Here is a 54,758-nt window from a genome sequence, read left to right on the forward strand (position 1 = left end):
GCGATGTAGACGGACCAGTTCCCGCGGGGGTCGGAGGTGTCGCTGACCGCGACGTCGACCTCGTCACCGCCGGTCAGAAGGCCCTCGTACGCGGCGAAGAAGCGGCCGGACCCCGCGTCGTAGTGCACCCGCGGATCGCCGCCCGTGTTCGCCGCGAAGCCGAAGAAGGCACCCAGGTCGAATGGGGTGCCGACGGCGTTGCCGGCCTTGTCGTAGACCTGGCCCGAGCGGTTCACGAACTGGACGATGTGGGTGGGGCCGACCGCGAGCTGGGTGTCGGACGGAACGGTGTTGTCCACGTCCCCGAGTGTGGGGAAGGTCTTCAGCCGCTGGATGACGGCCGTGGACGGCACCGCCTTCGGGGACACTCCGGCCGTCGGGGCCTTCGGGGTGAGGGCCGCCGCGGTGACCGGCAGGCTCGACTGCCGCCGAGGTCCCACGGGCGCCGTCCGCTTCGGTGGGGCGAGGTACGGCTGTACCTGGGTCTCGGCCGTGCGCTTCGGCCGCGGCAGGGCCCGTACGTCCACGCGCCGCTTCATCTTGACCCGCGACGGCTTCCCCTCGCCGTCCGCGAGCGACGGGCTGCTCGCCGTGGGCGGGGCGCTGGGACGCGGCTCGGCGGCCGCCCCGCCCGCGGGTGCGGCCACGGTGAGCGTCACGGCGAGGGTGAGGAGCAGGGCGCGCGGCCAGCCGCGTAGGGCACGCATCACACTGCGGTTCACTCGGAGAAGGCGTCTCGACGACACGGGCTCCCCCCTTCAGCCCTTGTCGGAAGTACGGTCCCGCCGGCGGATCGGCAGCGGGCGGTCGTTGTCCTGCAGTAGCCGATGATCACGACCGGGTATCTATCGGATGGACGCGTCATCGGCTGCCGTCTGCGGCAAGCATTGCCGACGCTTCCCTCTTACGGCCTACTTCGCTTCGCGCAGCTCTCGTTTGAGGACCTTGCCGCTCGCGTTGCGCGGGAGTTCGGTGACGAACTCCACCGCGCCGGGGCGGCGGACCGCGTACGCCTTGCCGACCTCGCCCAGGCGCGGGTCGGGGATGCCGACCACGGCGATGTCGGCGATGTCGGGGTGCAGGCCGAGGAGTTGCTCGATCTCGGCGGGGTAGGCGTTGAAGCCGCCGACGATGAACATGTCCTTGATCCGGTCGGTGATGCGCAGGTTCCCGGCGGTTTCGGCCGGGTCCTCGAAGTGGCCGCGCATGACGTTGTGGCCGCGCACCCACGCCTCCCCGGCCCGGCCGGCGGCCAGGGCCGCGCCCTCCGGGTCCGCGATCCTGACCTCGGTCCCGGGGATGGCCCGGCCCGAGGTCGACGCGATGATCTCCGCCGGGTCGCCGCGGAGCCGCTCCACGAGCTGGAGGGGGACGACCGCGGCGCCGGTGACGACCAGGCGCAGGGCGGAGAGGTCGTGGTGGTCGCGCTGGGGGTGGTCCAGGAGGGACTGGTGCAGGGTGGGCGGGCCGGGGAACGCCTCGAGCAGAAGACCCAGACCCCGGTGTAACCAAGCTCCGGCAGATGCCCAACTAGGCCGTGAGCGCCGGCATGCCGCGCAGGGCGCGGCGGGCGATGTCGGCCAGGGAGGCCACCCGCTCGGGAGACGGCAGCCCGCCACGAGGAGCCGTACGGGCCTCCGCGCACGTGCCGCAGGAGGCGTCCGGGGCGGGCAGCGGATCGCGGCATACGCCGCATTCGGCGGGCGGTGCCGCGGGGGCTGCCGGGTCCCTGGCGACCCGCTTCGCGGGGAGCTTGCGGACGAGGCGGTCGGCCAGCAGGGCGCGGGCTGAGTAGACGAACCGCGGCAGCCCGTCGGTCAGCAGCGAACGGGCCTCCAGCTCGGACACGCCGTGCTCCAGCCACCGTTGGGCGAGCGGGGCGAGCGCGAGCGTCTCGGTGACGCCGAGTTTGAGCCGCGGTTCGTACGCGGTGATACGTGCGAGCAGCGCGGCACCACGGGCGCTGCCCGGCGTTCCGGGCGCTTCGGGGAGGGAGGGTTCTTCCCCCGAAGTCTTTGTCCCCTGGGGGGACGCTCCCGCCGTTCCGGTACTCCCCTCACCGGTTCCCGGGTCCGGGACCGGATCGCTCTCAGGGGTGAATGGCTGATCCTCCTCCGGGGTCGCTCCGGGCGGCTGCGGCCAGTCCTCCGTGTGCGGGGTGTCGGACACGAAGGTCTGCGTGTGGACGTACCCGGTCAGCGGGTCACGCACGGTGCGGCGCGCGTAGTACCCGTACCGCACCAGCTCGTCGACCGCCTTGGAGACTCCCCGTCGCCCCACCCCGGGGTGCTGGTCGGCGAGCGTACGGACGTCCTCGCGGGAGCCGTCGGGGAGGGAGAGCAGATAGCACAGGATGCCCCGCGCGGTGAAGCTGAGGCGCCGGTCCCGGAGGACTTCGTTGCCGAGGACGGTGAAAGCGCGCTTGCGGGGGCTAAGGTGGATCCGCATCGGAGACAGTCCGGTCTCTTGTGTCGGGCCCCGGGGTGTTGGCGCACCGCCGGGGTCACCTGACTTTGTGGTCAGTTCGTATTGATCCGGGACCGTAGCGCACCCTTTCCGACATATGCCAGCCGTGGCCACGGGTGCCAACTATGCGTGATGCAGGCTTGGTTCGAAGGGCGCGCGCTCCTTGGATGCCACGGTGTCCGCCCGTCATCCCGCCACGTTTCCGAACGCCAGGTCTTCAAAACCGGCCGATACGAACGTCCATCGCGTCAAAGCTCGGTGATGCCGGTTGAACTCCGGTGAGACGGGCAGCGGGGATGAGGATCGGGCGCGCGGGCTCCGGTGGCAGGAGGCGTGGCGGTGTTACGCATTCACTTCACGGCGGAGGACCTCGCCCGGACACGGGTGGCTCCGACGATTGGCGTCGCAGCGGAGGTCTACTACAGCTTGGAGCTCCTGCGGGAGAAGCGGGACCTTCCTCACTTCGGCACGTGGCGGTCAGCGGTCGCGGGCCGGATGGGGGCCGACACGAGGCCCCTGACGTCCCTGGTTCCGGTGCGCGGTCCCGGGCTTGACCTGCTGGCCCTGATGGGCGACGTGACTTCTTTGGACCACGCCGTGGACAACCTGCTGCACGCCCCGGTGTCCCGGCTGCGACGCGAGTTCGAGGGGCTCGACTTCCACCCCGGTCACCTGCCATGGGCCCGACGGGTGTCCGAGGGCGACCGCGGGGCGCGACGGGAGCTCGCCGAGGCCGTGCGCGCCTGCCATCGGCTGACCGTGGAGCCCTATTGGGATCGAGGGCGGTCCGAACTGGTCGCGCTGTCCACCCGTTGCGCGAACCTGGTGTTGGAGGGAGGTATCGATCTGCTGCTGCGTTCGATCTGCGCGCCACTGGTCCGCTGGCGCCCGCCGGTGCTCGAAGCTCCCTACCCGCGCCGGGTCGAGGTGCGTCTCCAGGGACGGGGACTGATCATCACGCCCACGGTGTTCTCGAAGCGCCCGGTGAGCTTTCTGTGGGACCCGCTCGATGCCGCCCAGCCACCCCGACTGACCGTGCCGGCCCTCCGCCGCCCGCTGACCGGTACCGGACCGGCAGAAGTGGACGGCTCCGCCATGCGGAGCCTGGAGTCCCTGCTCGGCCGCACGCGAGCTGCCGCCCTGCAGGTGACAGCGGAAGGCTGTACGACGAGCGAACTGGCCCGCCGCCTCCACGTCACGGCCGCGGCGGCCAGTCAGCACGCGACCGTGCTGCGGAACACGGGCCTCATCACCACGAGCCGGCGCGGCGGGTCCGTGCTGCACCTCATCACCCCGCTCGGGTCGGCCCTGCTGCGGACCGGCGCCCTGACCCAACCGTGAGGGCCCGCGCCCGCCGTCCGGGCCCCCCTTTAAGCCGTGACTTAAGAGCTGGGCCGCACGGGGCGGCCCCGCCCACGATGTGAAGCGCAACCGGCTCGTCCCAGCCCACCCTGGAGATCGCATGAAGACTCATCTCGCTGCCGTCGGGTCCGTCGTCGGGTCCGCCGTACTGACCGCGGGCGCCCTGCTGGGCGCTCCAGCCGCCAGCGCTCAGACCACCGCATACCCGACCACCCCGTTCGACGTGACCTACGGGGCCAGTTACGTCCGCGGCACCTTGACTTGGTACAACCGGTCGGTCGGGGTCGAGGGAACGCTCCGGGCCGTCGGCTGCCGCAGGGCGTGGTTCGGCGCGTACAGCGCTTCTCACAGCCAGCTCGACGTCAAGAGCACCAGTACCAAGTGCGACGTGACGTATCCGATCAAGACCCTGCTCAATGCGGATGTGCCCGGTGGGGCCGCGTACGTCATCGTCTGTCTGGACGACGCCAACGCGAACCCGCTCAAGTGCGAGCGGTACTACCGGCCCTGACCCGTCCGACCGGTCGGAAGAGTGACGTGGCCCGGCCGGCTTCCCTTCCGGCCGGGTGACCGACGAGGCGGGCTACGCGAAGCGTTCGCGGAGTTTGTACTTGAGGACCTTGCGCAGGGCGTCGTTGCGGGGGAGGGCGTCCACCAGTTCCAGTTGTTCCGGGAGCTTGTGCGTGGAGAGGCCCTCCGTGCGGAGGTACGAGGTCACCTCGGCCAGGGTCAGGGGAGCCGCGCCCGGGGGCTGTTCGACGACCGCGCAGACGCGTTCGCCGCGTTCCGGGTCCGGCAGGCCGATGACGGCGACGTCGGCCACGGCGGGGAGCCGGTGGAGCAGGTCCTCGATCTCCTTCGCCGAGATGTTCTCGCCCTTGCGGATGATGACGTCCTTGCTGCGGCCGGTCAGGACCAGGTAGCCGTCCTTCGTGAGGTGGCCGAGGTCGCCGGTGATCAGATAGCCGTCGGCGTCGAACACGCCGGTGTTCTGATCCCTGTTCAGGTACCCCTGGCACACCGCCTCCCCGCGCAGGCGGACCTCCCCGTCGGTGTCCGGGGGGAGGAGCGCGCCTTCCGGGGTGGTGATGCGGATGGACATGCCCTGCGGGGGCCGGCCCTCCGTGGTGGCGAGGTTCTCCGCGGTGTCGTCCGGGGCCCCCATCGTGATCATGGGGACCTCGGTCATGCCGTAGCCGTGGGTGAGCTGGCAGCCCAGTTCACGGACGACCGCGTGGTAGATCTCCGGGGGCTTCGGGGCGCCGCCGCCCGCGAGGAGGCGCAGGGTGGGGATGAGCTTGGCGGACGGGTCCTTGCGCTGCTCGGCGAGGAACATGGAGTAGAAGGCCGTGGAGCCGCCGGCGACCGTGACCCCGTGGCGGCGGTAGCCGTCCAGGGCGTCGGGCATCGCGAACTTCTCGAAGAGGACCGCCGGGAACCCGTAGAGCAGGAGCATCACCGTGTAGTCGGGGCCGGCGATGTGGGCGAAGGGGAAGGCCATCGAGCCGACGTCGTCCGGTGACAGGTGCAGCGCGTGGGCCAGGCAGGAGCCGCCCGCGATGAGGGAGCGGTCCGTGTGCAGGACCCCCTTGGGGTCCGAGGTGGTGCCCGAGGTCCAGTAGATCCACCGGACCGCGACGCCCTCCTCGGGGGGCGGGGGGAGCACCGCGGGGTCACCGGTCGGGAGGGAGGCGTAGGCCTCGAAGACGCCGTGCGCGCCGAGGCGGTGGGCCATCGCGGTGTGGTCGAAGCCGCGCCAGGTGCCGGGTACGGCGAAGAACTCCGCCTTCGACTCGCGCAGGGCGAAGCCGACCTCGCGGTCCCGGTAGAAGGGGATGACGGGGGTCTGGACGGCGCCGATGCGGGCGAGGGCGACCGAGAGCAGCACGGTCTCGATGCGGGTGGGGAGCTGCCAGGCGACCACCGTGCCGGGGCGCACGCCCATGCCGTACAGGCCGGCCGCGACCTGCTCCGAGCGGTCGCGCAGCTCCGCGAAGGTCAGCCGGCGGTCGTCGGCCGGGTCGTCGGCGGCCTCGATGAGGACGGGGGCGTCGGGGGTCATGGCGGCCCGGCGGGTGATCAGGTCCCAGAGCGTGCGGGACCGGCTGAGTTCGACTGCGGTGCTGTTGTCCGTCATCCCGGACCCGCCTCCCCTTGGCCGCCACATGACCTGACGGATAGTCAGATCCAGCGCAGAGCGTAGAGCGCGGACGCTTGTCGGTCCAGGGGTGGGGAGCTAGCTTGGTTCCAGATTTCTGACGCCCCATCAGATTCGGGATGTCGGATCAGGTCCAACGGGATTCAGCGAGGGGACACCATGGAACTGCCTCGGATCATCAGCGTCGACGACCACGTCATCGAACCGGCCCACCTCTTCGACGTGTGGCTGCCGGCCAAGTACCGCGACCGCGGCCCCAAGGCGCTCACCGCCGGCATCGGCGAGCTCGCCTACACCGGCGGCAAGTACGTGATCACCATGGACCCCGACGGGCCGCCGACCGACTGGTGGATCTACGAGGACCTGAAGTTCCCGTACAAGCGCAACATCGCCGCCGTCGGCTTCGACCGGGACGAGATGACCCTGGAGGGCATCACCCGCGAGGAGATGCGGCGCGGCTGCTGGGACCCCAAGGCGCGCCTCCTCGACATGGACCTCAACCACGTCGAGGCCTCCCTGTGCTTCCCGACCTTCCCGCGCTTCTGCGGACAGACCTTCGCCGAGGCGAAGGACAAGGAGGTCGCCCTGGCCTGCGTGCGCGCGTACAACGACTGGATGGTCGAGGAGTGGTGCGGGGACAGCGGCGGCCGGCTCATCCCGCTCTGCATCATCCCGCTCTGGGACATCGACCTCGCCGTCGCCGAGATCCGCCGCAACGCCGCGCGCGGGGTCCGTGCCGTGACCTTCTCCGAGATCCCCACCTACCTCGGCCTGCCGTCCATCCACTCCGGCTACTGGGACCCCTTCTTCGCCGTCTGCCAGGAGACCGGCACCGTCGTCAACATGCACATCGGGTCCAGCTCCCAGATGCCCGCCGCCTCCCCCGACGCCCCGCCCGCCGTGCAGGCCGCACTCAGCTTCAACAACGCCATGGCCTCGATGATGGACTTCCTGTTCAGCGGCGTGCTCGTCAAGTTCCCCACGCTGAAACTGGCGTACAGCGAAGGCCAGATGGGCTGGATCCCGTACGCCCTGGAGCGCGCCGACGACGTGTGGCAGGAGCACCGCGCCTGGGGCGGGGTCAAGGACTTGATCCCCGAGCCGCCATCCACCTACTACTACCGGCAGATGTTCTGCTGCTTCTTCCGCGACAAGCACGGCATCGCCTCGCTGGACGTCGTCGGCCGCGACAACGCCACCTTCGAAACCGACTACCCGCACGTGGACTCGACCTTCCCGCACACCAAGGAGGTCGCCCTCGACCACGTCAAGGGTCTCGATGAAGAAACCGTCTACAAGCTCATGCGCGGAAATGCCATCCGTATGCTCGGACTTGACTTCGACAAGGACCGGCGGACGGGGCGGTAGGCGCAGTGGATCTCACCTATACCGAGGAGGAGCGCGAGTTCCGGGCCCGGCTGCGGGCCTGGCTCGCGCACGTGCTCCCCGGGCTGCCGCCCAGGCCCTCGCCCGACGACTGGCCGGGCCGCCGCGCCTACGACGCGGGCTGGCAGCGCCGGCTGTACGACGCCGGGTACGCCGGACTGCACTGGCCGGTGGACGCCGGTGGCCGCGGGGCCACGCCCACGCAGCACCTGATCTACCTGGAGGAGACCGAGCGCGCGGGAGCCCCGTACGTCGGCGCGAACTTCGTCGGGCTGCTGCACGCCGGGCCGACCATCGCCGCCGAGGGCACCGCGGAGCAGCGGGCGCGCTGGCTGCCGCCCGTCCTGCGCGGCGACGAGATGTGGTGCCAGGGCTTCAGCGAGCCGGACGCGGGCTCCGACCTGGCCTCGCTGCGCACCCGCGCGGTCCGCGACGGCGACGAGTACGTGATCACCGGCTCGAAGATATGGACCTCGCACGCGGAGGTGTCCGACTGGTGCGAGCTGCTGGTGCGCACCGACGGAGATGCCCCCAAGCACCGGGGGATCTCCTGGCTGGCCATGCCGATGGACGCGCCCGGGGTGACGATCCGGCCGCTGCGCACCCTGGCCGGGTCCACGGAGTTCGCGGAGATGTTCCTCGACGAGGTGCGGGTCCCGGTCGCCAACCGGGTCGGCGCGGAGAACGACGGCTGGCGGGTCACGATGGTGACCCTGTCCTTCGAGCGCGGCACCGCCTTCGTCGGTGAGGTCGTCGCCTGCCGGCGCACCCTGGGCGAACTGGCGCGCACCGCGAAGGCGAACGGCCGCTGGGACGACCCGGTGCTGCGGCGCCGGCTGGGCCGGCTGTACGGGGAGTTCGGCGCCCTGTGGCGGCTCACCCAGTGGAACGTCAGCGAGTCCGAACGCTCGGGCGGCGTCCCGGGCATCGGCGGCAGCGTCTTCAAGCTGGCGTACTCGCACGCGCGCCAGGAGCTGTACGACACGGCCGCCGAGGTGCTGGGGGCCGAGGCCCTCTCGCTGGAGGAGGAGTGGACCCTGGACCGGCTCTCCTCGCTCTCGTACACGATCGCGGCGGGCACCTCGCAGATCCAGCAGAACATCGTGGCCGAGCGGATCCTCGGCCTTCCGAAGGGCAGGTGAGCGTTCCGTGGACTTCCAGCCGACGCAGGACCAGCGGGACCTGCGGGCAGGCGTACGGGACCTCCTGGCGGGCCGCTACGACCGCGAGGCGCTGCGCGCCTCGGTGGACGGGGCGGCCGCCACGGGCCGGTCCGTGGACCGGGCCCTGTGGCGGGAGCTCGGCGAGGCCGGGTTCTTCTCGCTGCGGCTCCCGGAGGACGAGGGCGGGGTCGGGCTCGGGCTCCCGGAAGCCGTCCTGGTCTTCGAGGAGGCCGGGCGGGCGCTGCTGCCCGGCCCGCTGGTCGCCACCCACCTGGCCGCCGGGCTGGTGGCGGGGGCCGCGGAGGGGGAGGCGGTGGTGACGGCCTTCGACATGGAAGGCCCGCTGGTGGCTCACCTCGGCGAGGCCGACGCGGTCCTCGGCACGGACGGGGAACCGGTGGATCCGGCCGGCTGGAACTACGCCGGGGAGCCGGTGCGCTCCGCGGACCCGCTGACCCCGCTGGTCCGGGTCTCCCTGCCGGGGCAGCCGGTTGCGGCCGGTGCCTATCGGGACGCGGGGGCGCTGCTGACGGCGGCCCTGCAGCTCGGCAGCGCGCTGCGCACGGTGGAGCTGGCGGTGCGGTACGCCAAGGAGCGCGAGCAGTTCGGGCAGCCGATCGGGGCGTTCCAGGCGGTCAAGCACCTGTGCGCGCAGATGCTGGTGCGGGCGGAGGTGGCCCGTACGGCGGTCTACGCGGCCGCCGTGACGGCCGATCCGGCGGAGGTGGCCGGAGCCAAGCTGCTGGCCGACGAGGCGGCCGTACGCAATGCCCGGGACTGTCTGCAGGTGCACGGCGGGATGGGCTTCACCTGGGAGGCGGACGTGCACCTGCACCTGAAGCGGGCGTGGGTGCGGGCGGAGCAGTGGCGGACGGCGGCGCAGGCGGAGGAGGCGCTGGCGGCGGATCTGCTGGCGGCGGCGGAGTAGGCGGAGGGGGCGGAGCGGGCGGAGCCCACGGAGGTGCCCGGCCGTGTGCTCGCTCGCTGTGACGGAGGGGCACGGGAGGGACGGCGCGGGACGCATGTCCGATTACAGAGAGTTGATATCGGTTTGTGTCCTTCGCCCGACTCATTGCGGCCCGGAGGCGGGGGGCCGCTCCGGTACGCTCCCGGGAATGCGAGCGGTTGAGCGGCGCGAGCGCCGCACAGTATGCACCACGCCTACTCCTTCGCGCTGGAATATGCCCGAAGCGCTTGTTGCGGTGACTGTATGTCAACCATGCTGCTCCGCAAGGGGGTCACACTCGGTGACCCCGTCCTGTCGCGAGGCGAAGTGTCCGCCGGTTCGGATGGTGTGAGCGGTGCAGGTGCTTCAGGTTCAGCTGGAGGTAGGACCCGACCCCGCCGAGGTCGGCCGGGCCCGCCGATGGGCCCGCTCCCGGCTCGCGGGCTGCGGCATAGGGGATGACGAGCCGCTCGCCGAGACCCTGATCCTGCTGATCTCCGAGCTGGTCACCAACGCCGTCGTGCACACCGGCTGTCCGGCCGTGCTGCGCATGCTCTTCGGGGAGCCGGGGGTTCGGGTGGAGGTCGCGGACGCGAGCGACCGGGCCCCGTCCCCGCGGCAGGCCGCCGGCGACGATACGGGCGGCCGCGGGCTGGAACTCGTGGACGGGCTGGCGGACCGCTGGGGCTGGCAGCGCGAGGGCGCCGGCAAGCGGATCTGGTGCGAGATCGACCGCGAGGAGAAGGCCGCGGAGGGGATCGGGGAGGAGCCCGCGGAGACGCCGGCGGGGAAGCTCGCGGACGGGGCCCCGGACGGGGTGAAAATCCGGGGCGCGATCCGGGAACCGCGCGTGTACCTCTAACGAGGTGTTGACGGTTCGTCAACTGGTGATCACTCTTGTGTTGAACGATTCGTCGCGAGGGGACGCCAAGGGTCAGTCCTGCCTTGACGAGTGCGGGTCGTGGGGTGGCGGCCGCCGTGCCGCGCTCGGGGCGTGCATGCGCGCCGCCGCCACCCGCAGAACCCCGGGCGTGGATCGTGGCGCCGGGTCCGGTCAGATGGCGAAGAGGCGAAGCCTGACGCCGAGGGAGTCGGCCAGATGGGTTAGATCGTCGGGGTCGCTTGTGACCACAGCGGCCTGGTGCTGGACGGCGGTGACAACGACGATCGCGTCCACGACGTCGGAGGTGCCTGAGGCGCCGCAGGCGATGCCCGCGGCGCGGCCGGTGCGCTGGTCGTCTGCAAGGACGTCGCAGCCTTTGAGCACCCGGGAGATCTGGTGCTGGGGGCCCCCGCGCCAGGCTTGGGCGAGGACCACGACAGGGACGAGGGGGCGGATGTGCGCGGAGGTCAGCTCGTCGTGCAGAGCGAGGAAGTCCGGATTGCGGCGCTCGGCGGCCAGCAGCGCGCCCGTGTCGTAGACGATCGTGCGCACTAACCGACCGCCGGCCACGACTCGTCGTCCAGGAGACCTGCTTCCACGAGGAACCGGCGGGCCCGCTGCCTCGACTCCTCAGGCAGCTTTCCGTGCTCGCTCTCGTACTCCGCAACCAGCTCGCGCGCGGCTGCTCGGCCCTGGGCGCGCAGGGCTGCGACCTGGGCCTTCTCGACAGCGGCTTCGGCCAGCCAGGCGGAGACCGGCTTGCCTTCCTCGGCCGCTGCCGCCTTGATGGTCTCTTCGACTTCCGGCGGTACTGAGATCGACAGCTTGCGTGCAGTCATGCATACACCGTAGCGCACGGTAGGAAGGCGTTCCTACCGATGCAGGGAAGCCTTCGGGGCGCCGCCGGGCGGACCCGTACACGGCGGGCACGATGGTGCTCGTCTCGGCGGTCGAGGCGCGCTTCGTCCGCCACGCCCCGGACCTCGCGGTCACCTTCCGCCCCCTGGCGGACGAACCGCCGCCCTGCCACTGAGCGTTGGCGTGCGGCCTGCCCCGGGCCGAGTGGTCGTGGTCCGCGTGGAACTATGAGGTGTCCATGACGTGTCTCTGTTTCCTGGGACGTCGTCCCACCCCGAAGGTCCACCCTCATCGCAGGAGGAGCACATGGCAAACCCGTACGAGGTGACGCCCCCGCCCGCCCCGAGGCGCCGCGGGGGCGGACTCCCCGGCCTCCTCGTCGTCGTCGTCCTCGTGCTGGTCGTCGCAGGCGTCTACGGAGCCTCCCGGTGGCTCGGCGCGGACGGCGACACGAGCGACGCCAAGGCCTCGGCCTCCGCGTCCGCATCCGCCGCCGCGTCGGCTTCCGCCAAGCCGTCCAAGGACCCCGGGAACCCGGAGTCCTCCTCCGACACGTCGAGCACGTGGGCGGTGGGCGACTGCGGCGGTCCCGACCCGGACAACAAGCCGGACGGCTACCGGCCGCAGAAGTGCTCGGCGTCCGGCGCCACCTTCAAGGCGATCGACATCAAGGACGCCAGCATCCTGCCGGGCGCGATCCAGTGCCCGCCCGGCACCGACCTGATGATCCAGGTGAGCATCTCCTACGGTTCGAGCAAGTCGGGCGGCATCCCCACCAACACCGTCTGCGGCCGCAACCTGACCGGTGAGCACCCCGGTGACGCGGGCGCCGGCGGCGGCCAGCTGGTGCAGGGCGACTGTGTGACCGACCAGGCCCGGGAAGTCCCGTGCGCCTCGGGCGGCCAGGGCGCGTACAAGGTGCTCGGCCTGGTCAAGACGAAGGCCGAGTGCCCGTCCGGCACCACCGAGCCGATGCAGCTGACCATGGCGGTGGGCCGTCCGTACGACGTGATCTGCGCCAAGGGCTGACCGCAGGCGTGCGAGGCGGTGGTTCCGGACCCGTGACGGGTCCGGAACCACCGCCTTTCGGTGGTCAGAGGATGGCGACCGGGGCCACCGGGGTGCCGACCGCGCCGACGAAGGGTTCCGGCATGGCCGAGAGGAGGAAGGAGTAGCGGGATTCTTCCGCACAGGCTGTGGACAACTTTTCGAGGTTCCAGTTCTGGCCCTGGTGCATGCCCATCTCGACCAGGTCCAGGGCGTGCACCGGCAGCCACAGGTTGTCTATCTCCGGCGGGAAGATCTCGAAGGTCAGGGTGTCGTTCGCGACGGCCGCCACGTCCCGGGCGTGGAACCACTCGGGCGTACGGACGGACAGGCCGGGGGACGGGTAGCCGTAGCCGTGCTTGTCGCCCGCCAGGTAGACCTGCACCTGGCCGGTGCGGACCAGGACGATGTCGCCCGCGCGGACGGTGACCCCGCCGAACTCCTCCGCCTCGGCCAGGTCCTCCGGGGTGACCGCGTGGCCTCCGGGGAGCCGGTCCAGGCCCTTGGCCCGGGCCACGTCCAGCAGGACCCCGCGCGAGACGATGTGCCCGGCCTTGTCGATGCCGCTGAACTCGGCCCGCCCGTGCGCCGTGATGGTGCCGGCCGGGCGGCCGTTGTAGATCTTCCCCGAGTGGGAGACGTGCGTGAGCGCGTCCCAGTGCGTGCCGGCCTGGAGCCCGAAGGTCACCGCGTCGTCGCTGCACGCCACCGTGCCCGGGCCGAAGAGTTCCTGGTTGATCTGCACCATCGTGTGCAGCGGGTTGATCCGGCCGGGGATCATGCCGGACTGCACCCCGTCCTCCTTGAGGGGGAGCGCCAGGGGGATGCGGCGCCCGGTGCGGATCTCGGCCGCCGCCGCGCGGACCACCTCGTCGGTGATGAGGTTGAGTGTGCCGATCTCGTCTTCGGCGCCCCACCGGCCCCAGTTGTTGACGCGCTTGGCGATGTCGTGGAACTCGGCGGGCATGGCCATGGATCTCATCAGCTCCTCGAAGCGAAATGAACTGCTGTGGCGAACTGGGGCTTGTGCTCGCGCATCCGACTGCCCATAGAATCTAACGGACCGTCAGAAAACGCGGGAAGGGGCCGGACGTGGGGAACTTCTTGGCAGGCAAAGTCGTCGCCGTCACAGGCGCCGGCCGGGGCATCGGACGGGCCGTGGCACTCGCCGCGGCCGCCGAGGGTGCCAGGGTCGTCGTCAACGACTACGGCGTGGGGATGGAGGGCAACGAGCCCACCAGCGAGATCGCCGAAGCGGTGGTGAAGGAGATCGTCGCCGCCGGCGGGGAGGCCGTCGCCGTCGCCGACGACATCTCGACGATGGCGGGCGGGCAGCGCATCGTCGACACCGCGCTCGCCCAGTACGGACGCATCGACGGGGTCGTCTGCGTCGCCGGCATCCTGCGCGAGCGGATGCTGTTCAACATGTCCGAGGAGGAGTGGGACCCGGTGGTCGCCACTCACCTCAAGGGCACGTTCACCGTCTTCCGCGCGGCCTCCGCCGTCATGCGCCGCCAGGGCACCGGCACGCTCATCGGCTTCACCAGCGGAAACCACCAGGGCTCCGTGGCCCAGGCCAACTACAGCGCGGCCAAGGGCGGGATCATCTCGCTCGTCCGCTCCGCCGCGCTGGGCCTGGCCAAGTACGGGGTCACCGCCAACGCCGTCGCACCCGTCGCGCGCACCCGCATGTCGGCCAACGTGCCGATGGAGCTCAAGGAGATCGGCGAGCCCGAGGACGTGGCGGCGCTCGTGACCTACCTGCTCTCCGACAAGGCCGTGGCCGTCGGCGGCGAGAAGATCACCGGGCAGGTCTACACGATCGCCGGTCCGAAGATCGCCGTCTGGGCCCAGCCCCGCGAACTGCGCGCCGGCTACGCCGAGGGCTCCTGGACCCCCGAGAAGATCGCCGACTTCCTGCCCGGGACCGTCGGCACCGACCCGATGCCGATGCTCGCCCAGCTCGAAGCCATGGCCAAGGCGGCGGCCGCCAAGGACCGCCCCAACGCGTAGGCGCTGGACGGGCGTTCAGGGTGGACGGGCGCGCGAGCGTGCCACGGCGCTACAGACCGGCCGCAGCGGCCGGACAGGACCCGAGGGGGCACTGACCATGGACTTCGCCTTCGACGAGGAGGACGAGGAGCTGCGCAGCCAGGCCCGGGAGTGGCTGGCGGAGCACCTCACGGGACCGTACGAGGAGGCCGTCGGCCTCGGTGGGCCCGGCAGTGAGCACGAGGGGGTCGAGGTCAGGCGTTCCTGGGAGCGGGAGCTGGGGCGGGCGGGCTGGATCGGCCAGGGCTGGGAGACGCAGGAGGGCGACGCCTACGGCAACCGGCGGCTCTCCCTCACCGGGCAGGTCGTGTGGGCCGAGGAGTACGCGGCTGCGCGCGCCCCGGCCCGGGTCGGCCACATCGGGGAGAACCTCCTCGCACCGACCCTGATCGCCTACGGCTCCCCGGAGCAGCGGGCCCGCTTCCTCCCCGGCATCGCCCGCGGCGAGGAGCTGTGGTGCCAGGGGTACTCCGAGCCGGGCGCAGGCTCCGACCTCGCGGGAATCCGTACGACGGCGGTGGCGGACGCGGCAGACGGGCTGTACCGCGTCACCGGGCAGAAGATCTGGACCTCGCTCGCCCAGGACGCCGACTGGTGCTTCGTCCTGGCACGCACCGAGGCCGGGTCCGCGCGGCACTGCGGGCTGTCCTTCCTCCTGGTCCGCATGGACCAGCCGGGCCGGGTCGACGTGCGGCCGATCCGGCAGATGTCGGGGACCTCGGAGTTCAACGAGGTGTTCTTCGACGGGGCCGTCGCCGCCGAGGTGGTCGGCGGGGAGGGCAACGGCTGGTCCGTGGCCATGGGACTGCTCGCGCTGGAGCGCGGGGTCTCCACGCTCGTCCAGCAGATCGGCTTCGCGGCCGAGTTGGAGCGGGTGGTCCGGGCCTACGTGGACATCGGCGCGGGCGACCCGGTCCTGCGCGAACGCCTCGTACGGCAGTGGGCCGAGCTGCGCACGATGCGGTGGAACGCCCTGCGGACGCTGGGCGCGGCGGGCGCCGACCCGGGTGCGCCCAGCGTGGCCAAACTGCTGTGGGGCGGCTGGCACCGGCGGCTCGGGGAGCTGGCGGTGGAGGTCCGGGGAGCGGTGGCCACGGCCGGGCCGGGGCACTGGTCGCAGGGGACCCCGTACGAACTCGGACTCGACGAGGAGCAGCGGCTGTTCCTGTTCACCCGCGCCGACACCATCTACGGCGGCTCGGACGAGATCCAGCGCAACATCATCGCCGAGCGCGTGCTCGGCCTGCCTAAGGAGTCCAGGTGAGAGGCGTCGTATTCGACGGCAAGCAGGCCCAGGTGGTCGACGATCTGGAGATCCGGGACCCGGGGCCGGGGGAGGTGCTGGTCGCGATAGCGGCGGCCGGACTGTGCCACAGCGATCTGTCGGTGATCGACGGGACGATCCCGTTCCCGCCGCCGGTGGTGCTAGGGCACGAGGGTGCGGGCGTGGTGGAGGCGGTCGGTTCCGGGGTCACGCACGTGGCGCCCGGCGACCACGTCTCGCTGTCCACGCTCGCCAACTGCGGGGCGTGCGCCGACTGCGACCGCGGCCGGCCCACCATGTGCCGCAAGGCGATCGGGATGCCGGGGCAGCCGTTCTCGCGGGGCGGCAAGCCGCTCTTCCAGTTCGCGTCCAACTCGGCCTTCGCGGAGCGGACGATCGTCAAGGCCGTGCAGGCGGTGAAGATCCCCCAGGACATCCCGCTTACCTCGGCCGCCCTGATCGGCTGCGGGGTCCTGACGGGCGTGGGCGCCGTGCTGAACCGGGCGAAGGTGGACCGGGGCGAGAGCGTGGTCGTCATCGGCACCGGCGGCATCGGGCTCAACGTGCTCCAGGGCGCGCGGATCGCGGGCGCCACCACCATCGTGGCGATCGACGCGAACCCGGCGAAGGAGGCGGTGGCCCGGCAGTTCGGCGCCACGCACTTCATCGACGCCTCGGCGGTGGCGGACTCCACGGCGGCCGTGAAGGAGATCCTGCCCACGGGCGCCGACCACGCCTTCGAGTGCGTGGGCAACGTCAAGCTGATCCGGCAGGCGATCGACCTGCTGGACCGGCACGGGCAGGCGGTGCTGCTCGGCGTGCCCGGCTTCAAGGAGGAGGCGGCCTTCCAGGTCTCGTCCATGTACCTGGACAAGACGATCATGGGCTGCCGGTACGGGTCCTCGCGCCCGCAGCGGGACATCGCGCTGTACGCGGAGCTCTACCGGCAGGGCAAGCTGCTGCTGGACGAGCTGGTCACGGAGGTCTACCCGGTCGAGGACTTCGCCAAGGCCGTGGACGACGCCCACCACGGGCGGGTGGCCCGGGGGGTCCTCACGTTCTGAGCCTGCTGAGCGTGGCGGCCGCTGCTGCGCGCGGGCGGGTACCGGGTCAGTTCTCCCGGACCACCCAGGCCAGCGCCAGCAGCGGGGTCAGGCCGGCGAGGAAGGCGGGCAGCCGGTCGTAGCCGGCGACCTCGAATTCGAGGGCGACGGGCAGCAGCAGGACGAGCCCGCACAGCAGGATGCCGAGGACGGGCAGGTGCAGGACGGGGCGGAACCGGCGCAGGCTCTCCACCTGGAAGTCGAACGTCTCCGACTTGATCCAGGCGCCCGCTCCGATGAGGAACGGCAGTACGAAGATTGCCGCCATGAAGTAGGCAAAGGCCCGGCCGAAATCCAGGTCCCAGTACTCCGAGGCGCCCTCCTCGGGGTGGCCGGGGGCGTAATAGGCGTCCACACGCATCCCCTGTGCGGGCCGCTGGCTGGTGGTGTACCCCTCCAGGACCAGCTCGCGGGGGCCGGTGATGAAGGGGACGCGCACGAGGAGGTCGGCGGTCCAGAAGCCCGCGGTGTCGTCCCCGGGCGGGCTGTACGCGGGATCGCCGACCGGCCGGACGATCTCCACTTCGCGCTGCTCGTAGCCGATCCGCTCCAGGCGCTCGCGCTCCATCCCCGCCTCGCTGGAACCGGTGACACCCACCATCCAGGCGGCGGCCACCGCGAACGGCATGCCGAAGGCGAACAGCCAGTTCAGGACCCGGTCCGTGGGGCGGCTGCCGGGCAGCGGCCGTGGCTTGTCCAGCGGACCGACCCGGACGCGGTACGAGGACGCGACCCAGCAGCAGGCGAAGACGGCGGAGGCTCCGGCGAGGCACAGCTCGGCCGTCAGTGGCGGGTAGGGCGAGACGGAGAGCAGCGCGCAGAGGATCGCGGCGAGCGCGCAGCCCACCGTCAGCCAGCCGGTGACGCCGGTCCATCGGCTGTGCCCCGGCTCGTACGTGTTTCCCATGGCCCCCCGCCTGTTCGAGAACCGCAGGATAGCGAGGGTGTGGGGGGTGTGCGCGGCGCGCCTGTCTGTACACGTGAGACCGGCTCACGGAAGGCTGGCGCCATGCGGAAACTGATCTACGGCATGAACCTGTCCCTGGACGGCTACATCGCCGCGCCCGGTGACGACATCGGCTGGAGCGTGCCGAGCGACGAGCTGTTCGGCTTCTGGTCCGATCAGTTGCTCGCGATCGACCTGGAGCTGTACGGGCGCAAGCTGTGGCAGACGATGAGCTCCTACTGGCCGACCGGCGACCAGCAGCCCGGGGCGACCCCGGCGGAGGTCGAGTACGCGCGCCGCTGGCGGGACCTGTCGAAGGTGGTGTTCTCCTCGACGATCGACGAGGTCGACTGGAACACCCGTCTGGTCACCGGCGACGCGGTCGCCGAGATCACCCGGCTCAAGGCGCAGGACGGCGGCCCGATGCACATCGGCGGCGCGACGCTCGCCGGGGCGGCCGTGCGGGCCGGGCTGGTCGACGAGTACCTGCTGGCCACCGCACCGGTCCTGGTGGGCGGCGGCACGCCGTTCTTCACCGCGTTGGACAACTGGGTGAACCTGAACCTGGTGGAGACGCGGACGCTCCCCTGCGGCGTGATCCTGACCAGGTACGAGACGAGGCGCTGAGCGTCCGTCCGGGAGGCTCGGCGCCGGCGGGACCCGGCGGCGGGTGTCAGTCGGCGAAGCGGCCGAAGCGGCCCTTGTGGAAGAGGAGGGGCTCGCCCTCGCCGGCCGCGCCCATGGCCTCGACCTTGCCCACGACGATGAGGTGGTCGCCGCCGGTGTGAACGGCGTGGATCCGGCAGTCGATCCAGGCGGGCACCGCGTCGAGCTGCGGCGAGCCCGTGGCCGGGGCCGGAGTGTGGGCGACGCCGGCGAACTTGTCGGCGCCGCTGACGGCGAAGGCCCGGCACAGGTCGCCCTGTTCGGCGCCGAGGATGTTCACGCAGAACACCCCTGAGCGTGCGATGCGGGGCCAGGTGGTCGACGTACGGGCCACCATGAAGGTGACCAGCGGCGGGTCGAGGGAGAGCGAGGCGAAGGACTGGCAGGCGAAGCCGGCCGGGCCGTCCTCGTCCTCGCCGGGCGGGGACGTGATGATCGTGACCCCGCTGGCGAAGTTCCCCAGTACGGCGCGGAATTCGGCGGGGCTGACGGGCGCGCGCTCGTCTTCGCCGACGGCCCGCAGATCGGGGCGGGGCAGTGCTTCGACGGGTTCGGTCCCGGGCTCCGCGGCGGCGGAGGGGAGGGAGCCGACTGATCTGAGGTATCGGACGACGGTGGCCGCCATCCCTGCGTGTCCCATCACATCACCGATTGAAGCTGACGGTTCGTCAGATGGGAAGGGGGGTGTAGGGTCCGCCGTGGATTGAACGTGTTCAATTGAGGGCTGGGGGGCTTGCCGTGGAGGTCGGCGTGGGTGACGGCGTGCGTGGCGGTGTGGTCGCGGGCCCGGTGACGTGGAAGCCGGGAGGGCCTGACGGAGGAGACCTCGCGCCGGGCGCGGAGACCGTTGCCGCGGGGCAGCTCGCGGCCGCCGGGGTGTTCTGGCAGCTCACCTCGGTCGTGGAGGGAGACCCTTACGGCCGGGGGTACGGCGGCGCCATCGCCGTGCTCTTCTGGCTGGTCGCCGGCTGCGCCCTCCTGCCGCTGCTCGCGTTCGTGGCGGGCTGGCTGCACAGCACGCTCGTCACCGTCCCGGTCATGGAGCTCTCGAACGCCGTCGGCGTGCGCACCCGGATCCCCGCACCCTGGTGGGCCCTGCCGGTCCTCGCCGCGCTCGGCGCCGCGTACGCCGCCCCGGTGGCCCTGCTGACCGGCGCGCCGTACGTCGTCACGTGCGGCTGGATCGCGGCCTCCGGGGTGCTCCCGGTGACGGTGGCCGTGTGCGCGCGCATGCGGCAGTGGAGGAAGTCCTCGGTACGGCGCTGGATGCTGGGGCCGGCCGTGCTCGCGGTGGTGGCCGCGTTCGTCGCCGGGTTCAGCCGGCCTTCGCAGTTCGTGCCGTACGAGCCTCCGGTCCTGGCGAGCGCCGACTACGTCGGCGTGTGGACCGGCGACGGCGTCCGCCTGGAACTGGACGGGCAGGGCGCCGTGATGGCGGAGAAGCTACCGGTGGACGACGGGTTCGAGGTGGTCGACCGCTGCTCCGGGCACGGCACGTGGGAGCCCCGGGAGGCGGACCGCTTCTACCGGGCGGGCGTGGTCCTGGCCGTCCCGGAGTGCGGGGAGGGCTCCTCCCTGGTGTGGGAGCTGGCGGGCACCGCGGCGGAACCGGAGCTGTTCGTGCTGATCGGCGACCCGGACGGAGGGGACGTGCGCGTGCTGCGGAAGCGGGCGCGGTAGGCGGTCGGGGCGAGGCCCAGGCCCTGCTGGAACACGCGCCGCATCGTCTCGGCGGAACCGAAGCCCGACTGCGCGGCCACCGCGTCCACCGGGTCGTCACCGGCCTCCAGGAGCGCCTGGGCGGCCTCGAGACGGACGGACTCCAGATACTGCCCCGGCGTCATCCCCGTCTCCGCGCGGAACAGCCGGGCGAGGTGGCGGGCGCTGACCCCGGCGTCCCGGGCGACCTCGTCGAGCGCGAGCCGGGGATCGGCCCCGATGGCGTCCATGACCCTGCGCAGGACCGGATGCCCGGCCTCGCGCGGGGTCAGGCGGGCGCTGTACTGGGACTGCCCGCCGGGCCTGGCCATGAAGACGACCAGCTCCCGCGCGACCTCCCGGGCCATCGCGGCGCCGTGGTCCTCCTCGACCAGGAACAGCGCGAGGTCGATGCCCGAGGTCACCCCGGCGGAGGTGACGACGTTCCCGTCCTGCACGAACACCGGATCCGCCTCCACCCGCACCCGCGGGTACGCGGCCGCGAGCTGCGCCGCCAGCCGCCAGTGCGTGACCGCCCGCCGCCCGTCCAGCACCCCGGTCTCCGCCAGCACGAAGGCCCCGGCGCACACCGAGGTGACCCGGCGCGAGCTGCGCACGAGCTCGGCGACCAGGCCCGTCAGGGCCGGATCGGAGACGGCCCGCCGCCAGTCGCTGCGGCCGGGGACGACGAGCGTTCCGGGCCGGTCCGGCAGGCCGTCCGGGCCGCCGTCCGCGCCGATGCGCACGCCCGAGGAGGTGCGGACGTCGGCCCCGTCCGGGGAGACGATCCGGATCTCGTAGCGGGCGCCGTGGACATTGGCGGTGCTGAACACCTCGGCGGGCCCCGTGACGTCGAGCAGCTGCACGCCGTCGAAGGCGACGATGACGATGCCGTGCGGGGCGGGCCGCGCGGCTACTCGTCCCACGGCGAGTCCAGGACCACGCGGACGAAGTCCCCGCGCTCGAAGCCGGGCACGTGGTGCGCGAGCACGTCGGCCTTGATGTTGCCGAAGGTCGTGCCGGGCTTGGGCGCCACGCCGTCGGCGAAGGCGCGCAGGATGCGCTCCTTGAACCGCGGGCGCGGGTGCAGGGCGACGACGGCCGCGCGGTCCGCCTCGGCGAGGTCGTGGTAGCCGATGCCGAGCACGTCGTACTCCACGCCCGCCGTCACCAGCGCCACCTCGGGTTCCATGTGCTCCGGGATGCCCGGGGTGGTGTGCAGGGCGATCGCCGTCCACACCCGGCGCACCGCGTCCTCGGGGACCCCGTGGGTCCGCAGGAACCGGCGGGCCTCGTCGGCGCCGTCCACCTCGAAGCGGCGGCCGCTGGCGCGGAAGGGCTCGGTGAGGCCGAGGTCGTGGAACATCGCAGCCACGTAGAGCAGTTCGGGATCCGCCTCGATGCCCAGGCGCCGGCCATGGAGGCTGCCGAAGAAGTACACGCGGCGGGAGTGGTCGTAGAGCAGCTCGCTCACGCCGTCCCGGACGAGCTCGGTGGCCTCCTTCGCCAGCCGTGAGTCCGGTACCGGTACCGGTACCGGTACCGGTACCGGTACCGGTACCGGTACCGGGATCGTGTGGGCAGTGAGTGCGTCGCTCGTCGGCATGTCTGCTCGTCCCTTCGTGGGCTCCCTGCGGGTCCCCACCAGTCTTCGGGGCCCGCACGTGCTCGCGCCATGGCCGTCGGGCCATACATCCCACAGATACGGACACGGGCGGGGCGGGCGGGGGCGGGCGGGGGCAGGGCCGTACGGGTGATTCCACCGACGTGCGGGGCTCCCTGGGGCGCGGGCCCCGTACGGGCTCGGCATCGTGGCGGGGGTCGGGGACCGGAGGCAGGCCCCCGACCCCGCAGCAGCGCGCACGCACAGGAGGACCCTCATGCTCGGCACCGAATTCCGCAAGGGATCGCCCAACTGGCTCGACCTCGGGAGCCCCGACACCGACGGGGCCGTCTCGTTCTACACCGGCGTCTTCGGGTGGGAGTACGTCTCCCTCGGCCCGGAGGCGGGCGGCTACGGCTTCTTCCAGGTCGACGGCAAGACCGTCGCCGCCCTCGGGCCGCTCACCGAGGAGGGCGCCACCCCGGCGTGGATGCTGCACTTCAACACCCCCGACATCCAGGAGACGGCGGCGGCCGTCAAGGCGGGCGGCGGAGTGGTGCGCATGGAGCCCGGGGACGTGATGGGGGAGGGCTGGCTGGCTCAGTTCACCGACCCGCAGGGCGCGGAGTTCGCGTGCTGGCAGCCGGGGAAGACCGCCGGGCTGGGGCGGGCCTCCGAGGTGAGCACCCTGATCTGGGCGGAACTGCACGTACCCGACCCGGTCGCGGCCGTCGAGTTCTACGCCGGCCTCTTCGGGTGGCGCTCCGCCGAGATGGAAGCCCCCGGGATGACGTACCGGGTACTGAGCATCGCCGACGGGGACCAGGAGGACGGCTCCTTCGGCGGCGTCGCACCCCAGGGCGACGGCGCGGGCGATGAAGTCCCGCGCTGGGTGCCGTACTTCAACGTCGCCGACGTGGATGCGACCGTGGCCGCGATCCGGGGCGGCGGCGGCTCGGTGCTGATGCCCGCCGCCGACGTCCCGGAGGTCGGGCGGATGGCGTGGACGGCGGACCCGACGGGAGCGGTGTTCGCGCTGCTCACGCCGGACCCGCGGATGTAGCGGGCGGAGCGGTTCGCGGAGCTACCGGCCGAGGTACTTCGGGGTGCGGCGCTCCACGAAGCTGGCGACCCCCTCGTTCGCGTCGGCCGTGGTCATGTTCAGCTCCTGGGCGGTGGCCTCGGCGGCGAGCGCCGTCGCCCGGTCACCGTCCAGGGAGGCGTTGACCAGCTGCTTCGTCAGGGCCAGGGCGCGGGTGGGGCCCTGCGCGAGGCGCTCCGCCCACTCCCGGGCGGTCTCCTCCAGCGCCTCGGCGGGAACCACCTTGTTCACCAGCCCGAGCCGCTCGGCCTCGGCCGCCGGGACGGCGTCCCCGAAGAACATCAGCTCCTTCGCCTTCTGCGGTCCGACGAGGCGGGGGAGGAGGTACGCGCCACCGCCGTCGGGGACCAGGCCGCGGCGGACGAACACCTCGATGAAACGGGCCGGTTCGGCGGCGATGATCAGGTCGCAGGCGAGCGCGAGGTGAGCGCCGATGCCGGCCGCGGTGCCGTTCACGGCGGCGATGACCGGCTTCTCGCAGTCGAGCACGGCCGTGATCAGCCGCTGGGCGCCGAGCCGGATCATGCGGGCCACGTCGCCGACGACCCGCTCCGCCGGGGCGGCCGGTGCGCCGCGCAGGTCGGCGCCCGCGCAGAAGCCCTTGCCGGTGGCGGTGATGACGACGGCCCGCACGTCGGGGTCGGCGGAGGCTTCGGCGAGCAGCCCGATGACGCGCTCGCGCTGGTCCCAGGTGACCGCGTTCATGGCCTCCGGCCGGTTGAGGGTGATCCACGAGACGCCGCTCTCGAAGCGGTGGAGGACTTCGTCCTCGGGGGTGCCGGTCATGGGTGAACTCCTGTTCGTGGCTGGGCGGGCTGCGGGCTGCGGGTGGTGGGTCGGTGCCGGGGGCGGGGTGGGGTGTCGGCCTGGACTGCATGATTTAGGCGCCCTGTCCTCTACTCCGACAGGGCGAAGGGTGTTCTCGCGCCACAAATCACGCTCTACGTCCAGGCCAACACCCCACCCCGTCCCCGTCCCCGCCCCGGCCAGCCGCAGCAATTCCAGCCGTCCGGCGTTTGAGGACCGGGGTCTGGGGCGGAGCCCCAGGGGTCCGGGCGCAGCCCGGTACCCCGCTTTCAGCCCGTCCGGCGTTTGAGGACCGGGGCAGGGCCGGCCCTGGGAACGGTGGAAGGGCGGGTCGGGGACTCGCCCCGCAGGGCCCCGGTCAGCGGCAGATGGCCAGGGCGTCCAGGGCGACCGCGCCCTGGCCCCGTGGGAGGACCATCAGCGGGTTGATGTCCAGCTCCGACAGTTCGTCGCCCAGTTCCATCGCCATCCGCTGGACCCGGAGGATGACCTCCACCAGCGCGTCGACGTCGGCGGGGGGCGCACCACGTACGCCCTCCAGCAACGCGTGCCCACGGAGTTCCCCGAGCATCGCCCGCGCCTGGTCCTCCCCGAAGGGCGGGACCCGTACGGCCACGTCGTGCAGCACCTCCACGAGGACCCCGCCCAGACCGACGGTCACGGTGGGGCCGAAGAGTTCGTCCTGGGTGACACCGACGACCATTTCGACGCCGCGCTCCACCATCTGGCAGACGAGGATCCCGTCCAGCGGGACGTTCTCGTAGCGTGCGATGTCCGTCAACTCCCGGTACGCATCGCGGATCTGGCTCGCCGAGGTCAGCCCGATCTTCACCAGCCCCAGCTCGGTCTTGTGCGCGAGCTGCGGCCCCGAGGCCTTCATGACCACCGGGTAGCCGACCAGCCCGGCCGCCCGTACGGCCGCTGCCGCGCTGGTCACCAGCTGCTCCCGGGGCACCCGTATCCCGTAGGCGCGCAGGAGCTGCTTCGCCGCGTGCTCGCTGAGCTGCTGGCCCGGACGCATGAGGGCCTGGGCCTTGCGGAACGAGGGCGAGGTGGTGCGCGGGGCGTCCTCGAAGGGGGAGCGGTAGGCGGCGGTGAAGCGGTGGTGGCCGAGGTAGGCGCGGACGGCGGTGATGCAGTTGCCGAAGGTGCGGAAGGTGGCGACCCGGGAGGAGCCGAGGAGGGTGGTGCGGTAGGCCTCCTCGGTGCCGACCGGGGAGCCCCAGATCACGCAGATCAGCTTGTCCGTCTGCTCGGCCGCGTCGACCAGGTCCTGGGCGAGTTTGTCGCTCATCGGGGGGAAGGGGCCCGTGATCGGACAGATCAGGACGCCCACGGAGGGGTCCGCGAGGATCGCGTCGATGATCTTGCGGCCGCGCCAGTCGCCGACCGGGTGGCCGCCGTTGTCCACGGGGTTGGAGACGCCCAGGTACTCCGGGATCCACTGGTGCAGCTCGTCCTGCTTGGCCTGGGAGAGGGTGGGCAGGATCAGCCCCGCCTCGGTGGCCAGGTCGGAGAAGTGGGCGCCGGTGCCGCCGGAGATGGAGTAGACGACGACCCCGTCGGCGAGCGGCTTGCGGGCTCGGGCGAGGAGGGCGGCGGTGTCCTGGAGTTCGTCGAGGCCGTCGACGCGGATGACGCCGAACTGCCGCATGGCGGCGTCCACGACGGTGTCCGCGCCGGTCAGCTTCCCGGTGTGGGAGGCGGCCATGCGGGCGCCGGTCTCGGTGCGGCCGACCTTGACGGCGACGACGGGGACGCCGTTGCGGGCGGCCCGGTCGGCGGCGAGGAGGAACTGCCTGCCGTCCTTGAGGCCCTCCACGTAGCAGGCGATGGCCCCGACCTCGGGCTGCTCGGCGAAGTAGGAGATGAAGTCGGAGGTTTCGAGGTCGGCTTCGTTGCCGGTGGGCGCCCAGTGGGAGAGGCGGATGCCCAGCTCCTGGAGGGTGTAGACCGGCCGGCCCTGGTGGCCGGACTGGGTGATGAGGGCGATGGCCGGGCCGTCGAGGTCCTCGCGGAACTTCTCGAAGGCGTTGAGGTTCGTGTTGGGCCCGAGGAGGCGCAGTCCCGAGCGCTGTACGGCGGCGCCCAGGCGGGCCTGCGCGGCGGCGCCCTCGTCGCCGGTCTCGGCGAAGCCGGAGGCGAAGGCGACGGCGAATTTCACCTTGGCTTCGGCCAGTTGCTCCACGACGGGGAGCGGGTCGGCCACGAGGAGGACGGCGAGGTCCACCTGTTCGGGGAGGTCGGCCACCGAGGCGTGGCAGGGCAGCCCGAAGACCGTGGCCCGGGTGGGGTGTACGGGGTGCAGCCGGGCACCGACGCGTTCCGCCCAGGCGATGAGCTGGCGGGTGATGCCGGTGTTCGGTCTGCCCTCGGCGTCCGAGGCGCCGATGACCGCCACGGACTCGGGCCGGAAGAACCGGTCCAGGTCGGGAGCGTCGGCGTGCAGGGGCCGACCGCTGACGTCCAGCGCGACCGCGTCCTCGGCGGACGGAGCCGCTGTGGAGTGGACGGCCGTCCTGGGGGTCTCCCCGCAGGCCTCGACACGTGCGCGGAAGTCGGTGGTGAGGGTGCCGTGAGTAGATCCAAGCATCGTTCCGCCCGCTCCTGCTCGATGAACCTCGACGAATCTCAATAACTGACGCGTAGTCAGATTACTGAACTGACGTGCCGTCAGGAACAGGGATGCACAGGAAAGCTGGTGGAGGTGATGTGTGGAACGCTCGCGGGACGGCGTGAGGGTGCGCCCGGACCGGCTCCCGGCGTGGTGTGCGGGTCGGTTCGCGGGGTCGTTCACGGAACGGTCTCAGATCGCGGGGGCCCGGTCCAGACCGGTATTCGGCCGAGGTCAGAGGGCCGGGACGGTCGCACGGGGGCGGCCGCCGGGCCGGGCCGGGGGTCGCGCCGCTCCCCGGGCGCTCACCACTCCCGGGGGGAGATGAGCTGCTCGACGTCCGCGTCCGGGAATCCGTACGCGGAGGCTACGAACGCGAAGTCTTCGGCTATCTCCTCGCGCGCCACGGTCTCGATCTCGCTCCCCGCGGCCTCGAACTCCGCCTCCAGCAGGTTGAACTCCTCGGTCGCCGCCCCCGTCAGCACGTACAGCCCGGCCAGGTCTGCGGGCCGCTCGGCCTCGATGCGCGCGCAGAGGCGGAGCAGGATGTCCCGGCCCTTGTCGAGGACGTGATCGGGGTAGTACGCGTCCCCGTAGAGCGGCTTCAGGAAGGCGCGGGCTGACACGCGCTGGTTCGTGATCGACATGGTGATCCCCCCTGTTCGGCGACGGCCCGGCGGGCCCGATGTGCCGATGGTGCACCGGGCCACTGACAACGGGCCCGGTGCTGTGGGAGACCGGCTACGCGCCGATCGTGCGGGCGATGCCCTTGGCGATCTTCTCTGCGTCCAGGGCCAGTTCGCGGAGGTTGCCGCTGATGGGGTTGGTGAAACCGGTGAAATAGAGGCCGGGGGCGTCGGGCGGGGTCTTGGCGCCGTGCGTACGGGGGCGGCCGCGGTCGTCCAGTACGTCGAGCCCGCCGACCAGGCCCTCCAGGGCGCGGCGGTAGCCGGTGGCCGCGATCACGGCGTCCGGGGTGATCCGCGAACCGTCCGCGAGCACCACCTCGGCTCCGTCGAAGGAGGCCACGGCTGCCACGGGCTCCACCCGGCCCGTGCGGACCGCGTCGATCAGGCCGACGTCCTGGATCGGGATCGCCCCCTGCTTGACCCTGCTGTACAGGCCGGTGGTGGGGCGCGGGAGTCCGTACGCGGACAGGTCCGGGACCGAGACCTTGCCGATGATCGCGCCGAGCCGGTCGACGAGCCGGACCGGGAGGCGCCGGACCAGGATCCCGGTCCGCTGGGCGGGCCAGCCGGCGGTGGAGCGGCGCAGGATGTGCGGGGCGGTGCGCACCGCGAGCCGGACCCGGGCGGCGCCGCCTTCGGCGAGGTCGACGGCTATCTCGGCGCCCGTGTTGCCGACGCCGACGACCAGGACGTCCCGGCCGGCGTAGGGAGCGGGATTGCGGTACTCGGCGGCGTGGGTGAGGGGGCCATGGAAGCTGTCCCGGCCGGGCCAGTCGGGGACGAAGGGGGTGTGGTTGAACCCCGTGGCGACCACGACCGCCCGGGCCGCCATGACGCGGCCGCCGGTGGCGTGCAGGGTCCAGCCGGGGGTGTCCGGGGCGTCGGGGCCGTCGGCGCCTTCGGGGTGGGAGTCCGTGGTGGGCTCGATGCGGGTCACCTCGATGCCGGTGGCGATCTCCAGCTCGTGGAACTCGGCGTACTTCTCCAGGTAGCGCACCACGTTCTCGCGCGCCACCCAGCGTCCGAAGCGGCGCGGCATGGCCAGGCCCGGGAGGGCGGAGAGGCGGCGCGTGGTGTGCAGGTGGAGGCGGTCGTAGTGCCGCCGCCAGGAACTGCCGACCGAGTCCGACTTCTCCACGACCACCGCGCGGATCCCGCGGCCGCGCAGCGCGGCGGCTACGGCGAGGCCGCCGGGGCCGGCGCCGATCACGTAGACCGGGCGGGGCTGGGTGGACAGGTCGGGTGCTGCGGGGACTGCGGGCATGAGGTGTGAGCGTATCGCCGTACGGGGGCGGTGGGTCTCGGACGAGGAGGGAATCGGTTGCGGATCGATTACGGGGAGTGGGGACTTGTGGGATGGGGGTGGGATCCGGTGAACTGACGATACGTCAGATGAAGTGCTGTCCGGAGGAGTGGTGTCGTGAGTACTGGAGCCGGTACGGCTGCGCGGTTCGACCTGCCGGAGATCGACGACTTCACGCGGCCCTACTGGGACGCGGCCGCGGAGGGGCGGCTGTTGCTGCGGCGCTGCGGGGAGTGCGGCAAGGCGCACCACTACCCGCGGGAGTTCTGCCCGGCCTGCTGGGCAGGGGAGGACCGGGTCACGTGGGAAACGGCGAGCGGGCGGGCCACGCTGTACACCTGGTCGGTGATCCACCGGAACGACCTGCCGCCCTTCGGGTCGAGGGTGCCTTACGTGGCGGCGGTGGTGGATCTCGCGGAGGGGCCGCGGATGATGACCGAGGTCGTGGGTGGGGAGGGGGCGGAGCCGGGGGTGGGGCTGCGGGTGGGCATGGAGCTGGAGGTGACCTTCCGGGAGGCGGCGGAGGGTGTCTGGGTGGCGGTGTTCGCTCCGCGCGGGGCCTGACCGGCTGCGGCGGCTCGGCCGCGGCCCTGTGGGGCGGAGTCCCCTACCCACCCTTCCACCGTTCCCAGGGCTCAGCCCTGACCCGGTCCTCAAGCGCCGGACGGGCTGAGGGGGGGCCGGGCTGCGCCCGGACCCCCCTGGGGCTCCGCCCCAGACCCCGGTCCTCAAACGCCGGACGGCTGAAATGCCCCGGGCCGCCTCAGGCGCCGGACGGCTGGATGGGGGTCAGGGCCACAGGAGGTGGTGGGTCCACGGGGTGGTGGGGGTGCGGGTGTAGTGCAGGCGGGTGTGGAGGCGGGCCGCGTCGCCCTGGAAGAACTCGATCTCCGTGGGGGACAGGACGTACCGGGTCCACGTGGGCGCCGGGGCGTCCGGCTCCGCGCCGGCCCGTTCCCAGGACACCGCCGCGGCGGCGGCCAGCTCCTCCCGGGAGGCAAGCACCTCGCTCTGGCGCCCCGTCAGCGCCGCCGCCAGCGCTCCGCGCGTGCGCGCCGCCAGGTCGGCGCGGCTCTCCACCGCATCGCATGCCGTGACCCGGCCCCGGATGCGGATCTGGCGGGCCACCGTCGGCCAGTAGAAGCCCAGCGCCGCCGCCGGCTGCCCCGCCAGCTGGCGGCCCTTCGTACTGGTGGAGTGCGAGGCGAAGTGCAGGCCGCGTTCGTCGGCGTCGTGCAGCATGACCGTGCGTACGTCCGGGCGCCCGTCCGCGTCCACCGTCGCCAGGCTCATCGTGTGCGGCTCGGGCTGCCCCGCCTTGGCTGCGTGCGTGAACCACTCCCGGAACAGCTCGAGCGGCTCGGCCGGTGCGGTGGCCGTGTCGAAGGAGGGCAGCGGGCCGTCCCAGACGCGCAGGGAGTGCAAGGTGGTATGGAAGTCGCTCGAGTCCTCGAAGTCGCTCGTCATGTCTCAATCGAACACCACGCGGCTTGGCCGTCACTACGATGTGCGGGTTTTACGTGCTTTACGTGAGTCGTGAGCGTGGGCAGACGGGAGTTTGACGACAGGCCCTAGCCCCGCTGGCAGTACTAGCAGCACGAGCGGCAACGCGGAACGGGGGCGCCCCGCCGACCTGTTCGGTCGGGCGGGACGCCCCCGTGGATGTCCGGATGCGTCAGGACGTCAGTACGTCACTGCATCAGTCGAGGACGTCCGGGATCGGCTCGGTGGCGCTGCGCTGGAGCGCCGGCGCGCCGGCGGGTGCGCCGAGGGCCCAGTTGGTGAGCTTGATGGCGTCCGGGTAGCGGTCCGTGGAGTTCAGCAGGACGCCGATGATGGTCTTGCCGTTGCGGGTCACGGAGAAGACGAGGCACTGGCCGGCGACCGAGCCGCTGCCCGTCTTGACGCCGATGGCGCCCTGGGTCTGGTAGGCGTGGCCCGGCGTGATCAGCAGGTTGGTGTTCGTCCAGGTGGCGCTGGTGGAGGTGCCGCCGGTGCTGTACGAGTAGGTCTTGACGATCGACTTGAAGGTCGAGCCCTTCATCGCGGCGCGGGTGAGCTTCGCCAGGTCGCGCGCGGTGATCTTGTTGTTGCCGTGCTGCGAGATGCCGTCGAAGGCGTCGTAGTACGTGTTGGTCATGCCGAGGGTCTTCGCCTTGGCGTTCATCTTCGCGATGAAGTCCAGGATGCGGGCCTGCCGGGACGAGCCCGAGCCGAAGGTGTCGGCGAGGGCGTAGGCGGCGTCGCAGCCCGAGGGCAGCATCATCCCGTAGAGGAGCTGGCGGACCGTGGGGGTGGCGCCGGCCTTCAGGCGGGCCGTGCTCGCGCCCTCGCGGGCGACGTAGTCCAGGTACTCCTGCTGGACGGTGACCTTCTTGTTGAGGTCGATGCCCGGCGAGGTGAGGACGACGAGGGCCGTCATGATCTTCGTGGTGCTGGCGCCCTCGAGCTTGGTGTCGCCGGCCTTGTTGGCGAGCGTGGCGCCGGTGGTGCCGTCCATGAGGAAGGCCGACTTGGCGAGGGTCGGCGGTCCGGCGACTGCCTGGGCGGGCGAGGCGACCGCGATGAGGGCGCCGGTGGCGACGGTGATGGCGAGAGCGGCGCGCGAGCGCCGCAGCAGGTTCGATATCAAGTGTCAGTTCCCGTGATGGCTGGAGATTCCCCGAAGGGGCCGTGGGCACCGAGGTGCCGGCCCCTCCGGGAGCTTACGCAGCCCGGCCGACAAGGAGTCAGTCCCGTCCGAGAATGATGGTGCCCGAGGAGCAGAACCAGCCTCCCGTACCCGAGGCGATGGCCACTTGTGGGAGGGTTCCACCTGGTTTGCGCACCTGGCCCGCCCCTGCCTCGCCGCGCAGTTGGCGTACCGCCTCGACCAACAGGAACAGGCCGCGCATGCCGGGATGGCAGGCGGAGAGTCCGCCGCCGTCCGTATTGACCGGGAATTCGCCGTCCCGCAGGAGGCGGCCCTTCTCCACGAAGGCTCCGCCCTCGCCCTTGGCGCAGAAGCCGAGGTCCTCGAGGGTGACCAGCGTCATATAGGTGAAGGCGTCGTAGATTTCGGCCAGGTCCACGTCCGCCGGGGTGAGTCCCGCGCGGGCGAAGGCCTGGCGGCCCGAGACCGCCGCGGGGGAGACGGTGAAGTCCTCCCACTCCGACATCGTGGTGTGCGAGACGGCGGTGCCGGAGCCGAGGATCCAGACGGGCTCCTTGGCCGTGTCCGGTACGTAGTCCTCCGCGGCCAGCAGGACCGCGCAGCCGCCGTCCGAGCGGATGCAGCAGTTCAGCTTCGTGAAGGGGTCCGCGATCATGCCGGAGGACAGGACGTCGTCGACCGTGATCGGGTCGCGGAACATCGCGTCCGGGTTGGTGGCGGCGTTCGCCCGCGCCTGCACCGCCACCTCGGCGAGCTGCTCCAGCGTCGTGCCGTACTCGTGCATGTGGCGGCGTGCGGCCATCGCGTACTTGGAGACCAGCGTGTGCCCGTACGGGACCTCGAACTGCAGGGGGCCCCGCGCGCCGAAGGAGAGGTTCGAGGTCCGGCGGCGGGCCTTGATGTCGGCGCGCGCGGTGGATCCGTAGACGAGGAGGACCGCGTTGGCGTGGCCGGCCGCGATGGCGTCGGCGGCGTGGGCGGCCATGACCTCCCAGGTGGAGCCGCCGACCGAGGTGGAGTCGACCCAGGTGGGGCGCAGGCCCAGGTACTCGGCGACTTCCACGGGCGCCAGGATGCCGAGGCCGGCCGAGGCGAAGCCGTCGATCACCGACCGGTCCAGGCCGGAGTCGGCCAGGGCCCGGCGGGCGGCCTGCGCGTGCAGGGCGTACGGGGTGGGTCCGTCCACCCGGCCGCAGTCCGAGAGGGCGACGCCGACGACGGCGACCCGGCGGGGCCGGGCCTGAGGGCCGGACGTGGCGGTGGCGGAGGCGGAGAGGGGTCCAGGTGTGACAGGCATGGAGCTGACGGTACAACTGACGTACCGTCAGATGCTAGAGGATGCCCCGGGGATGCCCCGGGGATGCCTCGGGGGTGCCCCGGTGGGCGCTCGGGGATGCCGGAGGTGCCCCTCTCCGCCCTCTTCGGAAGGTCCGCCCCCTGTGTTTCTGGCGCTGCCCGCCCTAACATGACGGCCCGTCAGATACGGGGAGGAGCCCGACGATGGATGCCGCCTTCACCGCGGAGCAGGACGAGATGCGCCGTACCCTGCGCGAGGTCCTGGGCAAACGCTGCGGCCCGGACGAGGTCAAGGCCGCCGTCCGCACCGCCGCCGGACACGACCGCGAGCTGTGGCAGCAGCTCGCCAGGCAGCTCGGACTGCCGGGCATCGCCGTGGCCGAGGAGTACGGGGGCGTCGGCTGCACCGCCGCCGACCTGGTCCTGGCCTGCGAAGAGACCGGGCGGGTGCTGCTGCCCTCGCCGTTGCTGGCCACCGCCGTGCTCGCCGTACCGCTGATCACCGCCCTGGGGACCGGCGAGCAGCGCTCCACCCTGCTCCCGCCGCTCGCGGCGGGCGGGCTCACGGCCGCGCTCGCCGTGCCCGGCCCCGCCCTGGCCACCGCCCTCGCGCTGACCGGGGGCAACGCCCCGGGCGAATGGGCCGGCGGCGGCCGGGCCGGCGGGGTGCAGGCCCGCGCCGTGGACGGCGGCTGGCGGCTGTACGGGGAGGTCGCCCAGGTGCTCGACGGGCACAGCGCCTCGCTGCTGCTGGTCGCCGCGCACGCGGGAGGGTTCGCCCGCAGTCGCACGCTGCTGTTCCTCGTACGGGAGGACGCGCCCGGCCTGGTACGGGCGCGGCAGACCACCCTGGACGAGACCCGCCCGCAGGGCCGTATCCAACTCCGCGATGTCGAAGCGGAGTTGCTGGGAGTCGAGGACGCGGACGTGGCCGGAGCCCTCGCCGCCACCGGACGCGGCGCAGCGGCAGTCCTGGCCGCCGAAGCGGTCGGCGCGGCCGGGCAGGCGCTCGCCCGCACCGTGGAGTACGTACAGCAGCGCGAGCAGTTCGGCCGGGCCATCGGCTCGTTCCAGGCGGTCAAACACCGCCTCGCCGACCTCTACGTCCAGGTCCAGGCGGCCCGCTCCGCCGCCTACTACGCCGCCTGGGACCCGGAGCAGGGCGGACTCGCCCTGGCCCAGGCCCTGGAGGCGCTGCGGATCACCGCCGGCGAGGCCATCCAGCTGCACGGCGGCATCGGCTTCACCTGGGAGCACGACGCGCACCTCTACTTCAAGCGGGCGGCCGCCGACGAACTGCTCTTCGGCCCCGTCCACCGGCTGCGCGCCCACGCCGCCGAAGCCGCCGGGCTGTTCGCCCCCGCGGTCTCCGGACCCGGATCCGCATCCGCATCCGCATCCGCATCCGCATCCGCATCCGTACCAGCCCCCGCCCCCGCCCCCGCCCCACGGAACGAGAAGGTGGCCGTCTGATGGCGCCCGGAGTCAAGCTGATGCAGAAGGTCTCCTCGACCATGCTGTTCGCCAAGATCGCACCGCACTTCATCCCCGCCATGGACAAGGCGGTGCACAAGCTGACCCGCGGCAAGGTCATTCTCAGCGCCCAGATGCTCCCCGGCGTGATCCTCACCGCCAAGGGAGCCAAGACCGGCGAACCGCGCACCACCCCGCTCGCGTGCATGCCGGAGCAGGACGGGGTGAGCTGGCTGCTGATCGGCTCGAACTTCGGCCGCCCCGGACACCCGGCGTGGACCGGGAACCTGCTCAAGAACCCTGACGCGGAAGTGAGTTGGAAGGGTCAGGACATCGCCGTGCGCGCCCGCCTGCTGGCGGGTGAGGAACGCGCGGCGGCGTGGCAGGCGGTGCTGAAGTTCTGGCCGCCGTACGCGACGTACCAGGCGCGCATCGAGCGCGAGATCCGGTTGTTCCGCCTGGAGCGTCGCTGATCGCGGCGGAATCCCGTAAGCCGCAAGTCCCGTAAGCCGCAGGTCCCGTAGCCGAAACCCCTGCGGCCGAAGGCGCGGCGGACCCGGTGCGGGTCCGCCGCCTACTTCGTCGGCTTCTTGCCCGTGATGCCCAGGTGGACCAGGAGCGCCAGGTTCGGCTTCAGTTCCGCCTGCTTCACGCCCCAGGTCTGGAACCCCTTCTGGTGCGAGGCGACCGCCGCGAGCATGGCGACCAGCGAACCGGCCATCGCCGCAGGGCTCACGTCCTTGTCGACCTTGCCCTTGGCCTGGAGCTCCTTCATCGACTCCGTGAGGGAGTTGGTGACGGAGTTGAGGATCTTCATGCGGATCTTGTAGAACCGCTTGTCACCCTCGGCCGCACCGAGGTCGACGACCCGCAGGATGGCGTCGTTGCGCCGCCAGAACTCCAGGAATCCGTCGACGAGTTCCTCGGCCGCAGCCCAGCCCGCCTTGCCGACCCATGCGCGCCCCTCGACCAGCGAGGTCAGCTGTGCGCCCTCGTTGGCCATGCGCTCCGCGATCTCCAGGACGGCGCCTTCGACGTCCGGGAAGTACTGGTAGAAGGTCGCGGGGGAGGTACCGGCCTTGCGGGCGACGTCGATCACTTTGACGTCGCGGTACGGCGAGGAGCTGAGCATCTCGCTGAGGCAGTCGAGCAGCTTCTGCCTCGTCGCCTGACCGCGCCGGCCGGCAACGCGGCCGTCGACGGTGCGTACTTGTCCTGTCATGCCGTCAGCTTACCGAGGGGTGATCCGCGCGCGATTCGGCCGCCTGCAAATGGGGTGACGGGACGCCTGGCCTGGGCGTACGCCCGTCCCGGCCCGTCATCGCGACCGATTCCGGCCGGGTGCGCCCCCCGGGCGCGCCGTCCGGCTTCGGAGCCTATCCCCCGAATAGTCTTATCAACAGGCTGTGGACAAGTTTTCGGGCACATCATGATCCGGAGGACACGGCTGGGCGAGCGAGGCGGAACGTGCGCGGAGGGTGCACACCCTTGCACACCCCCGCACAACGGAAGGAACCGGGCTCATGGCCGCATTCGCAGAAGGCTCACCCTGCTGGGTCGACGCCTCCCTGCCGGACGTGGAAGCGGGCAAGCGCTTCTACGGTGAGCTCTTCGGGTGGACCTTCTCCGAGGGCGCGGGACCGGAGTACGGCCACTACACCCAGGCCTACAGCCGCGGCCGCAACGTCGCCGCCCTCGCCCCCAAGCCCGACGGCCGGATGCCGACCGTCTGGGGGATCTACCTCTACACCACCGACGCGTACGCCTGCGCCCAGCGCATCCGCGCCGCCGGCGGCCAGATGGTGATGGACCCGATGCCGGTCGGCCCCTACGGGACCGCCGCGATGGCCGCCGACCCCGGCGGCGCCGTCTTCGGCCTGTGGCAGCCCGGCACCCACCACGGCTTCGACGCCCAGAACGAGCCCTACACGTACTGCTGGTCCGAGGTGTACACCCGGGCCCGCGACGCCGTGGACGTCTTCTACGCCAAGGTCTTCGGCTACGTCCCCGAGGACCAGAACGACGACGAGTCGGGCATCGAGTACCGCGTCTGGTCCCCGCCCGGCAAAGCGGCCGGCTCGGAGACCGCCGTCCTGGGGCGCAGCCTGATCACCGACGCCTTCCCGGAGATCATGCCCGCGCACTTCCTGGCGTACTTCGCCGTCCCGGACTGCGACCAGTCCGTGGCGATGGTGCAGCGCCTCGGCGGCCGGGTCACCGCCGACCCCTTCGACACCCCCTACGGGCGCATCGCGGTGGTGGCGGACAACCAGGGCGCCGTCTTCGGCCTGCTCTCGGAGCCGCGGACGAGGACGGGCACTCCCTAGGGCCTGTCGTCAAACTCCCGTCTGCCGGGTCAGCCGGTGACCTCGACGGAGTCCACGCGGCTCTCCGAGTTGATGTGGCGGTCTCCCGAGAACACCGCCTTCCAGTCACCACTGCGCTGGACGGTGAACTTCCGGGTGAAGGTGCCGTCGTCCACGGTGCCCGTGTAGCCCACACGGATCCACTGGGTGCTGCCCTTCGGGCGGAAGTAGATGTCGACCTGGCCCTGGGCCGGCGTCGAGGTGCCGAGTTCCCGCACCTTGCCGACCACGGTCAGCTGTCCACCGCGCTTGACCGGCTCGGGGTGGGCGTTGAACTCGTGGATCTCCGTCTTGGCCCGCGACACGTGGACGGGCACCGACGCGCTCTGCCCCAGGTCCTTGCCCACGTACCGGACGCGCCAGTAGCCGTTCTCCCCAGGAAGGGACTGCCTGAATTCCTTGCCGAACTCGGCCGTGAAGGTCTTGCGGGTGGTCCATGTGGAGCCCGTCCTGGAGAACTGGATCTCGAAGGGTCCGCCGGCCGGGGGCGTCCTGCCCGGATCCACGTTCGCGGCGCTCGGCGTCAAGTCGAAATAGACCATCGAGGTCTTGCCGTAGGCGAGCCACTCGCCGGATCTGCCGTAGTAGCTCACACCCGAGGTGATGTCCACCTCGACGGGGGCGAAGGCCTTCTGGTCGAGCCACATCTGACTGCCGGTGGAGACCTTGAAGGTGGTGTCCTCCGGAGCCTTGGCACTGACGGAGAAGCGGCCCTCGGGGCTGCTGTTGAACAGCACCGGCTTGCTTGCCGTACGGGTCAGCTTCATGGTCGAGGCCACAGGCTTGAGCGTGCCGTCCGCCGCGACCCGCTTCAGCGTGCCGTTGATGCGGACGGCGTTGCCGTACGGAGCGGACACCTTGCGGGAAGCGGAGTCCAGTTCGATCCGCACCGGCTGCCTGTCGATCGGGGCATCGGTGTCGACCCAGCCAGCGAGGCCGCTGGCGTTCTTGTGCTCCATGTGGATCCGCGCGCTGGGCTCGGTGCCGGTGAAGGCGACAGGTGCCTTCAGGCGGCCCACGCTGTCGGTGGAGACGGTGGTGGACTTGCCTCCCGCGCTGATCGAAACCTTCGCGCCGCCCAGCGGGGTCAGGGTCCCGTCGCGTGGGTCAAGGCCCCTGAGGACCGTTTCGACGGTGGTGCCCAGGTTGTCCAGGGAGACCGCCTTGGACGTGGTGACCTCGTCGAACACGGGCTCGGCCGTGTAGTTGAGGGTGGTCGCGTCCTTGCGCACGAGCGGCTCGCCCTCGGTGCCCTTGTACTCGACGTCGACGGAGTAGACCCCGAGCTTGTCGAGCTTCACCGGGCCGGAGGTGGAGGTGAAGGACCCCTCCCCCGACGAAGAATCGCTCGCCTCGTACGAGAAGTCCTTGATGGTCAGGACGCGGGTCTCGGAGCCCTTCGCCCGCAGGTGGACCACGGGGCTCATGTCCTCGGCGCGGACCACGCCGATCCATACGCCTTCCGTGTTGATCGTGATGTGGAAGTCCTGGTCGGCGGCGTGCGCCGTGCCCGGAGCGAGGAGCATGCCGCCGACGACGGCGGCGGTGACCGCGAGCGCGGTGGTGTAGCGCAGGTGCTTCACAGGGTCCCCCTAGGACTGGTTGCTCGCGACGATGGCCTGCGAGCGGACGGAACGGCTGCCGGTGCGAGTGCCGGCGAGCGGCCCGCTCACGGGGTCACGGCTTACGGGTTCACCGCGAGGTCGTCGCGGCGGCTCTCGGCGTTGAGGTGCTTGCCGTCGGAGTCGCTGTAGCGGACGATCCAGGCGCCCGTCTCGTCGGCGGTGAACGTCTGGACGAAGGTGCCGTCCGCCTCGGTCTTGGCTTCGCCCCGGAAGACGTAGTCCTGGCTGCCGACGGGCTGGAGGTAGTACTGCACCGTCTGGCCGCCGTACGGCTTCGCCGGGGTCTCGTGCTGGAGGACGCCCTTGATGGTGAAGGTATGGCCCTTGCGGACCGGCTCCGGCGCGGCGTTGAAGTAGGTGAAGGCCGTCGCCGTCCGGTCAAGCCGGACCGGCTCGGTGACGGAGCCCTGCATGCTCGGCGCGGCGGCGTACCGCAGTCGCCAGTGGCCGTCGCCCTCGCCCGGGAGCGTCTGGTCGAACCGGGCGGTGGCGAAGTCCACGGTGAACACCTTGCGCGTCTTCCAGTCCGTCTTGCCGTCCTCCGAGCGCTGCACCTCGATGAGGGTGGGGGTCTGGCTGAGCGGCTTGTGGGCGAGGCGCCCGGTGAACTTCACTCCGGCGGCGTCGACCGTGGCCTTGAAGTCCCTGAAGTAGCTGACCTCGACGACCTCCGCCTCCGTATTGGCGATCACGTAGTGCAGCCACGGGGACTTGCCGCCCGCCCACGTGGTCTTCACCGGGCCGCTGCGGGACATCAGCAGCTGCCGCTCGAACCGGCCGTCCGCCGTCGTCTTGGGCTCGCCGGTGAGGTCCGCGAGCATCGGCGTGCCGTGGGGGACGGGCTTGCGCGCGCCGTCCGCGGCGATCCTGAGGGCCTGGCCCGTGATCTTGGCCGTCGATCCGTAGCGGGCCTTGATCTTCCGGGACTCGGCGTCGAGGACGATCTCGGCCTTCTGACGGACCGCGCGGGCGGTCTCGCCGCGCCCCCCGGCGCGGACGTCGGGGGTGTCCAGGACCTCGACGCGCACCTCGGTGTCGTTCTCCGTACCCCGGAAGGTGAACGGGGAGGACAGGTGACCCTGCGCGTCCGTGGTCGCGTCCTGCGAGGTGCGGTCGGCGGTGAGGCGGACCTTGGCGTTCTTGAGCGGGGCGGTCGCCCCGGTCCGCGGGTCGAGGGTGGTGACGTCCGCCGACACGCTGGTCTTGAGGTTGTCGAGGGACACCCCGTCGGCCGCGTCGACCTTGCCGACCACCGAACGCAGCCGGTAGTCGAAGTCCCCGCACTCGACGGGGTCGGTCTCGGAGCCGACTTCGAGCGCGTAGATGCCGAGGGCGGCCAGCTTGAGCGGCTCCGAGACCAGCTGGAAGTCGGGGAGGATGCCGTCCGGGTCGGTCACCTTGCGGAAGGTGCCGACGGAGGCGACGCGCAGCCCCGAGTTCTTGTCCCGCAGGTGGACGACGAGCCCCTCGGGCACGCCCGTCCCGTCCTGCGCGCTGTGGACGGCGAGGGACCCGTTCTGCGTGGCGGACATGTCCGGCGGGCAAGAGGGGGCCGCGCCGGCGGCATTCGTTGCGAGGGATGCATCGGATGCGGCGTGCACCGACCCCGGCACGGCCAGCCCCGCGAGCAGCGCTGTGGCGACGACGACGGCTGAGGTCAAACGGTGACGCACGGAATCCCCCGGATTTTGACGAGCTGAACGGCTGTTAGACCCGTGAAACCCCCGATGGGTTGTACGCCTCTTCCCGCAGGTTGGGCCGGTCGGCCGAACCTGCGGGGCGTCCTTACGGGATGCGGGTCACGGGTTGACGGTGAGGTCGTCCTGGCGGCTTTCGGCGTTGTAGTGCTTGCCGTCGGCGTCGCGGTAGCGGGCGATCCAGGTGCCGGTGCGGTCGGCCTCGAAGGGGTGCACGAAGGTGCCGTCGGCGGCGGTCTTGGAGTGGCCCTGGTAGGTGTAGTCCTGGCTGCCGGTGGGGCGGAAGTAGAACAGGACGGTCTGGCCGGCGTAGGCCTTGGCCGGGGTGCCGTGCTGGAGGGTGCCCTTGATGGTGAAGGTCTGGCCCTTGCGGACCGGTTCCGGGGCCGCGTTGAAGTAGGAGAAGGTCGTCGCCGTGCGGGTCAGGCGGACGGGCTGCGTGGTGGCGGACTGGGTGTTCGTCGTGCCGGGATAGTGGAGGCGCCAGTAGCCGTCGGCCTCGCCCGGCAGTGTCAGCCTGAACGGGGAGGTGCTGTTCGCGTACACGTTGAACGTCTTGCGCGTCTTCCAGTCCGTCTTGCCGTCGGCCGAGTACTGCGCCTCGACGCCGAGGGTTCCGAAGCCGGTCTGCCGGATGAGGGACCCGGTGAACGTCACCCGCCGTGCTGCGTCGATCGTGGCCGTGAAATTCGTGAAGGACGTGGTGTCGTAGAGCTGAACTTCTGTGGAGTCCGACGCGATTGACAGCCACGGATATGCCTTGTTGTTCGCCCAGGTGGTCTTGATCGACTGGCCGTCCAGGGGGGCGACTCGTACCTGCCGCTCGAACCGGCCGTCCGCTCCCGTCCCGGGCTTGCCGTCCAGGTCGCCGTTGAGGGGCGTGCCCTCGGGTACGGGCCTCCGCGTGCCGTCCGCGGCGACCAGCGAGGCCCGGCCCGTGAGCTTCGCCGTCGATCCGTAGACGGCCTTGATCTTCTGCGACGCGGGGTCGAGGACGATCTCCGCATTCTGGCGGTCCGTGGCCACGGACAGGAAGCGGTCCTCCGGGTCCATCTCCGGGGTGGCCTCGACCTTGACGTGCAGCAGGGTCGACTTCTCCGTGCCGCGGAAGGTGACAGGGGCGGCCAGCCGGCCCTGTGCGTCCGTGGTGGCCGTCAGGGAGATGCCCTCGCCGGTGAGGCTGACCCGGGCGTTCTTGAAGGGTGCGGCCGTCTGGGTCCGCGGGTCGAAGGTGGTGAGGTTCGCGGACACGGTGGTCTTCAGGTTGTCCAGGGACACCTTGCCCGCGGTGGGCGCGGTCATCTCCGAGCGGAGCCGGTAGTCGAAGTCCCCGCAGACGACGGGGGAGGACGCGTCGCCGACCTCGAGCGTGTAGATCCCGAGGGCGGACAGCTTCAGGGGCTCGGATATCAGGTCCCACTCGGGCGCACCGTCCGGGTGGTGCTCCGTGCGGAACTTGCTGACCGACGCGATGCGCTGCCCCGTCTTCTTGTCCCGCACGTAAACGGCGGCGGGCTTGGGCATGTCCCACACGCCCTTGACGAGAATGGCCCCCTCACGGGTGGTCTCCATCCCCTGGAGACAGTTCGCACCGGCGGCGTGCGCCACCCCCGGCACGGACAGCCCGCCGAGTGCTGCCGCGGCGATGACGATGGCTGAGCTCAGGCGGTGGCGCATGGATCCCCCGGGTGTTGACGAAACGAACGGGGGCTAGACCCTCGGCATCGCCGAAGGGTTGTACGGCTTTGCCCGCACCCCGTGCGCGACCACCCGCCGTGCCGGGGCCGGACCGGGCGCGGGCCTGACAGAATCGGGGGTGCGCGACCCGGGCCGACCCCCGGAGTGAGACGCTGCACGGGGCAGGGACCCGCGGCGGCTCGCGCGCATCCGGTGACGTGACGGCGATGACGGCGACGCCACCGGCGATGGCTGGAAGAGCGGGGACCGCGAGGGACCCCGTACGGGGATGGGTGTGGAGGCGAGTGGTGGAGCAGCTGACGCAGCACGACCCGAGACGGATCGGCCCCTTCGAGGTGCTGGGACGGCTCGGCGCCGGCGGCATGGGGCTGGTCTATCTCGCCCGGTCGGCGTCCGGACGCCGGGTGGCGATCAAGACGGTGCGCACCGAGCTCGCCGAGGACCAGCTGTTCCGCGTCCGCTTCACCCGTGAGGTGGAGGCGGCCCGCGCCGTCTCCGGCTTCTACACCGCGGCCGTCGTCGACGCCGACCCGCGCGCGGCCGTGCCGTGGCTGGCGACCGCGTACGTACCGGCGCCCTCCCTGGAGGAGATCGTCCACGAGTGCGGGCCCATGCCCGCCCAGGCCGTACGGTGGCTCGCCGCGGGCATCGCCGAGGCGCTCCAGTCGATCCACGGGGCGGGCCTGGTCCACCGCGACCTGAAGCCCTCCAACGTGCTCGTCGTCGAGGACGGCCCGCGCGTGATCGACTTCGGCATCGCCAGCGGGGTCTCCAACACCCGCCTGACCATGACGAACGTCGCCGTCGGCACCCCCGCGTACATGTCGCCGGAGCAGGCGAAGGACTCGCGCAGCGTCAAGGGCGCCAGCGACGTGTTCTCGCTCGGCTCCACGCTGGTCTTCGCCGCCACCGGGCACCCGCCGTACCACGGGGCGAACCCGGTGGAGACGGTCTTCATGCTGCTCCGCGAGGGCCCGAACCTGGAGGGGCTCCCCGACGAGCTCCGCCCGCTGATCGACTCCTGCATGCAGATGGACGCCACGCAGCGGCCGACCCCGGCCGACCTGCAGGCGCAGCTCGCCCCGCACCTCTTCGAGGGCGGCGACGAGAGCGGTACCGCTTCGGCGTGGCTGCCCGAGCGGGCCGTCGCGATGATCGAGGCCCGGCGGGCCGGCCACCGCAACGCCGCCGCCGCGGCGGCTGCGGCCGCGGTGCCGAAGCCGGGGATTCCCCGGGCCGGAGTCTCCGCGCCCATCCAGAGCGTCGGTCCCGCGTCGGGTCATGCGTCCGGTCCCGCCTCCGGTCCCGCCACGCACCGCAGCCGGCGCGGCGGAGCCGACCCCTGGACCGACCCGCGGACCGGCCAGGCCGTCCCGCAGCGGCCCGAGCACCCCCCGATGGCACCCTCGGGCGAGCCGGTCCGGCTCGGCGGTTCCCCGGTGCCGATCGGCCCCGGCCCGCAGGCCTCCGCCTCGGCTCCGGCCGGCCACGCCGCCGCCGCGGACTCGGCGACCGGCTGGATCCGCCCGCCCGGTGGCGGCCCGGTGGCGGCCCCCGCGTCCGTGGCCGTCGTACCGAACCCCGGCCCGGCCCCCGACAGCGGCCGGTGGCGGCCCTGGCGGTTCCGGATGTCGAACGAGGTCTGGGGCACCCCGACCGTCGCCGGCGACCTGCTCTACGTCACCTCCTTCGAGGTGCACGCCCTGGACGTGGCCAGCGGCCGCCGCCAGTTCAAGACCCGGGACGTCGCCTGGTCCATGGCCGTCTCCGACGGGCGCATCCACGCCTCCGACGGCCCCTCCCTCTACGCCCTCGACGCCGGCGACGGCTCCGAGCGGTGGCGGCTGTCCGCCGATGCCTGGGTGTACGCCCTGCGCGCCGACCGGGGCACCGTCGTCACCGCCACGCGCGGAGGCGGCGTACAGGCCTGGGAGTCGTCCAGCGGGCACAAGCTGTGGGAGCTGTCCGGCGCGCAGAGCGAGTTCGAGACCACCGAGGCGGCCCCCGTCCTGCACGACGGCACGGTCTACGTGTGGCAGGACGCCCGGCTGCGCGCCCTGGACGCCCGCTCCGGCCGCGAGTCCTGGTCGTATCCGGTCGGCGACGCCGGCTCCTGCGGGAACGTGCCCGTACGGGTCACGCCCGCCCCCGACGGCAACGTCTACGTCGCCGCCGGCACCCGGGTGATCTCCATCGACCGGGCCTCGGGCCGGGTCCGCTGGCACTTCGAGGCCCCCGCCGTGTTCCTCGCGCCCCCGGCCTTCGCCCCGGGCGCGGCCGTGACGGGCGGCGGGGTCTACCTCGCGGACTACCTGGGCACCGTCTACGCCCTGGACGCGGCCACCGGCAAGGACCGCTGGCGCATCGCCACCGAGCCCCGGCAGTCCGCCGACCCGGTCATCGTCGCCGCCGGCAACGTCCACCTGGCCGCGGGCAGCGCCGTGTACACGCTCGACGCGGTCACCGGGACCCCGAAGTGGCGGTTCGCGGCGGGCGGTGAGATCACCGGTTCCCCGGCGGTCGCGGACGGCCGCGTCCACTTCGGATCGGCCGACCACTGCCTGTACACCCTCGATGCGGCGGGTGGCCAGCTCCGCTGGAAGCTGGCCACCGGCGGGGAGATCACCGGCGCCCCGGTGGCCGAGGCGGGCGTGGTCTACGCGTGCAGCAAGGACCGCTGCGTCTACGCCCTGGACGCCGCCAAGGGCACGGGGACCCGTACGGGCGGATGACCCGGCTCAGCCGCCGCCTGAGCTGGGGCTGAGCCGTCCGGGGGCCCGGTCGTGGCCCCCTAGGGGTCGCGCACCGCACCAGGAGTGACAGGATGGACCCCATGAGCAACGTATTCTTCGACATCAAGATCGACGGCGCGGACGCCGGTCGCATCGTCTTCAACCTCTTCGACGAGGTCGTCCCGAAGACCGCCCAGAACTTCCGCGAGCTGTGCACCGGCCAGAACGGCTTCGGCTACGCCGGCTCCGGCTTCCACCGCGTCATCCCGCAGTTCATGCTGCAGGGCGGTGACTTCACCAACCACAACGGCACGGGCGGCAAGAGCATCTACGGCGAGAAGTTCGCCGACGAGAACTTCAACCTGAAGCACGACCGCAAGTACCTGCTGTCGATGGCGAACGCCGGCAAGAACACCAACGGCTCGCAGTTCTTCATCACCACCGTCCTCACCCCGTGGCTCGACGGCAAGCACGTCGTCTTCGGCGAGGTCGTCTCGGGCCAGGAGCTCGTCGACCAGATCGAGAAGCTCGGCACTCCCTCGGGCGCCACGCGCGGCAAGATCGAGATCGCGGCGTCCGGCGTCGTCGAGGCCTGATCCCCACCCCGCCCGCAACGGCTGGCCGGCCCCGCCCCCTCAGGGGGACGGGGCCGCCGTCATGTCCGGGCGGAAGCGCCCATCACGTTGCGAACGTCCTCGCTGCTTTCGGTCATGTCGCGCAGGACCGATTCCATGGTGGCGGAGGACCGGGCGAAGAGTTCCCGGCCGGCCGGTGTGAGCTGGGCGTCGAAACCCCTCCGGTCGGTGGAGCACGGGCGTCGCTCGACGTATCCGGCATCGATCATCTGGGCCAGCAGGCGTGAGACCTGCGGCTGGCTTCTCGATACTCGGGAGCTGAGCTCACCGGCACGGATCCAGCCGTCCGCGCGCATCATCACGTCCATGATCTCGAAGGCGCTGGCGCACAGGCCGTGGTGCTCGGCCAGGACGCGTTCGGCGGCCTGATTGATCTGCGCGCAGGCGCGGGCCACCGACACCCATCGATCGGTCAGTGCTGTCTCTGTCACGCCCTCATCGTAGGTTCGCGAACCCGCCTTGTCGATGCAGGCGCATGAATGTACTGTGCGGGACCAAGATCGATGCATTCGCATGCATCGATCACCAGGGCCACACCCACCCAGACGAAGGAGACGTGGTGACCGAGCAGACGCTGGCACCCCAGAAAGCCGGGCCGGACGCGGAAGAAGCGCCCGCCCAGGCCCCCGGCAAAGCCCCCTGGACCACCCTCGTGGTGGTCGGCGTCGCCCAGCTGATGGTCATGCTGGACTCGACGGTCGTGAACGTGGCGCTGCCCTCGATCGGGGCCCAGCTGCCCGCCGATCCGGCCGCCCTGCAGTGGACCGTCAGCGCGTACGTCCTGATGCTCGGCAGCCTGCTGCTCTTCGGCGGTCGCGTCTCCGACGTCTTCGGCCGCCGCCGCACCTTCGTCACCGGCCTCTCGGTCTTCGCCGTGGCCTCCGTGCTCTGCGGCACCGCCGGCAACCAGGAGCTCCTCGTCGCGGGCCGCGCCCTCCAGGGCGCCGGAGCCGCACTGCTCTCCGCGGCCGCCCTCTCCATCGTCCTGGCGGTCTACCAGGACGAGGAGCAGCGCAAGATCGCACTGACCGCCTGGAGCGGCCTGGGCGTGATCGGCGCGACCATCGGTGTGGTCCTGGGCGGCCTGATCGTCACGGCCGTCAGCTGGCGCTGGGCCTTCCTGATCAACATCCCGGTCGGCATCGCGGCCCTCATCGGCGCCCTGCGCGCCATGCCCGCCCTCGACACGAGCAACGGCCGCACGCTGCGCCTGCCCTCCGCGATCGTGTCGACCGCCGGACTCGCGGCCCTGTCCTTCGGCCTGATCCGGCTGCACGAAGGGTTCGGCGACCCGACCGCCTGGTCCGGCATCGGCGCCGCCGTGGTCCTGCTCACCGCGGTGACCTTCATGGAGATCGGACAGGCCGACCCGCTGCTCCCGCTCCACCTGCTGCGCAAGCCCACCTACTGGCTGGCCAGTGTCGGCCTGCTCCTGGTCGCCGGCGTCATGATCAGCAGCTCGTTCCTGGCCGGCATGTACTTCCAGCGGGTCCACGAGATGAGCGCCTTCGTCACCGGGCTCTCGCTGCTCCCCATGGGCCTGGCGGCCCTCGTCGTCGCCATGGTCGCGCCGGCCATGTCCTACGCGCTGGGCCTGGGCGGCACGTACGTGGTCGGCGCCGCCCTGCAGCTCGTCGGTACGGGCGTCCTGGCGACCGGCAGCGACAGCGTCGCGCTGACCATCGTCGCGCTGGCGGTCATCGGCGCCGGCCTGCCGGCCTGCTTCGTCCCGCTGTTCGGCATCGGCACCTCGCACGTCAAGGCGGAGGAGTCGGGCGTCGGATCCGGGCTGCTGAACACCTTCAACGAGACCGGCGCCGCCCTCGGCATCGCCGTCATCGGCACCATCCTCATGACCTCGGTGGACAGCGGCCTCGACGGCGGGGACTCGGTCGCGGACGCGACCACCACGGGCGTCGGCAACGGCTTCCTCGCCCTGGCCGTGTGCTCCGCCGCCGCCATCGTGATCGCCCTCGCCCTGAGGTCCCTGACCCGCGGATCCGGGGCTGTTCGGCCGTCCCGCGCGTGAGGACCTGCCCGCCGGCCCCGAGGCGCTACGAGTGGTCCTGCGGCGGGGGAGGCCACGCCGACGGCGACGGGGGACGGGCGGGGTCCTCGACCGGTTCCGGGTACGGCTCCCGGTACGGCTCCTGATACGGAGCCGGATGAGGCTCCGGGACCGGCTCCCGGGCGACCCGGTCGCGGCGCCGGGGCCGTCCGCTCATCACGGCCGCCGCAAGGATGAGCAGCGCGCCGGCACCGAAGGCGTTGGCGACCCCGTTGCCGAGGCCCGTGCCGTCGCCGCCGACCGAGAGGCTCCCCGCGGCCTGGCCCTGGCGGACCATCCACAGCACGGCGAAGCCGAGGACGACGACCCCGGAGAAGGCCATGAGCAGCCGGGAGCGGAGCACGATCGCGAGGAGCGCGAGCAGCGCGGCGAAGAGGAACGGCAGCAGCAGCGAGCCCAGCAGGGCGGCCTTGTCGTCGGTGATCCCGGCGGAGGAGAAGAGCTCCTCGATGCGGTAGTCGCGTCCGTGACGGCCGTCGTACCAGGCACGGAAGGGGCTCCAGACGGCGGCCGTCGCTCCGATCAGACCCAGGAGCGAGCCGAGTACGTTGCGGATCATGCCCGGCCCTCCGGGGGAGTGGGTCTGGATCTCGATCCCGACGCTACGCCCGCCCCCGGAGTCCCGCATGCGGAGTTCTACGAGGGGAGCGCCGGGGGAACACCCGCAGCACCGGCGCCTCGGCCGGCAGGGCGGCCGTGCGGCCGTCGTGCCCTTCCCGCCCCTGGTAGCGTGCCGCCCGTTGTTCAACGGGGAGGGGTTCGGACCATGGTGGTCACGGGGCGGCGGGTCAGGCTCACGGCGGTGCTGATGGGCGTGGTGCTCGCGTTGACGGGGTTCTCGTCGACGGGCGGCAGCGGCGGGAAGAGCAAGAGCAAGAGCAGCGGAGGCGGGTGCTCCAGCTCCAAGAGCAAGTCGAAGAAGAAGGGCTACAGCGGTACGGGCGGCAGCGGCGGCGGCTCCACGGCCACGCCGACGGCCACGCCCACCGAGACCCGGCCGCTCGCGCACGCGGAGGTCGTCACCTGCGCCGGCCCGTCCGCGGCGAAGGCCACCGTCAAGGTCACCTCCGACGCGGCGGCCGGGCACACCTTCCGCGTCCCGCTGGTCTTCGAAGGCGCCTCGGGCCGGGTCGACTCCGGCTCCGTGGAGCTCGCGCTCAAGGCGGGCGAGAGCCGGACGGTCGACCTGCCGATGACGAACGCGGCCAAGGCGGGCGAGGTCCGGCGCTGCACCGTGGGCACGATCCAGACCGTCTCGACCGCCTCGCCCACCCCGACGGCGACCTCCGGCTCCGGGAGCACGAGGCCCTCCGTCACCGGCGGCAGCACGGGTGGCCAGACCCCGGGCAGCACGAGCAAGCCGAAGCCCGGGTCCACCAGGAAGACCCGCTGACCCGCCGGGCCGTACCGGCTACGGGGTGACGACGACCTCGTCCACGCGGCTGACGGCGTTGAGGTGCCGGTTGTCCGCGGTCCCGTAGCGGGCCTGCCAGGAGCCGGTCCGGTTCGCGGTGAAGCTCTTCCTGAAGGTGCCGTCGGCGGCCGTCGTGGACAAGCCCATCCAGGTCCAGGCCGTGCTTCCGGCAGGCCGGAAGTAGTAGTCGACGCGCTGGCCGGCGAGGGGCTTCCAGGTGGGGTCGGCGTGGTTGAGCTTGCCGGTGACCGTGATCGGCGTGCCCTTCTTGGCGGGTTCGGGCGCGGCGTTGAACTCCGGGATGGCCGTGTTGGTGCGCTCGAACCGGACGGCGGGCGTCACGGAGCCGGGGATGGAGGGGGTGCCGGCGTACCGGAGCCGTACGTAGCCGGGGCCCGTGTAGGGCAGCTTCTGCTCGATCTTGTAGCCGCCGGCGTTCCAACCGGGCTTGGTGGGGACGGCGACGCTCTTGCGGCTGGTCCAGCCCGTCTTGCCGTCCGCCGAGAACTCCACGTCGACGTTGAGCGAGGTGGTTCCCTCCGGGAACTCGCCGCGCCAGAACGTGCTCGACACGTAGACGTACCTGTCCGCCCCGGCCCCGGCCGTGAAGCCCTGGAAGAACGTCCCGGGCGTGACGTCCACCTTCAGGGTCGCCTTGGAGTCGAACCAGACCGAGTGGGGCTTGACGTTCAGGACGCCGTCCTCGGTGAGCCGCCTGGTGAGGGTGAACCGGCCCGTCGCGTCCGTGCTGCCGGAGTTCCAGTTTCCCGCGATGACCGGCATCGTGGTCGGCAGGGGCTTCCGCGTGCCGTCGGCGGACTTCCAGGTGGCGGTCCCGCTGATCTTCGCGCCCGTGCCGTAGGCGCCGGTCACGGTGGGGGAGGCCAGTGCCATGTCGGCTTCCACGGGTGCCACCGGGACTGTCACACCCTCGATGTCCCCGCGGCCGTTCAGCTCGGTCGCGAGGCTGAACTTCACCTGGCCGTCGGCCGGGGCCTTGAGGAAATCGGTGTGGGTGATCCGGAACTTCGCCTCGAAGTGACCCTGCGCGTCGGCGGTCCGCGCGGTGGTCTCCAAGCCCCTCTTGGCCGTGAAGGCGCCGCCCGCGTACGGCTTGGACGAGCCGTCGAGGGGGTTGTAGACCGAGAGGTCGCCGGAGAGAACCGTGTCGAGGTTCTCCACGGAGACCGCACTCGACTTCAGGTTCGAGATGACCGGGCGCTCCGTGTAGGACAGGACCCCGTTGTCCTCGTGGACCACGGTCTCGCCCGTGGTGCCGGTGTACTCGAGGTCGATGGTGTACGTCCCGATCTCGGGCAGCTTCACCGGGTCGCTCTGGAACGTCGAGTGCTGCAAGGGCTCGCTCCCGCAGTAGTCCCCCCACGTGCAGGGGGCGTCCGGCCGGCGCGTGAAGCTGGTGAGCGTGGCGAGCCGGGTGGGCGACCCCTTCTTTCGTACGTGCGCCTTGAGGCCTCGGGGCACCTTCGTTTCCACGTCCGAGGTGTTCACGATGACCCGCTCCTCCCACGAGCCCGTCATGACATCCGGGTAGGGGTCGGCGGCCCGGGCGACCGTGGGCACCGCCCAGACGGTGCCCACGGCCATCGCCGCGGTGAGAACCGCACTGACTCGCTTCTTCATGTGTCCCCCATCAATCCTTCGTTCTGACCGCATGGGAGACTGCGCACCCTGCCCGATGGTTGTACGGGGAACCGGCCGGGCTCCCCCGCACGCCGTCGCCGTCACCGCACCCGCGGCTCCGGTCCCGCCCCGCTCCGCCGCCCGGCGAACAGCTCCGCCTGCCGCTCGGGCGGCAGGTTCCCCAGCGCGATCAGCCCCGGAGCCTGCGCCAGCGCCTGCTGGAGCGCGGCCTGTTTCGCCGCCCACAGGGACCGTACGGTGCCCTGCACGCCCTCCGTCGGGAAGCCGGCCAGCGTCTCCGCCGCCCGCAGGGCCGCCGGGAGCAGCGCCTCGGGCTCCGCCAGCTCGGAGACCAGGCCGATCTCGTACGCCCGCCGCGCGGAGAGCCGTTCCGTCGTGCCCATCAGGGACATCCGGGCGGCCTCGCCGAAGGGCATGCGCTGCGCCATGTAGATCGCCTCGTAGGCGCTGACCATCCCGTAGCTGGTGTGCGGGTCGAAGTACGTCGCGGACGCGGAGGAGATGATGAACTCCGACTCGCCCAGCAGGTAGAACGCCCCGCCGCAGGCCATGCCGTTGACGGCGGCGATCACCGGTTTCCACAGGTCGTTCGCCTTCGGCCCGATGGCGACGAGCGGGTCGTCCACCGAGTACGGCGAGGACGGCTGCGGCACCTCCACGCCCCGGTCGATGCCCGTGCAGAAGGCCGCCCGCCCGGCGCCCGTCAGGACGATCGCGCGTACCTCGTCCTCGTAGCGGAACTCCCGCCACACGCGCGCCAGTTCGGCCGCCGTCCCGAGGTCGATCGCGTTGTGCTTGCGCTCCCGGTCCAGGGTGACGACCGCGACCCCGGTGGTCTTGTCGCGCTCGACGCGCAGGCCCGGACCGGCGGCGGCCCGGTCGGCCGTCATGACTTCTCCAGCACCCAGCGCGGCACCGCCATCCCGCCCGTCTCGGTGAACACCACCTGGACGCGCGCACCGATGCGCAGCCGCGCCGGGTCCATCGAGTCCAGCGGGGCGTCGGCGGAGGTGACGAGGTTGCCGACGAGGCGGATCTGCGGGGCGTCGGCCAGCTCCACGAGGATCACGTTGTACGGGGCCTGCGCGGCGTACGCGGGCAGCAGCGGCGGGTGCGGCTGTACGTACGACCAGATCCGGCCGCGCCCGCTCATCAGGCGCCACTCGGAGTCGAAGGACCGGCAGTGCGGGCAGCAGGGGCGGGGAGGGAAGCGCAGCTTCCCGCAGGTGGGCGCCGCGCAGGCCTGGATGCGGAGTTCGCCCTGGGCCGCGTACTCCCAGAAGGGGGCGCCGTCCCCGTCGGGGACGGGGAGGAGGAGCTCGTCGGCGGTCGTGGTGGTGGTCGTCATGGTCGGCGGCTCCTCAGGCTCGCAGCAGGATGGCGGACGTCGGGACACCCTCGCCCGCGGTCACCAGGCAGGTCGCGGCGTCGGGCACCTGGGCGGTGGAGATGCCGCGGAGCTGCTTGACGCCCTCGTTGATCAGGTTGAAGCCGTGCACGTAGGCCTCGCTGAGGCCGCCGCCGCCGGTGTTGATGGGGAGCCGGCCGCCGATCTCCAGGGCGCCGCCCTCGGTGAAGGAGGCACCCTCGCCGCGTCCGCAGAAGCCGTAGCCCTCCAGGGAGAGCGGGATGAGGGGGGTGAAGGCGTCGTAGATCTGGGCGACGTCCACGTCCTGGGGGCCGAAGTCGGCCTGCTTCCACAGGTGTCGGGCGGCGGTCCATGCGGGGCCGGACAGTGGGTCGTCGTTCCAGTAGTTGACCATGCCGTGGTGCTGGGAGGGCAGGCCCTGGGCGACCGAGTGGACGTAGACGGGCTTCTGGCGGCAGTCGCGGGCGCGCTCGGCGCTCACGATGACGCAGGCCAGGGCGCCGTCGGTCTCCAGGCAGTTGTCGAAGAGGCAGAGCGGGTCGCTGATCATGCGGGCGGTCATGTACATCTCGCGGGTCAGCGGGCGCTCGTACATCATCGCGGCGGGGTTCTCGTTGGCCCGGTTGCGGCAGGCCATCGCGACGTTGAAGAGGTGATCGCGGGTGGCGCCGTACTCGTGCATGTAGCGGCGGGCCAGCATGCCGATCTCGTCGGCGGGGCGCAGCAGGCCGAAGGGGCGCGTCCACTGGCCGGGTGTGGGGAGCTGGACGGCCGTGTTCTTCCACGGCCGCGGCCCCGAGCCGCGCTTGCGCGAACGCCAGGCCACGCCGACGCTCGCCTGGCCGGTGGCGACGGCGGCGGCCAGGTGGCCGACGGTGGCGCAGGAGCCGCCGCCGCCGTAGCCGATCTTGGAGAAGAAGGTGACGTCGCCGGCGCCGATGGCTTTGGCGACCTCGACCTCGTCGGTCTCCTCCATGGTGTAGGAGGAGAAGGCGTCGACCTCGGACGGGTCTATGCCCGCGTCGTCGAGTGCCGCGAGAATGGCCCGGCAGGCCAATTCCTTTTCGGACTGCGACAGTTGTTTGGCAAAGGCGGTCTGCCCGATGCCGACTATCGCCGTAGCGTCCTTGAGCGTTGCCGCCATCGCCACCTCCGGGGTGCACCAGTACTGACAGCCGCGAAGGCTACAGCTAATCTGACGGATAGTCAGCTACTGGTGTTGCAGGGAAGGGCGGACGATGACCGAGGACGAGCGCGCGCGCGAGGCCGGGGCCGTGGACACGACGGAGGACGGACGGGCCGATCTCGCCTGGACCAGCATCGGCGGACTCGTCCGGCACGCCGCCGCGCGCTACGCCGGCCGCGAGGCCGTCGTCGACGGGCGGGTCCGGATCGACTACGCGCAGCTCGGCGAACGCGTCGAGCGCGCCGCCGCCGCGTGCATGGCCGCCGGCGTGGAACCGGGGGACCGGGTCGCCGTCTGGGCGCCCAACACCCTCGAATGGATCGTCTCCGCCCTCGGAGCCGTCTCCGCCGGAGCCGTCCTCGTCCCCCTCAACACCCGTTTCAAGGGCTCCGAGGCCGCCTACGTCCTCCAGCGCAGCCGCGCCCGGCTCCTCTTCGTCACCGGCACCTTCCTCGGCACCTCCTACGTCGCCTCCCTGCGCCGCGCCGCCGCCGAGGGCGAGGGTTCCGGGCCGCTGCCCGGCCTGCCCCACCTGGAGCAGGTGGTCGTCCTGTCCGAGGACGCCCCGGACTCCTTCCGCACCTGGAAGGAGTTCCTGACGGGCGGCGACTCCGTGACCGCCGAGGCCGTCCGGGCCCGTACGGACGCGATCCCCGGCTCCGCCCCCTCGGACATCATCTTCACCTCCGGCACCACGGGCAGCCCCAAGGGCGCCGTCATCTCCCACGCCCAGTCCCTGCGCTGCTACGAGGTCTGGAGCGAGCTCGCCGGACTGCGCGAGGGCGACCGCTACCTGATCGTGAACCCCTTCTTCCACACCTTCGGCTACAAGGCCGGGGTCATCGCCTGCCTGATGCGCGGGGCCACGATGGTCCCCCAGCCCGTGTTCAACGTGGACACCGTCCTCGCCAACATCGCCGCCGAGCGGATCTCCGTACTCCCAGGCCCGCCCACCCTGCACCAGTCCCTCCTGGACCACCCCCAGCGCGACCACCACGACCTCTCCGCCCTGCGCCTGGTCGTCACCGGCGCCGCGGTCGTCCCCCTCCAGCTCGTGGAGCGGCTCCGCGGCGAGCTGCACATCGGCACCGTCCTCACCGCGTACGGGCTCTCCGAGGCGAGCGGCATCGTCACCATGTGCCGCCGCGGCGACCCGGCGGAGATCATCGCGTCGACCTCGGGCCGGGCCATCCCCGGGACCGAGGTCAGGATCGCGGACCCGGAGGGCGCGGCCCTGGCCGCCGGCCGGGCCGGGGAGGTGTGGGTGCGCGGCCACAACGTCATGCGCGGCTACTTCGAGGACCCGGTCGAAACCGCCGAGGCCATCACCCCCGAGGGCTGGCTCCGCACCGGGGACGTCGGCGTCCTCGACGCCGCCGGGAACCTGCGCATCACCGACCGGATCAAGGACATGTTCATCGTCGGCGGCTTCAACGCCTACCCCGCCGAGATCGAGCAACTCCTCGGCCTGCACCCCGACATCGCCGACGTGGCCGTGGTCGGCATCCCCGACCCGCGCCTGGGCGAGGTCGGCAAGGCGTACGCGGTCCGCCGCCCCGGCGCGGTCCTCACCGCCGACGACCTGATCGCCTGGTCCCGCCGGGAGATGGCCAACTACAAGGTCCCGCGCGAGGTGGAGTTCGTCACCGAACTCCCGCGCAACGCGAGCGGCAAGGTCCTCAAACGAGAACTCCGCACCCGCTGAGGACGGGTCGGCGGCCACGGCGTCACCGTCGAGACGGGAGTGGAGCCGGGCCGGGCGCTGCCCTCGCTCCAGGCGGGCTGCTGGCCCAGGACCCGGAGCTGATGGTGATGTCCGTACCGCGCCCGGACGGTCAGCGGTAGTACGGCTCCACCGCGGCCCGTACCTCGGCGTACAGCGCGGGGCCGTCCTGCGGTACGGCCGGCCGGCCGCTCCCCGGCCTGATGTCCAGGAGCTGTTCGCCGGACAGGGCGAACACCACCCGCCCCAGCCCCGCCTGCCGGATGACCGGCTCGCACATCCCGCACGGCTCGCAGCTCGTGTACAGCGTGCTCCGGGCCGCGGTGGCCGCGTCCAGCTCCCGGGCGGCCCACCGTGCGAGCTTCAGCTCCGGGTGCGCGGTGAGGTCCCGGTCGGTGAGGGTCGTGTTGCGCTCCTCCGCCAGCACCGTTCCGTCCGGCCCGGCCAGCAGCGATCCGAACGGCGGGTTGCCGGTCTCGCCGGCCTCGGCCGCGAGGGCGATGGCCCGCCGCAGGAGGGCATGGTCCCCGGTCGTGACACTCATGACGACTCCGTTCCGCTGTCTTCTCCGGTCTCGGCGAGTCCGAGGCGTGCGGCCACCGTGGCGAGTGCCTGCCGGCCCGCCTGAGGATGGCGCGTCTCGTCGGGGTCGCCGCCGTAGTGGTCGAGTACGACGGACTCGGCTCCCAGCAACCGCAGTTGCTCGAGATCGTCCATGATCTGGTCGATGGTCCCCTCCCCGGCGATCCGCTGCGGCCCCTCGACCGGCGCCGCGGTGACCTTGAGGGCGATCCGGGGTGCCAGCGCGGGCACGGGCAGGCCCTGCTCGTCCGCGTAGGCCGCCATCCTGCCCGCGGCCCCGCGCAGCCACGGCAGCGTGGGGCGCAGAGGATGCCACGCGTCGCCGAGCCGCACGGCCCGGCGCAGCCCCGCGTCGCTGTTGCCGCCGACCCACACGGGGATCCGTAGGTTCCCGTAGTCGGCGGTGTCCTTCCAGGCGGCCCGTACCGCCCGCAGGTGGTCGTCCGTCAGCCGTCCCCGCTGC

General features: G+C 71.9%; 50 protein-coding genes and 1 pseudogene (2 of these 51 running past the window's edge). 21 read left to right on the plus strand and 30 right to left on the minus strand.

Annotated elements, in window-relative coordinates:
* The 3 genes and pseudogenes from ACE1OC_RS23285 to ACE1OC_RS23295 all read right to left on the minus strand — a co-directional run.
* Positions 1 to 707, minus strand: partial view of an IPT/TIG domain-containing protein gene (locus tag ACE1OC_RS23285; RefSeq protein WP_407838626.1) — the beginning only. It extends 2,014 nt beyond the left edge of the window; only the first 707 of its 2,721 coding nucleotides appear in the window; the start codon lies at positions 705 to 707; its stop codon lies off the left edge, out of view.
* 204 nt (positions 708 to 911) lie between these two features.
* A pseudogene (locus ACE1OC_RS23290) lies at positions 912 to 1,484 on the minus strand (AMP-binding protein); the annotation flags it as partial.
* A 46-nt stretch (positions 1,485 to 1,530) separates the two neighbouring features.
* Positions 1,531 to 2,448: a helix-turn-helix domain-containing protein gene (locus ACE1OC_RS23295; RefSeq protein WP_407838627.1), complete on the minus strand. Its 918-nt coding sequence runs from the start codon at positions 2,446 to 2,448 to the stop codon at positions 1,531 to 1,533.
* 357 nt (positions 2,449 to 2,805) lie between these two features.
* Between ACE1OC_RS23295 and ACE1OC_RS23300 the strand changes: the two genes are divergently transcribed.
* Positions 2,806 to 3,807, plus strand: coding sequence for an ArsR/SmtB family transcription factor (locus ACE1OC_RS23300; protein WP_407838628.1), 1,002 nt, complete (start codon positions 2,806 to 2,808; stop codon positions 3,805 to 3,807).
* A 121-nt stretch (positions 3,808 to 3,928) separates the two neighbouring features.
* Complete coding sequence (locus ACE1OC_RS23305) at positions 3,929 to 4,339, plus strand: hypothetical protein (RefSeq protein WP_407838629.1); 411 nt, start codon at positions 3,929 to 3,931, stop codon at positions 4,337 to 4,339.
* Between the two features lie 72 nt (positions 4,340 to 4,411).
* Here the strand turns inward: ACE1OC_RS23305 and ACE1OC_RS23310 are convergent, their stop codons facing one another.
* Positions 4,412 to 5,965, minus strand: coding sequence for an AMP-binding protein (locus ACE1OC_RS23310; protein ID WP_407838630.1), 1,554 nt, complete (start codon positions 5,963 to 5,965; stop codon positions 4,412 to 4,414).
* A gap of 180 nt (positions 5,966 to 6,145) precedes the next feature.
* On the opposite strand from ACE1OC_RS23310, the gene ACE1OC_RS23315 reads away from it, so the two are divergent.
* From ACE1OC_RS23315 to ACE1OC_RS23330, 4 genes are all read left to right on the plus strand, one after another.
* Positions 6,146 to 7,354, plus strand: a complete 1,209-nt coding sequence (locus ACE1OC_RS23315; protein ID WP_250742735.1) for an amidohydrolase family protein — start codon at positions 6,146 to 6,148, stop codon at positions 7,352 to 7,354.
* A gap of 5 nt (positions 7,355 to 7,359) precedes the next feature.
* On the plus strand, positions 7,360 to 8,514 hold the full coding sequence (locus ACE1OC_RS23320; protein WP_407838631.1) for an acyl-CoA dehydrogenase: 1,155 nt from the start codon (positions 7,360 to 7,362) through the stop codon (positions 8,512 to 8,514).
* 7 nt (positions 8,515 to 8,521) lie between these two features.
* Positions 8,522 to 9,463 carry an acyl-CoA dehydrogenase family protein gene (locus ACE1OC_RS23325; protein WP_407838632.1) on the plus strand — a complete coding sequence of 314 codons (942 nt, stop codon included), beginning with the start codon at positions 8,522 to 8,524 and terminating at the stop codon, positions 9,461 to 9,463.
* Between the two features lie 373 nt (positions 9,464 to 9,836).
* Positions 9,837 to 10,343 carry an ATP-binding protein gene (locus tag ACE1OC_RS23330; RefSeq protein ID WP_407838633.1) on the plus strand — a complete coding sequence of 169 codons (507 nt, stop codon included), beginning with the start codon at positions 9,837 to 9,839 and terminating at the stop codon, positions 10,341 to 10,343.
* Positions 10,344 to 10,535: 192 nt separating this feature from the next.
* Here ACE1OC_RS23330 and ACE1OC_RS23335 read toward each other — a convergent pair whose 3' ends face one another.
* Together ACE1OC_RS23335 and ACE1OC_RS23340 are read right to left on the minus strand one after the other, a co-directional pair.
* The gene (locus tag ACE1OC_RS23335) at positions 10,536 to 10,916 is read right to left on the minus strand and encodes a hypothetical protein (RefSeq protein WP_407838634.1); all 381 of its coding nucleotides are present in this window, start codon (positions 10,914 to 10,916) and stop codon (positions 10,536 to 10,538) included.
* Entirely contained in the window at positions 10,916 to 11,203 is a 288-nt protein-coding gene (locus ACE1OC_RS23340; RefSeq protein ID WP_407838635.1) for a DUF1778 domain-containing protein, read from the minus strand. Before ACE1OC_RS23340 ends, ACE1OC_RS23335 begins: the two co-directional genes overlap by 1 nt.
* A 325-nt stretch (positions 11,204 to 11,528) precedes the next feature.
* Here ACE1OC_RS23340 and ACE1OC_RS23345 point away from each other — a divergent pair, with 325 nt between their 5' ends.
* The gene (locus ACE1OC_RS23345; protein ID WP_407838636.1) at positions 11,529 to 12,251 is read left to right on the plus strand and encodes a hypothetical protein; all 723 of its coding nucleotides are present in this window, start codon (positions 11,529 to 11,531) and stop codon (positions 12,249 to 12,251) included.
* A gap of 64 nt (positions 12,252 to 12,315) precedes the next feature.
* Here ACE1OC_RS23345 and ACE1OC_RS23350 read toward each other — a convergent pair whose 3' ends face one another.
* The gene (locus ACE1OC_RS23350) at positions 12,316 to 13,242 is read right to left on the minus strand and encodes a cyclase family protein (RefSeq protein WP_407841655.1); all 927 of its coding nucleotides are present in this window, start codon (positions 13,240 to 13,242) and stop codon (positions 12,316 to 12,318) included.
* 119 nt (positions 13,243 to 13,361) lie between these two features.
* On the opposite strand from ACE1OC_RS23350, the gene ACE1OC_RS23355 reads away from it, so the two are divergent.
* The 3 genes from ACE1OC_RS23355 to ACE1OC_RS23365 all read left to right on the plus strand — a co-directional run bounded on the left by ACE1OC_RS23355 (position 13,362) and on the right by ACE1OC_RS23365 (position 16,649).
* Positions 13,362 to 14,282, plus strand: a complete 921-nt coding sequence (locus ACE1OC_RS23355; protein ID WP_250742728.1) for an SDR family NAD(P)-dependent oxidoreductase — start codon at positions 13,362 to 13,364, stop codon at positions 14,280 to 14,282.
* 97 nt (positions 14,283 to 14,379) lie between these two features.
* Positions 14,380 to 15,585 carry an acyl-CoA dehydrogenase family protein gene (locus tag ACE1OC_RS23360; RefSeq protein ID WP_407838637.1) on the plus strand — a complete coding sequence of 402 codons (1,206 nt, stop codon included), beginning with the start codon at positions 14,380 to 14,382 and terminating at the stop codon, positions 15,583 to 15,585.
* On the plus strand, positions 15,582 to 16,649 hold the full coding sequence (locus tag ACE1OC_RS23365) for a Zn-dependent alcohol dehydrogenase (protein WP_407838638.1): 1,068 nt from the start codon (positions 15,582 to 15,584) through the stop codon (positions 16,647 to 16,649). Before ACE1OC_RS23360 ends, ACE1OC_RS23365 begins: the two co-directional genes overlap by 4 nt.
* A 46-nt stretch (positions 16,650 to 16,695) precedes the next feature.
* Here ACE1OC_RS23365 and ACE1OC_RS23370 read toward each other — a convergent pair whose 3' ends face one another.
* Positions 16,696 to 17,595 (minus strand): hypothetical protein, encoded by a 900-nt coding sequence (locus ACE1OC_RS23370; protein ID WP_407838639.1) that lies wholly within the window; start codon positions 17,593 to 17,595, stop codon positions 16,696 to 16,698.
* 102 nt (positions 17,596 to 17,697) lie between these two features.
* Here ACE1OC_RS23370 and ACE1OC_RS23375 point away from each other — a divergent pair, with 102 nt between their 5' ends.
* Positions 17,698 to 18,261: a dihydrofolate reductase family protein gene (locus ACE1OC_RS23375; protein ID WP_407838640.1), complete on the plus strand. Its 564-nt coding sequence runs from the start codon at positions 17,698 to 17,700 to the stop codon at positions 18,259 to 18,261.
* Positions 18,262 to 18,307: 46 nt separating this feature from the next.
* Here ACE1OC_RS23375 and ACE1OC_RS23380 read toward each other — a convergent pair whose 3' ends face one another.
* The 3 genes from ACE1OC_RS23380 to ACE1OC_RS23390 form a co-directional block, all read right to left on the minus strand.
* Positions 18,308 to 18,925, minus strand: coding sequence for a flavin reductase family protein (locus ACE1OC_RS23380; RefSeq protein WP_407841656.1), 618 nt, complete (start codon positions 18,923 to 18,925; stop codon positions 18,308 to 18,310).
* Positions 18,926 to 19,823: 898 nt separating this feature from the next.
* Positions 19,824 to 20,924: a GlxA family transcriptional regulator gene (locus ACE1OC_RS23385; protein WP_407838641.1), complete on the minus strand. Its 1,101-nt coding sequence runs from the start codon at positions 20,922 to 20,924 to the stop codon at positions 19,824 to 19,826.
* The gene (locus tag ACE1OC_RS23390) at positions 20,912 to 21,604 is read right to left on the minus strand and encodes an HD domain-containing protein (protein WP_407838642.1); all 693 of its coding nucleotides are present in this window, start codon (positions 21,602 to 21,604) and stop codon (positions 20,912 to 20,914) included. The genes ACE1OC_RS23385 and ACE1OC_RS23390 overlap by 13 nt, the downstream gene beginning before the upstream one ends.
* 274 nt (positions 21,605 to 21,878) lie before the next feature.
* Here ACE1OC_RS23390 and ACE1OC_RS23395 point away from each other — a divergent pair, with 274 nt between their 5' ends.
* Positions 21,879 to 22,664 (plus strand): VOC family protein, encoded by a 786-nt coding sequence (locus ACE1OC_RS23395; RefSeq protein ID WP_407838643.1) that lies wholly within the window; start codon positions 21,879 to 21,881, stop codon positions 22,662 to 22,664.
* 21 nt (positions 22,665 to 22,685) lie between these two features.
* Here the strand turns inward: ACE1OC_RS23395 and ACE1OC_RS23400 are convergent, their stop codons facing one another.
* From ACE1OC_RS23400 to ACE1OC_RS23415, 4 genes are all read right to left on the minus strand, one after another.
* Complete coding sequence (locus ACE1OC_RS23400; RefSeq protein ID WP_407838644.1) at positions 22,686 to 23,489, minus strand: enoyl-CoA hydratase/isomerase family protein; 804 nt, start codon at positions 23,487 to 23,489, stop codon at positions 22,686 to 22,688.
* Positions 23,490 to 23,868: 379 nt separating this feature from the next.
* Positions 23,869 to 26,103, minus strand: a complete 2,235-nt coding sequence (locus ACE1OC_RS23405) for an acetate--CoA ligase family protein (protein ID WP_407838645.1) — start codon at positions 26,101 to 26,103, stop codon at positions 23,869 to 23,871.
* A 326-nt stretch (positions 26,104 to 26,429) separates the two neighbouring features.
* Complete coding sequence (locus ACE1OC_RS23410) at positions 26,430 to 26,771, minus strand: DUF5713 family protein (protein ID WP_407838646.1); 342 nt, start codon at positions 26,769 to 26,771, stop codon at positions 26,430 to 26,432.
* Between the two features lie 94 nt (positions 26,772 to 26,865).
* Positions 26,866 to 28,077 carry a flavin-containing monooxygenase gene (locus ACE1OC_RS23415; protein ID WP_407838647.1) on the minus strand — a complete coding sequence of 404 codons (1,212 nt, stop codon included), beginning with the start codon at positions 28,075 to 28,077 and terminating at the stop codon, positions 26,866 to 26,868.
* Between the two features lie 156 nt (positions 28,078 to 28,233).
* Here ACE1OC_RS23415 and ACE1OC_RS23420 point away from each other — a divergent pair, with 156 nt between their 5' ends.
* A complete protein-coding gene (locus ACE1OC_RS23420) occupies positions 28,234 to 28,680 on the plus strand; it encodes a Zn-ribbon domain-containing OB-fold protein (protein WP_407838648.1) in 447 nt (148 codons plus the stop codon).
* Positions 28,681 to 28,905: 225 nt separating this feature from the next.
* On the opposite strand, the gene ACE1OC_RS23425 is transcribed toward ACE1OC_RS23420, so the two are convergent.
* The 3 genes from ACE1OC_RS23425 to ACE1OC_RS23435 all read right to left on the minus strand — a co-directional run bounded on the left by ACE1OC_RS23425 (position 28,906) and on the right by ACE1OC_RS23435 (position 32,066).
* Positions 28,906 to 29,583 carry a pyridoxine/pyridoxamine 5'-phosphate oxidase gene (locus tag ACE1OC_RS23425; protein WP_407838649.1) on the minus strand — a complete coding sequence of 226 codons (678 nt, stop codon included), beginning with the start codon at positions 29,581 to 29,583 and terminating at the stop codon, positions 28,906 to 28,908.
* Between the two features lie 232 nt (positions 29,584 to 29,815).
* Entirely contained in the window at positions 29,816 to 30,748 is a 933-nt protein-coding gene (locus ACE1OC_RS23430; RefSeq protein WP_407838650.1) for a D-alanyl-D-alanine carboxypeptidase family protein, read from the minus strand.
* A 97-nt stretch (positions 30,749 to 30,845) separates the two neighbouring features.
* Positions 30,846 to 32,066, minus strand: coding sequence for an acetyl-CoA acetyltransferase (locus tag ACE1OC_RS23435; RefSeq protein WP_407838651.1), 1,221 nt, complete (start codon positions 32,064 to 32,066; stop codon positions 30,846 to 30,848).
* Between the two features lie 203 nt (positions 32,067 to 32,269).
* Between ACE1OC_RS23435 and ACE1OC_RS23440 the strand changes: the two genes are divergently transcribed.
* Together ACE1OC_RS23440 and ACE1OC_RS23445 are read left to right on the plus strand one after the other, a co-directional pair.
* Positions 32,270 to 33,538: an acyl-CoA dehydrogenase family protein gene (locus tag ACE1OC_RS23440; protein WP_407838652.1), complete on the plus strand. Its 1,269-nt coding sequence runs from the start codon at positions 32,270 to 32,272 to the stop codon at positions 33,536 to 33,538.
* On the plus strand, positions 33,538 to 34,011 hold the full coding sequence (locus ACE1OC_RS23445) for a nitroreductase family deazaflavin-dependent oxidoreductase (protein ID WP_382976557.1): 474 nt from the start codon (positions 33,538 to 33,540) through the stop codon (positions 34,009 to 34,011). Before ACE1OC_RS23440 ends, ACE1OC_RS23445 begins: the two co-directional genes overlap by 1 nt.
* Positions 34,012 to 34,112: 101 nt before the next feature.
* On the opposite strand, the gene ACE1OC_RS23450 is transcribed toward ACE1OC_RS23445, so the two are convergent.
* Positions 34,113 to 34,760: a TetR family transcriptional regulator gene (locus tag ACE1OC_RS23450; protein WP_250742709.1), complete on the minus strand. Its 648-nt coding sequence runs from the start codon at positions 34,758 to 34,760 to the stop codon at positions 34,113 to 34,115.
* Positions 34,761 to 35,061: 301 nt separating this feature from the next.
* Here ACE1OC_RS23450 and ACE1OC_RS23455 point away from each other — a divergent pair, with 301 nt between their 5' ends.
* On the plus strand, positions 35,062 to 35,865 hold the full coding sequence (locus ACE1OC_RS23455; protein ID WP_407838653.1) for a VOC family protein: 804 nt from the start codon (positions 35,062 to 35,064) through the stop codon (positions 35,863 to 35,865).
* Positions 35,866 to 35,894: 29 nt separating this feature from the next.
* Here the strand turns inward: ACE1OC_RS23455 and ACE1OC_RS23460 are convergent, their stop codons facing one another.
* From ACE1OC_RS23460 to ACE1OC_RS23470, 3 genes are all read right to left on the minus strand, one after another.
* Positions 35,895 to 37,487 (minus strand): hypothetical protein, encoded by a 1,593-nt coding sequence (locus ACE1OC_RS23460; protein WP_407838654.1) that lies wholly within the window; start codon positions 37,485 to 37,487, stop codon positions 35,895 to 35,897.
* A 101-nt stretch (positions 37,488 to 37,588) separates the two neighbouring features.
* Entirely contained in the window at positions 37,589 to 39,061 is a 1,473-nt protein-coding gene (locus tag ACE1OC_RS23465; protein WP_407838655.1) for a hypothetical protein, read from the minus strand.
* 267 nt (positions 39,062 to 39,328) lie between these two features.
* A complete protein-coding gene (locus tag ACE1OC_RS23470) occupies positions 39,329 to 40,903 on the minus strand; it encodes a hypothetical protein (protein WP_407838656.1) in 1,575 nt (524 codons plus the stop codon).
* A gap of 308 nt (positions 40,904 to 41,211) precedes the next feature.
* On the opposite strand from ACE1OC_RS23470, the gene ACE1OC_RS23475 reads away from it, so the two are divergent.
* Together ACE1OC_RS23475 and ACE1OC_RS23480 are read left to right on the plus strand one after the other, a co-directional pair.
* The gene (locus ACE1OC_RS23475) at positions 41,212 to 43,656 is read left to right on the plus strand and encodes a serine/threonine-protein kinase (RefSeq protein WP_407838657.1); all 2,445 of its coding nucleotides are present in this window, start codon (positions 41,212 to 41,214) and stop codon (positions 43,654 to 43,656) included.
* Between the two features lie 101 nt (positions 43,657 to 43,757).
* Positions 43,758 to 44,252, plus strand: coding sequence for a peptidylprolyl isomerase (locus tag ACE1OC_RS23480; RefSeq protein ID WP_407838658.1), 495 nt, complete (start codon positions 43,758 to 43,760; stop codon positions 44,250 to 44,252).
* A 59-nt stretch (positions 44,253 to 44,311) separates the two neighbouring features.
* Here ACE1OC_RS23480 and ACE1OC_RS23485 read toward each other — a convergent pair whose 3' ends face one another.
* Positions 44,312 to 44,722 carry a MarR family winged helix-turn-helix transcriptional regulator gene (locus ACE1OC_RS23485; RefSeq protein WP_407838659.1) on the minus strand — a complete coding sequence of 137 codons (411 nt, stop codon included), beginning with the start codon at positions 44,720 to 44,722 and terminating at the stop codon, positions 44,312 to 44,314.
* A 128-nt stretch (positions 44,723 to 44,850) separates the two neighbouring features.
* On the opposite strand from ACE1OC_RS23485, the gene ACE1OC_RS23490 reads away from it, so the two are divergent.
* Positions 44,851 to 46,320 carry an MFS transporter gene (locus ACE1OC_RS23490; RefSeq protein ID WP_407838660.1) on the plus strand — a complete coding sequence of 490 codons (1,470 nt, stop codon included), beginning with the start codon at positions 44,851 to 44,853 and terminating at the stop codon, positions 46,318 to 46,320.
* Positions 46,321 to 46,345: 25 nt separating this feature from the next.
* Here ACE1OC_RS23490 and ACE1OC_RS23495 read toward each other — a convergent pair whose 3' ends face one another.
* Positions 46,346 to 46,918, minus strand: coding sequence for a hypothetical protein (locus tag ACE1OC_RS23495; RefSeq protein ID WP_407838661.1), 573 nt, complete (start codon positions 46,916 to 46,918; stop codon positions 46,346 to 46,348).
* Between the two features lie 207 nt (positions 46,919 to 47,125).
* On the opposite strand from ACE1OC_RS23495, the gene ACE1OC_RS23500 reads away from it, so the two are divergent.
* Positions 47,126 to 47,752: a hypothetical protein gene (locus ACE1OC_RS23500; RefSeq protein ID WP_407838662.1), complete on the plus strand. Its 627-nt coding sequence runs from the start codon at positions 47,126 to 47,128 to the stop codon at positions 47,750 to 47,752.
* Positions 47,753 to 47,770: 18 nt separating this feature from the next.
* Here the strand turns inward: ACE1OC_RS23500 and ACE1OC_RS23505 are convergent, their stop codons facing one another.
* From ACE1OC_RS23505 to ACE1OC_RS23520, 4 genes are all read right to left on the minus strand, one after another.
* Positions 47,771 to 49,414 (minus strand): hypothetical protein, encoded by a 1,644-nt coding sequence (locus ACE1OC_RS23505; protein WP_407838663.1) that lies wholly within the window; start codon positions 49,412 to 49,414, stop codon positions 47,771 to 47,773.
* Positions 49,415 to 49,515: 101 nt separating this feature from the next.
* A complete protein-coding gene (locus ACE1OC_RS23510; protein WP_407838664.1) occupies positions 49,516 to 50,325 on the minus strand; it encodes an enoyl-CoA hydratase/isomerase family protein in 810 nt (269 codons plus the stop codon).
* On the minus strand, positions 50,322 to 50,783 hold the full coding sequence (locus ACE1OC_RS23515) for a Zn-ribbon domain-containing OB-fold protein (RefSeq protein WP_407838665.1): 462 nt from the start codon (positions 50,781 to 50,783) through the stop codon (positions 50,322 to 50,324). The genes ACE1OC_RS23510 and ACE1OC_RS23515 overlap by 4 nt, the downstream gene beginning before the upstream one ends.
* 13 nt (positions 50,784 to 50,796) lie before the next feature.
* Positions 50,797 to 51,948, minus strand: coding sequence for a lipid-transfer protein (locus tag ACE1OC_RS23520; protein ID WP_407838666.1), 1,152 nt, complete (start codon positions 51,946 to 51,948; stop codon positions 50,797 to 50,799).
* 94 nt (positions 51,949 to 52,042) lie between these two features.
* Here ACE1OC_RS23520 and ACE1OC_RS23525 point away from each other — a divergent pair, with 94 nt between their 5' ends.
* On the plus strand, positions 52,043 to 53,695 hold the full coding sequence (locus tag ACE1OC_RS23525) for a FadD3 family acyl-CoA ligase (protein ID WP_407838667.1): 1,653 nt from the start codon (positions 52,043 to 52,045) through the stop codon (positions 53,693 to 53,695).
* A 130-nt stretch (positions 53,696 to 53,825) separates the two neighbouring features.
* On the opposite strand, the gene ACE1OC_RS23530 is transcribed toward ACE1OC_RS23525, so the two are convergent.
* Together ACE1OC_RS23530 and ACE1OC_RS23535 are read right to left on the minus strand one after the other, a co-directional pair.
* Positions 53,826 to 54,257 (minus strand): nucleoside deaminase, encoded by a 432-nt coding sequence (locus ACE1OC_RS23530; RefSeq protein ID WP_407838668.1) that lies wholly within the window; start codon positions 54,255 to 54,257, stop codon positions 53,826 to 53,828.
* Positions 54,254 to 54,758, minus strand: the 3' portion of a protein-coding gene (locus tag ACE1OC_RS23535) for an LLM class flavin-dependent oxidoreductase (protein ID WP_407838669.1). The gene runs 371 nt beyond the window's last position; 505 of the gene's 876 nt are visible here — the last part of the coding sequence; the start codon falls outside the window, past its right edge; its stop codon occupies positions 54,254 to 54,256. Before ACE1OC_RS23535 ends, ACE1OC_RS23530 begins: the two co-directional genes overlap by 4 nt.

The sequence above is a fragment of the Streptomyces stoeckheimensis genome (assembly GCF_045822005.1).
GTDB lineage: Bacteria > Actinomycetota > Actinomycetes > Streptomycetales > Streptomycetaceae > Streptomyces > Streptomyces stoeckheimensis.

Excerpts from the sequence above, each read along its gene's own strand:
- ACE1OC_RS23295 (WP_407838627.1), bottom strand. The coding sequence starts at position 2,448 with ATGCGGATCCACCTTAGCCCCCGCAAGCGCGCTTTCACCGTCCTCGGC.
- ACE1OC_RS23305 (WP_407838629.1), top strand. The coding sequence starts at position 3,929 with ATGAAGACTCATCTCGCTGCCGTCGGGTCCGTCGTCGGGTCCGCCGTA.
- ACE1OC_RS23310 (WP_407838630.1), bottom strand. The coding sequence starts at position 5,965 with ATGACGGACAACAGCACCGCAGTCGAACTCAGCCGGTCCCGCACGCTC.
- ACE1OC_RS23315 (WP_250742735.1), top strand. The coding sequence starts at position 6,146 with ATGGAACTGCCTCGGATCATCAGCGTCGACGACCACGTCATCGAACCG.
- ACE1OC_RS23340 (WP_407838635.1), bottom strand. The coding sequence starts at position 11,203 with ATGACTGCACGCAAGCTGTCGATCTCAGTACCGCCGGAAGTCGAAGAG.
- ACE1OC_RS23345 (WP_407838636.1), top strand. The coding sequence starts at position 11,529 with ATGGCAAACCCGTACGAGGTGACGCCCCCGCCCGCCCCGAGGCGCCGC.
- ACE1OC_RS23350 (WP_407841655.1), bottom strand. The coding sequence starts at position 13,242 with ATGGCCATGCCCGCCGAGTTCCACGACATCGCCAAGCGCGTCAACAAC.
- ACE1OC_RS23360 (WP_407838637.1), top strand. The coding sequence starts at position 14,380 with ATGGACTTCGCCTTCGACGAGGAGGACGAGGAGCTGCGCAGCCAGGCC.
- ACE1OC_RS23370 (WP_407838639.1), bottom strand. The coding sequence starts at position 17,595 with ATGGGAAACACGTACGAGCCGGGGCACAGCCGATGGACCGGCGTCACC.
- ACE1OC_RS23375 (WP_407838640.1), top strand. The coding sequence starts at position 17,698 with ATGCGGAAACTGATCTACGGCATGAACCTGTCCCTGGACGGCTACATC.
- ACE1OC_RS23380 (WP_407841656.1), bottom strand. The coding sequence starts at position 18,925 with ATGGCGGCCACCGTCGTCCGATACCTCAGATCAGTCGGCTCCCTCCCC.
- ACE1OC_RS23390 (WP_407838642.1), bottom strand. The coding sequence starts at position 21,604 with ATGCCGACGAGCGACGCACTCACTGCCCACACGATCCCGGTACCGGTA.
- ACE1OC_RS23395 (WP_407838643.1), top strand. The coding sequence starts at position 21,879 with ATGCTCGGCACCGAATTCCGCAAGGGATCGCCCAACTGGCTCGACCTC.
- ACE1OC_RS23400 (WP_407838644.1), bottom strand. The coding sequence starts at position 23,489 with ATGACCGGCACCCCCGAGGACGAAGTCCTCCACCGCTTCGAGAGCGGC.
- ACE1OC_RS23405 (WP_407838645.1), bottom strand. The coding sequence starts at position 26,103 with ATGCTTGGATCTACTCACGGCACCCTCACCACCGACTTCCGCGCACGT.
- ACE1OC_RS23410 (WP_407838646.1), bottom strand. The coding sequence starts at position 26,771 with ATGTCGATCACGAACCAGCGCGTGTCAGCCCGCGCCTTCCTGAAGCCG.
- ACE1OC_RS23415 (WP_407838647.1), bottom strand. The coding sequence starts at position 28,077 with ATGCCCGCAGTCCCCGCAGCACCCGACCTGTCCACCCAGCCCCGCCCG.
- ACE1OC_RS23425 (WP_407838649.1), bottom strand. The coding sequence starts at position 29,583 with ATGACGAGCGACTTCGAGGACTCGAGCGACTTCCATACCACCTTGCAC.
- ACE1OC_RS23435 (WP_407838651.1), bottom strand. The coding sequence starts at position 32,066 with ATGCCTGTCACACCTGGACCCCTCTCCGCCTCCGCCACCGCCACGTCC.
- ACE1OC_RS23440 (WP_407838652.1), top strand. The coding sequence starts at position 32,270 with ATGGATGCCGCCTTCACCGCGGAGCAGGACGAGATGCGCCGTACCCTG.
- ACE1OC_RS23445 (WP_382976557.1), top strand. The coding sequence starts at position 33,538 with ATGGCGCCCGGAGTCAAGCTGATGCAGAAGGTCTCCTCGACCATGCTG.
- ACE1OC_RS23450 (WP_250742709.1), bottom strand. The coding sequence starts at position 34,760 with ATGACAGGACAAGTACGCACCGTCGACGGCCGCGTTGCCGGCCGGCGC.
- ACE1OC_RS23455 (WP_407838653.1), top strand. The coding sequence starts at position 35,062 with ATGGCCGCATTCGCAGAAGGCTCACCCTGCTGGGTCGACGCCTCCCTG.
- ACE1OC_RS23465 (WP_407838655.1), bottom strand. The coding sequence starts at position 39,061 with ATGTCCGCCACGCAGAACGGGTCCCTCGCCGTCCACAGCGCGCAGGAC.
- ACE1OC_RS23470 (WP_407838656.1), bottom strand. The coding sequence starts at position 40,903 with ATGCGCCACCGCCTGAGCTCAGCCATCGTCATCGCCGCGGCAGCACTC.
- ACE1OC_RS23480 (WP_407838658.1), top strand. The coding sequence starts at position 43,758 with ATGAGCAACGTATTCTTCGACATCAAGATCGACGGCGCGGACGCCGGT.
- ACE1OC_RS23495 (WP_407838661.1), bottom strand. The coding sequence starts at position 46,918 with ATGATCCGCAACGTACTCGGCTCGCTCCTGGGTCTGATCGGAGCGACG.
- ACE1OC_RS23500 (WP_407838662.1), top strand. The coding sequence starts at position 47,126 with ATGGTGGTCACGGGGCGGCGGGTCAGGCTCACGGCGGTGCTGATGGGC.
- ACE1OC_RS23505 (WP_407838663.1), bottom strand. The coding sequence starts at position 49,414 with ATGAAGAAGCGAGTCAGTGCGGTTCTCACCGCGGCGATGGCCGTGGGC.
- ACE1OC_RS23510 (WP_407838664.1), bottom strand. The coding sequence starts at position 50,325 with ATGACGGCCGACCGGGCCGCCGCCGGTCCGGGCCTGCGCGTCGAGCGC.
- ACE1OC_RS23515 (WP_407838665.1), bottom strand. The coding sequence starts at position 50,783 with ATGACGACCACCACCACGACCGCCGACGAGCTCCTCCTCCCCGTCCCC.
- ACE1OC_RS23520 (WP_407838666.1), bottom strand. The coding sequence starts at position 51,948 with ATGGCGGCAACGCTCAAGGACGCTACGGCGATAGTCGGCATCGGGCAG.
- ACE1OC_RS23525 (WP_407838667.1), top strand. The coding sequence starts at position 52,043 with ATGACCGAGGACGAGCGCGCGCGCGAGGCCGGGGCCGTGGACACGACG.
- ACE1OC_RS23530 (WP_407838668.1), bottom strand. The coding sequence starts at position 54,257 with ATGAGTGTCACGACCGGGGACCATGCCCTCCTGCGGCGGGCCATCGCC.